Origin of the sequence: Streptomyces sp. NPDC001816 (assembly GCF_042892235.1) — a bacterium.
Taxonomy (GTDB): Bacteria; Actinomycetota; Actinomycetes; order Streptomycetales; family Streptomycetaceae; genus Streptomyces.
The window spans coordinates 55,470-111,788 of record NZ_JBIATY010000016.1; the positions used below are offsets into that span (position 1 = coordinate 55,470).

Here is a 56,319-nt window from a genome sequence, read left to right on the forward strand (position 1 = left end):
GGGCCAGCGGCTGCTCCGAGTCCGGCAGGGTGCCGGGGCGGATCACGGCCGCCGGGGTCTGGAAGGGCGCGGAGACCAGGTCGGCGTCGACGCGCAGGATGCCGCCGGGCATGAAGCGGGGGCCGGTCGCGGTGACCAGCACCAGGCGGCCCTTGCCCGCGGCCGCCGGGACGGGTGCCGGGTCGCCGGCCCGCCGTACGTCGATGACCTGGTACTTGGCCTTGCCCTGGCCGGTGGTCACGGTGAAGGTGCTGCCCGCGGTGAGGTCGGCCAGGTGCCCGAACGGGGCGCCGTACGCGGCCGCCCGGCCCATCAGCACGCTGGTCCCGGCCTGTCCCGGCATCGGGGTGTCCCGGCGGTGACCGGGTCCGTCGGTCATGACGGCGGCGTCGGTGCCCTCGAACACGACCTGGTTCAGGCCGAGTTGCGGTACGTCGATGAGCGCGACCGGGGTGCCCGGCGCGAGCAGCTTGCCCTGCTGGTCGGTCTGGGACACGGGGGCCGTGCCCAGGGCGAGCTGCTCGCGCAGCTCGTCGAACGCGGCGTGCTGCGCGCTGTGCTGCTGGATGCCGCTGACGAGCAGCAGCTGAGCGGTGATGCCGAGCAGCAGGGCGGCGAGGCTGAGCAGGCCGCCGCGGGCCAGGTGGCGGACGGCGGTGACACCGCGGACGCGGGTGCGCGGCGCGGCCGGTGCGAGCGTGGTCGGTACGGCGACGGTCACGTCGGCCCGCCTCCTTCGCTGGGGGTGGGGGCTGCCGGGGAGACGGTGCTGGTCTCCCCGGCAGCCGGGTGGGTCAGGTGGACTTGATGGTGAAGTCGGCGCCGGTCTTGGCGTTCACCGTCGAGGAGCCGGCGTAGTACGCGTGCAGGGTGTGCGAACCGCGGCTCAGCAGGGGCAGAGTGATGGTCACCTGGCCACCGCTCAGCGTGCCGCTGGCGCGCAGGGTGGTGCCCTCGTAGATGCGCACGGTGCCGGTCGGCGTCGTGCCGGTCGCGGAGACCTTCACGGTGACCTTGGCGTGGCTGGTGTGGCTGACCGAGGCGGGCGCGGTGGTCGTCACCGTCGGGGCGGCCTTGGTGATCTTCAGGGAGGCTGTCGTCGAGGAGCCGAGGAGCTTGCCGTTGCCGCCGTAGGAGACCGTCAGGCTGTGCGTGGCCACCTTGAGGTGGTTCGACAGGCTGATGGTGACCTTGCCGGTGGTGCCCAGAGTGCCCGTGCCGAGGACGGTGGTGCCCTCCTTCACCGTGACGGTGCCGGTCGGGACGACGCCGTGCGTGTCGGTGACGGTGACGGCGACCTTCGGCGTCTTGCCGTAGGCCGTGGTGGCCGTGGTCGCCGTGGTGGCGCTGGCGTACTTGACGGTGCCGGTCCAGGTGGCGGCGGCGCCGGTGCCGTTGAGGTTGGCGCCGGCGACCGTGGCGGTGTAGCTGCCGAGGGCCAGGTGGCTGAAGGTGTACGACGTGGTGGTGGCCGGGACGTCCTTGACGGCCACGACGGCGCCGTCCGGACCGGTCAGCGTGATCCGGTAGTCGGTGAGCGGCAGGCCGGTGGCCGCCGGGGCGGTCCAGCTGAGCTTGACGCTCGCGTCGCCTCGGGTGCCCTTCACCCCGGTCGGCGCGGAGGGCGTCTGGGTGTCGATGCCAGACTCCTCCAGGCCGCCCAGCTTGGCGTGCTTGGCCACGCTGACCGAGCCGTTGTACGACTCGTTCACGAAGCCGAAGGCGGAGATGACGCCCTCGGCGGAGTCCGAGGCCATCGCGGCCTCGTGGCTGCCCGCCGTCACGAAGACGTCGTAGAGGTCCTTGTCGAAGAAGATGCTGGTCGGGTCGATCGCCCGGGACGGCACGACGTTGTAGACGTCGCGGCCGAAGGTGGAGTTCTCGTAGTAGGCGTTGACCGGGGCGAGCTTGCCGTTGACCGTCGTCACCGGGCTGGTGGCACCGGTGTCGCCCGGCAGCTGTACCGCGGCGAGGTGACCGCCCGCGGCCGCCGAGGTCTTGGTGAAGTCGGGGGAGACGCCGTTGTTCTGGGCGATCCAGGAACCGACCGAGAAGGGCACCAGCGCGCCGTCCTCGGTGAGGGCCGCGTTGCCCTGGTTCTCCTGGACGGTCGGGATGTTCGGCGCGATCGTCGCGTCGGTGAGGCCGATCGCGGAGAGGAAGAACGCGCGGGTGCCGGAGCCGCTCTGCGGGATCTTCGGGTGCACGGTCTGGCCGTTCACCGTGGTGAGCGAGCCCGCGTAGATGTCGTGCAACTGGTCCACCGTGAGGGTGTCCAGCGCGGAGCCCCTGACCGCGACGCCGACCGCGTCACGGGCCATCGGGATGTAGGTCAGCGCGGTGCCGGAGACCTTCGGGCCGCTGGAGGAGCGGCCGAAGTCGACCTGGCCCTTGATGGCGACGCCGGAGGAGTCCGGGTACTTGTCACCGGTCAGCGACTCGCTCAGGGCCAGGCGGCCCTTGCCGGAGCCGTTGGGGCGCAGGAAGGACGGGCCGCCCGAGCGGGTGGTGATGTCCGAGGTGGTGGAGCCGGTGCCGGGCTCGATCGCGTCGTAGGAGGCGATGCCCGCGCCGCCTGCCGACTTCACGGCCGTGTCGGCGTAGGTCTTGCCGTTGACGGTGTCGCCGGCCAGGGCGTTGAGCACGTCCTGAGTGGTGTCGGAGCCCACGCCGACCAGCTTGCGGAAGGTACCGGCGGGGGTGGGGTCGGCGTACGCGGGGCTGGTCAGAGCCAGGCCGCCGGCCACCACGGCGGCGGCGACGAGCGCCGCCGTAGAGCGCGTTCTGCGCATCGAGAGTCTCCTGACGATAGTGCGTCGGTGCGGGAGAGGGGGATCTGGCAGGGTGGTACGGGCCGTCCGCCCCGACTGCCTTTCGGGGCGGACGGCCGTCTGTGGGGGCGCCCGGTGCGGGCGCCCCGGTCTCAGGGCCTCAGGGCAGCCGCCTGCGCAGCCGCTCGGGCAGGGAGAAGGCCGGTACGACGGTCACCGTGCGGCCGCCGGGCAGCGGCACCCGCAGGGGCAGCCGCAGCCGGCTGCCGCCCGCGAAGGGCGCGCCGAGTCCGGCGAAGGCGCCGAGCGCGGCACCGACCGGTACGGCATAGCGGAGCGGATTCGCCGGGTCGGCCGGGGTGTTGCCGGCGGCCGTGGTCTCCACGGCCTTTCCGCCGTCGTACGAGGCCTGGGCGCTGGGCGTGGCGCTCGCGCCGCCGTCCGCTCCCGTACCGCCGCCGGCACCGGAGGCACCGCCGGAGGTGGCGCCGCCCGACCCGTCGCCGGTGCCGCCGGAGGCCTGGCCGCCGCTGGTGCCGCCCGAGCCCGAGTCACCGCCGGTGGAGGGCGACCCCTTGTAGCGCAGGAGCGCGTCGGCCGCCTTCAGCGCGCGGTCGCGCAGGGCGCGGGAGAGCGGGGCGTACCCCTCGGGCAGCCGGCCCGGGTCGGCGCCGGGGACCTGACCGGCGCCCGCGGCGTAGCGCAGCAGCGCCGCGTAGTCGGCGCGGGCGTCCGCCTTCAGCCAGCCCGGCCGTGCGGCCGCGTAGACCAGCTGGGCCAGCGGGTAGGCGTCCTTCGCCTTGGCGTTCGCCGGGGTGATCTCGGCGACGTCCTTGCCGGAGGCGCTCTTGGCGGCCTCGGTCAGGGCCGTGGCGGTGGGGGCGACGAACTTGCCCGCCGTGTTGCGCAGCTTGGCCGTCTGCAGGCCGTACCGGTCTGCGGAGGCCGCGTCGGTGACCGTGATGACGAACCGCGAGCCGACCGTCTGCGGGCCGGGGCTGCGGTACGCGGGCGGGTTGGACAGCGGGTCCCAGGTCGACTTCCACAGGGTGTCGGCGCGCCGGGTGTGCAGGGCGCCGGCGTGCATGTCGTCGACGTACGGGTGGAAGTCGGTCATGCACTGCCGGGCGTCCTTGGGAGCGTCGGTGCCGGGCGGCACCGTGCACCAGGGGTCGCTCTTCGGGTACTCGTCGACGTGCTCGGGGGCGAAGGCGAGACCGGAGGGGTTCAGGTCCGCGTTGGTGCTGTAGTACGGGTTGACCCGCATGCCCCAGTCGTCGGAGACGCCGGAGAGGAACTGCCGGGCCTCCTTGTCCGAGAGGATCCACTGCCACACCGCGCGGGCGCTGTCGCTGTGGCCGAGCGAGGTGAGCAGGTCGGTGTCGGTGGCCGGGGTCTCGGCGACCGAGAGGTACGCGAACTCGGGGTTGAGGGCGATGAACTCGGGGTCGCTCGCCAGGCCCGCCGGGTTGTTCTTCGCCCAGCCGTACCCGTGGGCCGCCTTGTCGCCGAGCACCGAACCCCAGGTGGAGTTGCGGTACGACTCGGTGAGCAGCTTGGCGACCAGCCGGGGTGTCAGTCTGATCGACTCGACCCTGGTGCCCGCCTGTCTCCTGATGTTCTCGGGCGCTCCGGCCTTGGGTCTGCGTTCGATCGTGAACCCGATGACCGCTCCGGACAGTGCCACGGGCGCGTACGTCGTCGTACCGCCCGGTGCCGACGTGCCGTCGTCGGCGCCCAGGGCCCGGGTGGTGAAGCCGAGGCCGAACGTCTTGTCGGTGCCCAGCCGGGAGCGGGCATCGGGCTCGCCGAGTTCCGTGTAGCCGTACACCTTGCCGGACGGGCACAGGGCCGCCTGCCAGCTGGTCACGGCGTCGGCGACCAGCTCGCTGCCGGTGGTGGGGCGCTCGTCGCTGCCCAGCGGGCAGTTGCTGCCCACCTGGTTGAAGTGCAGCGGGATCGCGATGCGGTTCTGCCAGTTGGTCGAGGAGACCGGGGAGCCCGCGTTGACCTGACTGTGGTCCGCGTACGGCTTTCCGTCGAGGTCGAGGTGGCCCTGCGGGACGATCACCAGCCAGCAGGAGCGCGGCTTGGTGACGCCGTTCTGGGTGACCGGGGAGCCGCAGCCCAGGTGCGGGGCCTCGTTGGCGGTCTGCACCTCGAAGTACTCCGTGCCGGTACCGGCGGCGCCGGTGCGGGCGAAGTCGATCTCGTTGGTGGTGTTGTGGTTGAAGAACCGGTTGTTCTGGGTGTTGGTGAGGATCGTCTCGCCGGTGACCGCCTTGAACGGCACCTCGCCCGGGACGCCGGGCGGCTGGGCGGCGCCGTAGCGGTTGTCCTGGCCGTAGTTGGTGGGGTCGGCGCTGTAGAAGATCTGGCGGGTGTCGTCCAGCTGGTTGCCGGGCCAGTTGCCGCGGTCGGTGGTCGGGGAGGCGCCGTACTGGCACTGGGTGCGGGGCGGTCCGGGGTTGCCCGGGACGCTGCCGTCGTCGTCGCCCCAGCACTGCATGATCTGCACGAAGTCGGTGTCGAACCAGGTGCCCGCGAAGGTGGTCGGGGTGCCGCCGCTCCAGGAGACCTTGATCGCCTGGCTGGTGAGGTGGCTCGTCTGGTCGACGGTGAACTTCATGTCCTTGAACTCGCCCCGCCCGGAGACGGTGACCGCCGAGCCGGCGGGGGCGGCGGTCGCTGAGGGGGCCGCCTGGGCGACCGCGAGGCCCGCGAGGGCGCCCACGGTGGCACCGGCGAGGAGGCGGATCAGGGCGCCGCGGACGCGGCCGGGCCGTCTGCGGATCATCGCCGGTCACCGTCCTTGCCGTTGTCCTGCGACCGGGCGCCGACCAGACGGGAGACGGCCGAGGGCAGCAGGATCAGGCCGAGCACCAGGAACGCGGCCAGCAGCATCAGCGTCTGGGTGGCGGTCCAGCCGTGGCCTGCGGCGACGGCGACCGGCTGGGCGAGGGCGACGGTGTTGTCGGCGCCCGTACCGGTGCCGCCCGAGCCGCCGCCCGCGCTCGCGCCCGGCGCGAGGGTCTGCCCGGTGTCCGGGTCGACGGACGGGCCGCCGCTGCCGCCGGTGCCTGCCGTACCGTTTCCGCCGGTGGCGGAGGACCCGCCGTTCGCCGTACCGCCCGCAGCGGATCCGCCGCCCGAACCGCCGTTGCCGTCACCGGACTTGGCGCCGCCGCTGCCCGAGGTGCAGGGCGGGGCGCCCTTCTTGTCGCAGGGCTTCGGGTAGGGCGCGGTGTCGGCGAGCCGGTTGTGGCCGTCCGGCGTGAACGTCGGGTTGTTGCAGCGCTTGATGTCGATGTTCCGCGCCTGCACGCCCGGGATCCGGCGGATCTGGTCGAAGCCGGCCTTGACCAGGTTGATCGGCAGCGGCGAGTAGCCGAGCTTGGGCGCCTGCTGCTGGCCCTGGCACATGAAGTAGTACGAGAACGCGCCCAGCGTCCGGCCCTTGACCGTGCTGAAGGTGCCCCGCACCTTGAGCGGCAGGATCATGTACGAGTAGCTGGACAGCGGGTAGTTGCGCTTGTCGGAGTCGTTGTAGACGCCGTCGAGCTGCTGGGTGAGGTAGTCCGGGGAGTTCTTGTTCGTGTTGATCCGGGCCTTGAGCAGCGAGACCGCGACGTTCTGCGGGGTCGGCTCGGTGTAGTAGCCCGAGTGGTTCAGGACCTTGGCGACCGGGTAGTGCGCGTTGAGCGCGTAGGAGTAGTTGACGTACCCGATCGCGCCCTCGCCGTAGTTCTGGGCGACGTAGCCGGCCACGCCGAGGTCGCCGGACTGGGCGATCATTCCGGGGCTGGGCGGGTAGTTCGAGGTCTGCCCGCAGGAGCCGGAGCGGCCCACCTTGCGGCAGTAGGCCTGCCACAGCGCCTTGTGCTGGTTGCTCATCCACAGCGTGAACTGGGCGGTGGAGCCCGAGCCGTCGGAGCGGACGACCGGGACGATCGCACGGTGGGGCAGTTGCAGGCCGGGGTTGTCGGCCCGGATCACCGGGTCGTCCCAGGTCTTGACGACCCCGGTGAAGATCTTCGTGACGACGTCCCCGGACAGGCGCAGGTTGGTGACCCGCTTGCCGTTGACGGTCAGGTGGTACATGAAGACGGTGCCGCCGGCGACGATGGGCATGTAGGCGTACGAGCCCGCCGCCGGGCGTTCGGCCGCGGAGCCGTCCGTCGGGTGGGTCTGGAACGGGATGTCGGAGACCGCGAAGTCGACGGTGCCGCTGAGGAACTGGCGGCGGCCGTCGGAGGAGCCGGTGCCGGCGTAGCTGATGCGCATGCCGTACTGGTTCACCGCGCGGCGCCACTCGTCCACGGCGTTCTCCGCCCAGGTGGAGCCTGCGCCGGAGATGGGGGTGTAGGTGTCGGCCGACGCGGGGGTGGCTGTTGCGAGGATGCCCATCAGCGCGGCCAGGATGCCCAGCCGTCGTAGGGCGGTGGTGAGTTGGCTGAGCATCAGTGGCTGCCTTCGTTGTCGGGTGCGGGTTCGTTGTGGCTGGTCGCGCAGTTCCCCGCGCCCCTGGGTTGGCTGGGCTCGTCGGTGTTGTCAGGCGAGGCGGTCTCGAACAACCGCAGTCCCGGTGAGTGCAGTTCGGTGAATCTCTCCACATCGCGCCGCGAGGCTCGTGCCGCTCGGCGGGCCTGGCGTTTGCTCTGGTGGCCGGGGCCGCGGCCGCCGATGACGCGGGCGATCGCGAACAGCACCAGGACCAGGGCCATCAGCACCGCCGCCGCGCCGAAACCGCGGGCGATCATCGTCGGCTGGGGCGACTTGACGAAGTTGAAGACGGCGAGGGGCAGGGAGACCATCGGGCCGTCCGTCGGGTCGGCGTTCAGCGCCGCCGTGAACCCGGCGGTGAGCAGCACCGGCGAGGTCTCGCCGATGCCGCGCGCGGTGCCGAGGATGACGGCCGTGGCGAGACCCGAGCGGGCGGTGGGCAGGACCACGTGCCACACCGTGCGCCAGCGCGGCGCACCCAGGGCCTCCGCCGCCTCCGTCAGGGTGCCCGGCACCAGCCGCAGCACCACGTCCGCCGCCCGGATCACGATCGGCAGCATCATCACGCTGATCGCGAAGCCCGCCGCGAGTCCCGACTTCTGCATGCCGAGCCCGAGGATCCAGGTGGCGTACACCATCAGGCCGGCCACGATCGAGGGCAGCGCGGTCATCGCCTCGACGATGGTGCGGACGAAGCGGGAGAAGCGTCCGGGGATCTGGTTCAGGTACACGGCGCAGGCCAGGCCCAGCGGGACCGTGATCGCCAGGGCGATGGTGATCATGGTGAGGGTGCCGAGCATGGCGTGCGCGATGCCGCCGTTGGTGAGCGGGTCGAGCGGGCCCGCGGCCTGCATGTCCTGGGTGAAGAAGTTGGCGTGCGGCAGTGCCTCGCGGCCGCGCCAGGCGGTGAAGCCGACGACCAGGGCGAGCGCGACGAACAGCAGGGTGGCCGCGCTCCACAGCACCACGGTCATCACCCGGTCCCGTACCGCCTGCCCGTTCTCCTCCAGGCCGGTGAGCACGGCGTAGATGAGGAGGAAGGCGAGGTAGGCCGTGACGGTGAAGCCCAACGCGCCGGAGAAGGGGGCGAGTTGACCGAACAGCAGCAGGGCCGTGCAGAGTCCGGAGGCGGCGGCGCCGGTCAGGGACAGCACCCCCGAGCGGGTGGGTCCGCCGATCCGGCGGGGGACGTCCGGGAGTTCGTCGGCCGGCTGCGCGGCGGCCGCGGTCTCCCCGACGCCGTGGTCGCGTACGGCGTTCTCTTCCACGACTGTCATGTCAGGCCTCGCTCTGTGCGCCGGACCGGGAGCGGGCCACGACCGTCGACGCGGTGAAGTTGACCGCCAGGGTGAGCAGGAACAGCGCCAGGCCCGCGGCCATCAGTGCCGACATGCCGAAGGTGGAGGCGTCGCCGTAGTGCAGGGCGATCAGGGAGGAGACGGAGTTCGAGCCGGTCTGCAGGATGTGCGGCTGGATGGTGAAGACGGGTGAGATGATCAGGTAGACGGCGATGGTCTCGCCGAGCGCCCGGCCGAGCCCCAGCATGGTGCCGCCGATGATCCCGCCCTTGCCGTACGGCAGTACGACGGAGCGGATCATCCCCCAGCGGGTCGCGCCGAGGGCGTAGGCACCCTCCCGCTCCCCGGCCGGGGCCTGGGCGAACACCTCGCGCATCACCGAGCACTGGATCGGCGCCACCATCAGGGCCACGACGAGCCCCGCGATGAAGGTCGAGGCGGTGTAGACGCTCTCGGTGGCCAGCGGCTCGCCCGGCTGGGTGCCGTCCACCTTGAAGAGCGGGAACCACCCGAACCAGTCGGACAGCCAGCGCGACAGCCCGATCACATGCCCCTGGAGGAAGAACAGCCCCCACAGCCCGTACACCACCGACGGTACGGCCGCCATCAGGTCGACCATGGTCACGAGCGTGCGCCGCAGCGGGCGCGGTGCCACGTCGGAGATGAACAGCGCGGTGCCCACGGCCAGCGGAACGGAGATGGCGACGGCGACGAGGGCGATGAGCAGCGTCCCGGTGAGGACCGCGGCGATGCCGAACCTGTGGACGTCCGGCTCCCACTCGGCGGTGGTGAGGAAGGCGAACCCCCTGACCTTCAGCGCCTGTCCGGCCCTCAGCAGCAGAAACAGGCCAACGCCTGCCATGACGGCCAGGACGGCGACGCCGGTGGCGGTCAACTGGTACCGGAAGATCCGGTCCCCGAGGCTCCGCGCGGCGAACGCCCTTCGGGGCAACGGCCGTTCAGGTTTTCCGGGGTCTTCGGATCTGTTGGGCCCGAATCTGCCGGGCCCCTCTACGGCGGACACCACGTGTGGCCCCCCATGTGACATGAAGCGACATGTACGGGAACGGCGTCCCCGCGCGGGGAGAGTCAATGGCTGGATGCTGTCGCTTCCGGGCGCCGTAGACGACCCAAAGATGAATGGTTCATGTCATCTCGGTGGGGGAGTTGTGCGTGTAGTGGCCATGCGTCGGCCGGTTCAGTCCGGCTGTGCGGGCGCGGTGCGGCGGGCGTAGGCGCGGGCCGCGCGGGCGCGGTCGCCGCAGCGGGTGGAGCACCAGTGGCGGCGGCCGTGCCGCAGGAGGTAGCGGTTGCACGGGCTGGAGCCGCAGGCGGTGAGGCGGCCGGCGTCGGCGCCGGTGAGCAGTTCGGCGGCGTCGGAGGCGAGGGCCGCCAGGGCGTGCTCGACGATCTGGGTCGTGGGGTGGGAGGCCGCCCGGTACAGGCCGCGCTCGGGGTGCCAGTGCAGCAGGGCGGCCGCGGGGGCGCGGGTGAGCGCGTCGTTGAGCGCGTTCAGGGCGCCGGCGGGGGCGGCGTGCCCGTCGACCCGGGAGGCGAGCAGGGAGCGGATCTGTTCGCGCAGGGAGCGCAGTTGGGCCGCGCAGGTCTCCTGGAGTTCCGCGCCGGCCGGGGCCAGGCCGTGCTCCACGAGCCAGCGCTCGGCCGCCGCGGGCGTCCCGAGCAGGTCGATGAACTGGCCGCCGGGCAGCGCGACGGCGCTGTTGGCGAGGTCGAGTGCGGCGTACTGCTCCGCGCCCGGCGCGGGGAGCACGGTCGGCTCGTCGGTCACGGTCCCCTTCATGAGTCTCATGGTACGGCTTGCGTCCATCCGTGAGGGGCGGCTAGCGTTCATCACGGATAGAAATTCTCTATCCGTGAGACACGTGTGAGACGCGTGTTCCTGAGACGACCCTCCGCGAGGTGCCCCCATGGCTGCAGCCGGCCCGAACCCCGACCCCACGAGCGAGCAGGTGCCCGTCCGCGTCCTCGGCGGCCCGACCGTCCTCATCGAGTACGGCGGCCTCCGCCTCCTCACCGACCCCACCTTCGACGCCCCCGGCGACTACCCCGCGCCCAGCGGCCGGGTCCTGACCAAGACCGCGCCGCCCCGCCTCACCCCGGCCGAACTCGGCCCCGTGGACGTCGTCCTGCTCTCCCACGACCAGCACGCCGACAACCTCGACCACTCCGGCCGCGCCCTGCTGGCCGAGGTGCCCCGCACCCTCACCACGCCGAGCGCCGCCGACCGCCTCGGCGGCACCGCCAGCGCCCTCGCCCCCTGGGAGTCCGTCGAACTGCCCCGCCCCGACGGCGGCACCGTCACCGTCACCGCAGCGCCCGGCCTGCACGGCCCCAAGGGCTCCGAGCCGATCGTGGGCGAGGTCACCGGATTCGTCCTGACCTCCGCCGACCTGCCCACCGTCTACGTCAGCGGCGACAACGCCTCGCTCGAACTGGTCCAGGAGATCGCCGACCGGTACGCCCCCGTCGACACCGCCGTCCTCTTCGCCGGCGCGCCCCGCCTGCCCGTCCTCGACGACGCCCTCCTCGTCCTCGACGGCGCCGGAACCGCGAGTGCCGCCCGCCTCCTCGACGCCCGCCGCGTGGTCCCGGCCCACTGCGACAGCTGGGCCCACTTCACCGAGACCAGGGACGACGTGGCGGCCGCGTTCGTCGAGGCGGGGCTGGTGGACCGGCTGCAGCTGGACTGAGCGGGCGGCGGCGCCGTGGTACCGCCGAACTGTCCGGGTACCACCCGCCCCGACCCGTTCGGCCCCCGGTACACGGAATCGGGGCGATTCGGACCCTAGCGTTGCGGATGAGGCGTCAGAAGCGACGGACGCCCGAGTCCGAGAGAAGGCAGCGCGCATGATCGACGCACGGCAGCTGACCAAGAGGTACGGGGAGAAGACGGCCGTCGACGGGCTGGACTTCGTCGTGAAGCCGGGCACCGTGACCGGCTTCCTGGGGCCCAACGGCGCGGGGAAGTCCACCACCATGCGGCTGATCGTCGGGCTCGACGCCCCGACGAGCGGCACCGTCACCGTGAACGGCCACCACTACGCCCGCCACCAGGCACCGCTCCAGGAAGTCGGGGTGCTTCTGGAGGCCAAGTCCGTCCACCCGGGCCGCTCGGCCCACAACCACCTCAGGGCGCTCGCGCTGACCCACGGCATTCCGCGCCGCCGGGTCGACGAGGTCGTCGAGCTGGCCGGTCTCGGCGGCGTGGCCCGGAAGCGGGCCGGTGCCTTCTCTCTCGGCATGGGCCAGCGGCTCGGCATCGCGGCAGCGCTGCTCGGCGATCCACAGACGGTGATGCTGGACGAGCCGGTCAACGGTCTTGACCCGGAGGGCGTGCTCTGGATCCGCACCCTGCTCACCTCGCTCGCGGCGGAGGGCCGGACGGTGTTCGTCTCCTCCCACCTGATGAGCGAGGTGGCGCTGGTGGCGGACCACCTGATCGTCGTGGGCCGGGGGCGACTGCTGGCCGACACCACCGTGCGCGACCTGGTCCGCGAGGCGGGCGGCGACACGGTGAAGGTCGCCACCCAGGACCCGGCCCGGCTGCGGGACGTGCTGGCCGGCCCGGGCGTCGACATCACCGGCCGCGTCGGCTCGGAGGAGTTGCAGGTCACCGGCCTGACCGCCCGTGAAATCGGGCTGAAGGCCGCCGAGCACGGGATCCCGCTGTTCGAGCTGACCGCGCGGACCGTCTCCCTGGAGGAGGCGTTCATGGACCTCACCCGGGACGCCGTGGAGTACCACGGCTCCACCACCGGCATCGAGAACCCCGAGACTGCCGGGAGGACCGCATGAGCACCCTCACCGCCACCGCCGAAGCACCCCGGACCACACCACCCGCCCGGCCCGCCTACCGCGTGACCGGACGGCGCGTGCTGTCCTCCGAGTGGGTCAAACTCTGGTCGCTGCGCTCGACCTGGATCACCCTCGGCCTCGGCCTGCTCTTCCTCGTCGTCTTCGGACTGATCGCCGCGAGCCGCTACAAGTCCCTGAACGGCTCCCCCCGCATGACCCCGGAATTCGGCCGGGCGACGGCCGTGAGCCTGTCCCTCTTCGGCACCAACTTCGCCCAGTTGGCCCTGGGCGTCCTCGGCGTACTGGTCACGGCGGGGGAGTACGCCACCGGCACGATCCGCTCGACCCTGGCGGCCGTACCGCGCCGGCTGCCCGTCCTGTGGTCCAAGGCGGCCGTGTTCGGGCTGGTCGCGCTGGTCGTCGGCACCCTCGGCGCGTTCGTCGCCTTCCTGCTCGGCAGCGGCATCGTCTCCGGCACACCCGCCGCGATGGACCTGACCCACGCGGGGGTCGTACGCAGCCTGCTGGGCGCCGGGCTCTACCTCGGCCTGGTCGGTGTCATCGGCATCGCCCTCGGCGCCCTGCTGCGGTCGGTGGCCGGCGGCATCTCGGTGCTGGTCGCCGGCCTCATGCTCCTCCCCGGACTGACCTCGCTCCTGCCCAGCTCCTGGCAGGACGACATCAGCCCCTACTTGCCGAGCAGCGCGGGCAGGGCGATGTTCGCCCTGACCCACGACTCCACCACCCTCCCGCCCCTCGCAGGACTGATGGTCTTCCTCGGCTGGACGGCACTGGCGCTGGCGGGGGCGGCGTACCGGCTGGTGCGCAGCGACGCCTGACCGTGTGCAGCGTGGGCGCGGGCCATGACATGTGCCATGGCCCGCGGGTGGCATCCGGCAGGGACATCCATGACACATGGCACTGTCAGTGCAGGTCACAAGGGCGAAGAGTACGGCTCGGCGACGGTGCCCGAGGAGCTGGGATGGCTGCTGGGTTACTCCCCTACCACCACGTCACCGAGGCGGGGGACTACCCGGCGGGTCCTCCTGACGGTGTCCGAAGGGGACGCCGTGGTTTCGTGGCCTCGCAGTCGGGGCTCTTCGGGCAGGGCCACCCCTACGGTCAGTAGCGCAGCGCCGAGCCGACCACCGCGTGGACCTCGCCGGTCAGGTTGCGGTTACTGGTGGCCGTGGCCTCGCCGGAGGCGCCCGCGCCCACGTCCTTGAGCGTCACCACGGTCACGTCCAGCAGATTGCCGCTCTTGTCCGTGAAGTTGACCTGGACGGCGAAGGACTTGGCGGAGTCGGCGGTGTTCTTGGCGGTCACCTTGACCGTGGCCTTGCCCGAACTGTCGGGGGTGGGGGCGCCGAGCGTCACATCGTCCTTGGCATTCACCCCGTTCTTCACCGAGTCGAGCTTGTTCCTGGCCTCCGCCGAGGCGGAGGCCAGCGACTCGCCCGCCTTGGAGGCGAGGGAGGCGGCGGCGGAGGAGGCCGCCGATGCCGCCTTGCTGGCGACGCCCGACGTGTTGCCGGAGTTGTTGTCGGAACATCCGGCCGCCGCGCCGGCGACGACCAGGGCCAGCACCGCGCCCGCCGTGCCCCTCGTCCATGTCTTTCGCACTGCCATGCCGCGCCTCCACTGACTCCCGAAAGCTGTCTGCTGTCTGTTCCTCTCACCTCAGTGAAGGGGCCGCCGCCGGGCCCTGCACGCCAGGTGAGGTGTCCGGGTGCCGTCCGTCGGGCCGACGTTTCCGTCGCCTCCGTCGCTCACTTCCTTCGCTTCCGTCGCGAAATTCACCCGAATGCAGCAGTGGCCGTACGCGCCGGGGGCGCCGATCGGAGTACGGCCGGATAGTGGTGCCCGGGGAACGACGTCCTGACGGCTCCCCGGTACAGGAGGCTCCATGCGTGCTTCACGGTCGCTGGCCGCACTCATCGGTGTCGCGTCGCTCGGCATCGCGCTGACCGCCTGCCAGGATCAGGCGTCCGGCATGGTCGTGGCACACACCGGTGCCCGATATGTGGAGACCTTCACGAACCCGTCGATCCGCGGGTGCCACGCTTTCCGTGAGGGTGTGACCCATATCAAGAACTACACGCTGAGCAGCATGCTCCTGTACACGACACCCGACTGCACCGTGCCGCCGGGCGGGTCGAGCATCTATGTGGACATGCAGTCGTCGGACCAGGTGGTCCCGTCCTACGGCCGGTGGCGCAGCTTCTCCTTCGCTCCCGAGTGACGCGCGGGTGGTGCGTGAGTGGTGCGTGAGTGGTGCGCGTGCGGCGCACCCCGTCCCTCTATGACGACCGTCACCACCGTGTCCCCCGGCGACCTGGTGGTCGTCCCCTGGTCCATCAACTGCGGCACGTGCGACAACTGCCGCGCCGGGCTGACCGCGCACTGCACGTCCGTACCCCACATGGCGATGTACGGCGCCCCGATCGGCGGCAGCTGGGGCGGCCTCTTCTCCGACCTGGTCCGCGTGCCGTGGGCGGACGCGATGCTCGTCCCCCTGCCCGCCGGCCTCGACCCGGTCGCCATGGCCTCGGCCGGCGACAACTGGTCCCTGTCCTGGCGCCTGGTCGCCCCCCACCTGAGGAACAGGCCCGGGGCCCGCGTCCTGGTCGTCGCCCGCGGCAGCATCGGCCTCTACGTCTGCGACATCGCCCGCGCCCTCGGCGCCTCGGACATCCTGTACGTCGATCCCGACCCGGAGCACCGCAAGCTGGCCGAGGGCTACGGCGCCCGCACCGCCGAGACACTCGAAGCCGTCCGGCACGGATTCGACCTGGCGGTGGAAGCCACGGGCCGCGTCGACCAGCTCGCCCTGGCGGTCGGGTCCCTCGCCCCCGAGGGCATGTGCGAGTCGGTGGGCAACCACTTCCGCCCCGGCGAGCTGCCCCTGCTCGACATGTACCTCACCGGCGTCACCCTGCGCATCGCCCGCGACAACGTCCGCGCCCACATCCCGGACACCCTCGACCTGGCCCGCTCCGGCCAGGTGGACCCGGCACGCGTCGTCTCGCACGTCCTCGACTGGGAGCACCTCCCCGACGCACTCCCCGAGAAGCACCTCAAGCCGGTCTTCGTCCGCGGCGACGCGTGAGAGTGGAGCACGGGGTGTCTCAGCCGACCTTGATGTGCTGGTCCATTCCCATCTGCTTGTGACTGTCGACCGGGCAGTACACGTCGTACGTGCCCTTCTTGAGCGTCACCGTCACGGTCCCGTCGTGGCCCGGCGGGATGTCCTTGGTCCGGGCGTCCTCCACGCCGGGGCCGTCGATGGACAGGGCGTGAGTGATCTTGCCGGCGTTGTCGGAGACGAAGGTGTAGGTGCCTGGTGTGAACGACGTCCGGGACAGCTTCAGCGCGTACTCGGTCTCGGTGACCGTCACCTTGGCCCCCGAGCCGGCCTGGGGCGTGCCGGAACCGGCCGAGCCGCCCGCCTGACCGCCGCCTCCGCTCGAACAGGCGGCCAGGAGGAGAGCGGCGCAGAAGGCCCCCGCTGTCGTACGGAGCGCCGTACGGGTCGTATGTTCCGAGATTGCCGGGATCGCCATATGGCTCATCCCCTTCGATGTCAGGGAAAGGCCCCTATGACGGATACGTTCGAGCGGGCCGGATGGTTCATGCCGACGGCGACTGCTCACATCCGTCTCCCAGGCCCTGTGCGGTGCGCTTAACTCCTTGTGATCCGGCGCAGAGACACCCACGTAATGAGCGGTTCGTACCGTCACCAGGGGTGAGATCGGACCGAGCACAGCAAGGGAGGCGCCCGTGGCCGCGCCGGGCTCGTGGAGTGAGGGCACGACGACGGTGCGGACGGTCTGCTCCTACTGCGGAGTGGGCTGCGGCATGGTCCTCGACATCGGCAGGGGACCGGACGGGCGGCGTACGGTCCTGAAGGCGGCCGGGGACAAGGAGCACCCGGCGAACTTCGGCCGGCTGTGCACCAAGGGCGCGACCACCGCGGACATGCTCGCCGCACCGGGCCGGCTGACCACCGCCCTCGTCCGGGCGGACCGCGGCGAGGAGCCGCAGCCCACGACCGTGGCGGCCGCCGTCGTCGAGACCGGCCGCCGGCTGCGCGCGATCGTCGACGAGCACGGCCCCGACGCGGTCGCCCTCTACGTCTCCGGGCAGCTGAGCCTGGAGGCGCAGTACCTGGCGAACAAGCTGGCCAAGGGCTTCGTCCGGACCAACCAGATCGAGTCGAACTCCCGGCTGTGCATGGCCAGCGCCGGCACCGGTTACAAGCTGTCGCTGGGGGCGGACGGGCCGCCCGGCTCGTACCAGGACCTCGACCGGGCCGACGTCTTCTTCGTCATCGGCTCCAACATGGCCGACTGCCATCCGATCCTCTTCCTGCGGATGATGGACCGGGTGAAGTCGGCGGGCGCCAAGCTGATCGTCGTCGACCCGCGGCGCACCGCCACCGCCGACAAGGCCGACCTGTTCCTCCAGATCAAGCCCGGCACGGACCTGGCGCTGCTCAACGGTCTGCTGCACCTCCTGCACGCGAACGGCCACACCGACCCCGCCTTCATCGCCGCGCACACCGAGGGCTGGGAGGAGATGCCCGCCTTCCTCGCCGACTACCCGCCCGCCGCCGTCGCGGAGATCACCGGCATCCCGGAGGACGACATCCGCGAGGCCGCCCGGCTGATCGGTGCGGCGGGGGAGTGGACGAGCTGCTGGACGATGGGCCTGAACCAGTCCACGCACGGCACCTGGAACACCAACGCCCTGGTCAACCTGCACCTCGCCACCGGCGCGATCTGCCGCCCGGGCTCCGGCCCCTTCTCCCTCACCGGCCAGCCCAACGCCATGGGCGGCCGGGAGATGGGCTACATGGGGCCGGGGCTGCCCGGGCAGCGTTCCGTGCTCGCCGACGCCGACCGGGCCTTCGTCGAGGAGCTGTGGGAGCTGGAGCCGGGCGCCCTGCGCGCCGACGGCGTCGGCCGGGGCACGGTCGAGATGTTCCGGAAGCTGGCCGACGGGGACATCAAGGCCTGCTGGATCATCTGCACCAACCCGGTCGCCTCCGTCGCGAACCGCAAGACGGTCATCGAGGGCCTGGAGGCCGCCGAGTTCGTCGTCGCGCAGGACGTGTTCGCCGAGACGGAGACGAACGCGTACGCCGACATCGTCCTGCCCGGCGCGCTGTGGACCGAGACCGAGGGCGTCCTGATCAACAGCGAGCGCAACCTGACCCTCGCCCGGCCGGCCGCCGATCCGCCCGGCGAGGCGATGGCGGACTGGCGGATCATCGCCGCCGTGGCCCGCGCGATGGGCTACGAGAAGGGCTTCGGGTACGACAGCGCGGAGGAGATCTTCGAGGAGATCAAGCGCGCCTGGAACCCGGCGACCGGCTGGGACCTGCGCGGTGTGAGCTACGAGCGGCTGCGCGAGACGCCCGTGCAGTGGCCGGCGCCGAGCGCCGACGGTCCCGACCGCAACCCGATCCGGTACCTCGGTGACGACGGCTCACCGACCTTCCCGACCGCGAGCGGCCGAGCGGTTTTCTACGCCCGCCCGCACATCCCGGCGGCGGAGATGCCCGACGACGACTACCCGTACGTGCTCAACACCGGGCGCCTCCAGCACCAGTGGCACACGCTGACGAAGACGGCCAAGGTCACCAAGCTGAACAAGCTCAACCCCGGACCCTTCGTGGAGGTGCACCCGCAGGACGCGGCCGAACTGGGCCTCGTCGAGGGGGATTCGGTGGAGGTCGCCTCGCGGCGCGGGCGGGCCGTGCTGCCCGCGGTCGTCACCGACCGGGTGCGACCGGGCTGCTGTTTCGCGCCGTTCCACTGGAACGACCTGTTCGGCGAGTACCTGAGCGTCAACGCGGTCACCAGCGACGCCGTCGACCCGCTGTCGTTCCAGCCCGGGTTCAAGGTCTGCGCGGTGTCGCTGACGAAGGTGGCCACCCCGGTGACGGTGCGGACCCGGGCCCAGGCGTCCACAGAGGTCTCGGTCGAGGTCTCGGTCCCACCGCTCGCGGCTCTTCCCCCGGCGTCCCTCCCCTCCCCCTTCGGGCTGGAGCCCGCGCCGCCGCCGGTCCTGGCCGAACACGAACGCCGGTATCTGACCGGCTTCCTGGCCGGCATCCCGTCCGGCGCCCCCGGCGTGCCGGTGCTGCCGCCGGACGCCCCGTTCAGCCCGGAGCACGCCCTGTGGGTGAACGGCGTACTGGCCGGGATGTACTCCAGGACCTCCGCCGTGGAAGGCTCCCCGGGCTCGTCCGCCCCGCCCGCCCCGTCCGCTCTGTCCGTGGGCGCTTCGCGCCGCCAGGTCGTGATCCTCTGGGCGTCGCAGACCGGGAACGCCGAGGAGTTCGCGACCGCCGCGGCCGAGCGGCTCACCGTGGACGGCCACCCCGCCTCCCTCCTGCCCATGGAGGAGGCGGACCCCGCCGCGCTGCCGTCCGACGCCGACCTGCTGCTGATCACGAGCACCTTCGGCGACGGCGACGCCCCGGACAACGGCGCCGGCTTCTGGGACGCCCTCGCCGCACCCGAGGCCCCGCGCCTGAAGGGCCGGCGCTACGCCGTCCTGGCCTTCGGCGACTCCTCGTACGACGACTTCTGCGGCCACGGCCGGCGCCTCGACCGGCGCATGGCGGAACTGGACGCGGTACGGCTGGCCCCGCGCACCGACTGCGAACCGGACTACGAGACCGAGGCCGAGGCCTGGCTCGACCAGGTACGCAGGGCGCTGAAGGGCTCCGAGAGCCCGAAACCGGCCCTGATCCCCGCGTCGCCAGCGTCGCCCGCATCGCCGGCGGCCCCCCGGCCGAGCCGTACCGCCCCCGCCCCCGCCACCGCCCGCCTCACCGGCAACCGCCTGCTGAGCCTGCCCGGCGCGGGCAAGGAGGTCCGGCGCTTCACCTTCGACACCAGTGACAGCGACACCCCGCTGGTCTACGAGGCCGGTGACGCCCTCGCGGTGCACCCGGTCAACCAGCCGGACCTCGTGACGGAGTGGCTTGCCGTCACCGGCCTGGACGCGGACGCGGCCGTGCAGGTCAAGAGCGTCGGAGAGGTGCCCTTCGCCGAGGCCCTGCGGCGCCACCTGGACATCAGCCGCGTCACCGGCGACCTGTTGCGCTTCGCCGCCGACCGGACCCGCGACCCCCGCGAGCTGCGCAAGCTGCTGCGCCCGGACAACAAGGGCGAGTTGGCGCGCTGGTCCTGGGGCCGCCAGGCCGTCGACGTGGTCGCCGAGTTCGGGGTCCGGGCCGGGGCGCAGGAGTGGGCCGACGTGCTGGGCCGCCTGCAGCCCCGCCTGTACTCCATATCGTCCAGCCCGCTGACCGACCCGCACCTGGTGTCCCTGACGGTTTCCGTCGTCCGCTACGAGAACCTGCACGGCCGCCCCCGCCAGGGCGTCTGCTCCCCCTTCCTCGCCGACGCCGAGCCCGGCACCCCGGTGCCGGTCCGCGTCCAGCGGGCACCGCACTTCCGCCCGCCCGCCGACCCCGCCACACCGGCGGTGATGATCGGCCCCGGCACGGGCATCGCACCCTTCATCGGCTTCCTGGAGGAACGCCGGGCCCGCGCCCACCGCGCCCCGAACTGGCTCTTCTTCGGCGAACAGCACCGGGCGACCGACTTCTACTACGAGGAGGAACTGGCCGCCCACCTCGCCGAGGGCACACTCACCCGCCTGGACACCGCCTTCTCCCGCGACCAGCGCGCCAAGGTCTACGTCCAGGACCGGATGCGCGAACACGGCCCGCTGCTGTGGTCCTGGCTGCGCGACGGCGCCCACTTCTACGTCTGCGGCGACGCCTCCCGCATGGCCAAGGACGTCGACCAGGCCCTACGCGAGATCGCCACCGTCCACGGCGGCCTGGACGAGACGGAGGCGACGGCGTACGTCAAGCAACTCACCACCGAGAAGCGCTACGTGCGCGACGTGTACTGACCGCGACGTGTATTGACGCGGCGGGGCGGCGCGACCGGCGGATGCGGGAGCAACCCCGGGTCAGGGCGGCCAGAACTCGGGGCTGCTGCGGGGCGACATGCCGGCCACCTGGCTGGCCTCGACGTTCTGCGGCCTGGCCGAGACCGCATGGGAGCCGACCCTCGAAGGCCACGTGGGCGCACGTCAGGGCCCAGACTTCATCCACGCGATCCTGCTGCACGGCGCGACCAGTGCGCCCGTTGGCGCCTGCCCCGCGACCCGCCGGGCTGCAGCAGTGACGATCGGTCCGTCGAGGTCGAGCCGTAAGCTGCGCCGAGTTTCTGATTCACAGGAGGCGTGAGTGGGGCGGGACATGGTCCTCAGCGGCCGATACGAGCTGGTCGAGAAGCTCGGGCAGGGCGGCATGGGAACGGTCCATCGGGGGGTGGACCGGCAACTGCGCCGCACCGTCGCAGTCAAGCTGCTCTCCTCGGAGTTGGCCCACGATCCGCAGTCGCGAGCCCGCTTCCGGCGCGAGGCGCACGCGGCCGCCGCGCTGAACCATCCAGCGGTGGCCACCATCCACGACGTCGGCGAGGAGCCGCATCCGGACGGCCCACGGCCCTATTTGGTCATGGAGTACGTGCAAGGCGCCACCCTCGCCGAGGTCCTGGACGGCGGCCCACTCCCCGTCGCCGAGGCGATCAACACGGCCTGCGCGATACTGGACGCGCTGCGGCACAGCCACGAACGCGGCATCGTGCACAGGGACATCAAGCCCTCGAACATCATGCTCACCGGAGCCGACACCGTGAAGGTCCTCGACTTCGGCATCGCCAAGGCGTTCACCGAGGCCGCCACCCGTATCACCGGCAGCGGCGCGGCCATAGGCACCCCCGCCTACCTCTCGCCGGAGCAGATCGGCGGCGCCGAGATCGACCACCGGGCCGATCTGTACGCGATGGGCTGCCTGCTGCACGAACTGCTGACCGGGCAGACCCCGTTCCGCGGCGAATCGCCGTTCGCCGTCATGCATCAGCACCTGTACGCCGAACCCGAGCCGGTCTCCCGGTTCCGACCGCAGATACCGCCGGCGGTGGAGGCAGTGATCCTGCGCGCACTGCGCAAGGACCCGGCGGAACGGTTCGCCGATGCGGGACAGATGCGCGCAGCCCTTGCCGACGCCCTGACACAGGCCTTCATGCCGACGGTCCAATCCACCACGCCCGCGCCCCCGGCGCCCCGGTCCGGCGCCCGAACCGCTCTCCGGGCCAAGTTCCGCATCTCACTACGCCCTTACGCCGACAGCGCTCTGGCTCTGCTCGGATGCCTGCTGTCGCTGCTGTGCGCACGCGGCCAACTGGTGGACACCGCTCACTTCGGCCGCGTCGCCATCGCGGCCGGCGTGGTGGGCCTGGTGACGCTGCCGTGGTCCACACGCCTGTCGTGCGCCGTCGGCTGGGGGCCGGTGGCGGAGGCCATGGCGATCAACTCCGAACTGCGGCGCGCCTACCTCGGGTGGGGCCACTCGTACGTCGCCATCGCCGCCCTGCTGGCGCTGGCCGCCGCCTGCTGCCTCGTCAGCGCGGCACGCAGCAAGGAGCGCGGCGCCGGCTCGCTGGTCGCCTTCTGGTTCACTGGCACCGCATCGATCTGGTACTTCCTCGACGACCTGCACAAGCTCTTCGTCTTCTACCTGCTGCTGTCATTGGTGGCCATGGCCACCGCGACGTGGGAGACCGTGGCACTCGTGCGGCGCCGGGCCCGGGGCAGGCGGACAGCGCCGGAAGGGCCGTCCGCTGGAGTGACGCCCCCTGGCCGCCGGCTCACGGGCACGTTGACCCGAGACCTCAGGGCATGACGAGGTCGACGGAGGGCACTGACACCTCACCGGCGGCGCGGAACACAGGTGCTCACTTCCAGCCGCTCAGCGACACCTGAGGACCATCGGCGAGATACCGGTGCAGTGCGCTTGCGGTGGTGTCCACGAACTCCTGCGGGATGGCGCCGACATCAACCCAGCAGACATGGGCGTGCTTCCACGGTTCGCGGTTTTCCGGTTCGCCGGTCCATTCGTGGGCAGCGAAGACAACGGTGAGGTAGCCGTTGGGGGCTTCTACGCCCCAAGCACCGTGGATGATGTGGGCGACCTTCAGGGAGTCAGGCTTCACGGTCAGCCCGGTCTCCTCGTGCAGCTCGCGCACGGCGGTCTCGGTGATCGGCTCGCCGGGCTCGCTTTTGCCGACGGGCAGGTCCCACATGCCCTGGGCGAACTTGGCGTTCTGGCTGCGCTGGAGGAGTACGACGCGGTTGGTGGCCTTGTCGTGGACGATGACGGCGGCGACCAGCAGGGTCATGGATTCGAGGGCGGGCGGGAGGGCCTTGGGCTGGTCGTCAGGACGTACCGGGGGATGTGTATGACGCTTACGAGCGCCTCCTGGGCGCCGGCTTCGACAGCCGTCTCATCAGCACCTGAGCCACCTCGCGTCAGCCCGCAAGGCGCGGTGTGCGCGATCCATCAGCCGAACCTGTTCCCACGGCTGTCCACGTTGGCGAAACTCTTCGCCGCCGACCGGTGGATCGTCCTTGACGATGTGCAGTTCGCTCGGCGCGACTACCAGCACCGAGTCCGCCTCGCCGCGCTGGACGATCCTCGTCGTTCCCGCAGGACCGTCGAGCTGCTCGTGCGCCAGTACTACGGCCGCAGCCGACACTGGGCTGCCGTGCCTGAGGTCCTGGAAGCGGTCTTGAACACGCTCGATACCTCGGACTGCGTAGCCGACGTAGCGAAAACTTCGACGATCGCCCTGCTCACCGCTCTCGGCTGGTCAGGGAAGGTGCTGGACAGTAGCGAGATCCCGACCCGCCAAGGCCGGTCCGAGCGCCTTGCCGACCTGGCGGCGGCCACGGGCGGCACCCACTATTTATGCGGTACCGGCGGTAAGAGTTACCTCGACAGTGGTGCCTTCGACCTTGGAGTCCGAACGTGACCGAGCTGACCGTCGGCAAGCTGATCACGGCTGCCCAGGAGGCGAACTGGGACGTCGGTGGCATCGCCACTCCGCAGGGCATGGGCTTCCTCGGCACAGAGGCAGTCGAGGCCCGGACCAGCTACCCCACGTACACGCATGTGCTGCCGTCCAGCGAGACGTACACGCATGTGCTGCCGTCCAGCGAGACGCGCACCCGCAAGGCGATCGACGACGCGCTGGCCGCCTGACGGCCCTCCTCAGGCACTGGCCAGGACGGGACCCGAAAGCCCCCGCCCAAACCCCACGAAACCCCAGCTCAGGGCCAAACCAAGCAATACGGCTGATGCCCCGCCTCATGCAACCGATGCGAAAAGTCCTGCCACTCGTGCAGCAACTGGTACACATTGAACGCGTCCCGAGGCCCACCCCGGTCAGGCACCGTGGACCAGATGAACGCCGCCGCGCCCACCGCTTCCTCGCCGATGCCGCGCAGGGGGTCGACGACCGTCATGGGGAGCTTGACGACCGCGTAGTCGGGGTGCAGGACGACCAGCTCCAGGGGCGGCACCTTGTGCAGGGGCACGCCCTCGATGCCGGTCAGCACCATCGCGGCCATCGTCTCCGGCTTGATCTTGGTGAACATGCCGTTCATGCCCAGCTCGTCGCCGCCGAGTTCCTCGGGGCGCATCGAGATGGGGACGCGGGCCGCGGTCGCGCCGTCCGGCGCGCCGAAGTATTTGTACGTCACCCCCACCCGACCACCATTCCTGCTCCCCGCCCGGAGGCGGTCTACCCGGTGCTCGAGCCGGCTGTCGAACTGCCGGTCGTGCCGCTCGGGCTCACTCGGTACACCCTGTGCCTGACGTGCGTCAGTCTGTCGTGCTTCGGTAGTTTCCTCCGCGTCGCGCCGGTGCCTTCCCCGCCGGGCACGTCGAGGACCGAGGTCGTCAGTCCCCTCGCCCAGTCCGCCACCGCGATGCATATCTCCACCCGACTGCTTTTCTAGGACGCGTGGCCCCCGCCGCGCAACCCGATCATCGTGTCAGTGACCTCCCCCACGGCCGCTCGCCGAAACGTGCGGTGAAACACCAGTCCGCGGGATCTTCAACAGCCCCTTACTACTACGTGCCGTATGAGCTGTGTGTATCAGGTCTCAGTCTCGCAGATGGCGCAACCGCCATCACGGTTCCGATCTTGAGGTCGGCCGCTTCCGGGGCGAGCCGCGGCCTACCCTGAGGAGGTCACCACGCAACCGGAGTCCGAGAAGTCGGAGAATTCGCACGTCATGAGCGCCATGAGCGAACTGCCCTATCCCTATGAAGCGCCCGTCTCGCAGGCGCTCTTCGACCGTGCGTCCGTCGTCACACCGGGTGGTGTGAACTCGCCGGTGCGCGCCTTTCGTGCCGTGGGCGGCACGCCCCGGTTCATGGTTTCCGGCACGGGACCGTACCTGACCGACGCCGACGGGCGGGAGTACGTCGACCTGGTGTGCTCCTGGGGACCGATGATTCTGGGGCACTCCCACCCCGAGGTCATCGGCGCCGTCCAGGAGGCGGTCGCGCGCGGTACGTCCTTCGGTACGCCCGGTGAGGGCGAGGTCGCGCTCGCCGAGGAGATCGTCGCCCGGGTGGAGCCCGTCGAGCAGGTGCGGCTCGTCAGCAGCGGCACCGAGGCGACCATGTCGGCGATCCGGCTCGCCCGCGGGTTCACCCGGCGCTCCAAGGTGATCAAGTTCGCCGGGTGCTACCACGGGCATGTGGACTCCCTGCTCGCCGCGGCGGGGAGCGGCGTCGCGACGTTCGCGCTGCCCGACACGCCCGGTGTCACCGGCGCCCAGGCCGGCGACACGATCGTGCTGCCGTACAACGACCTCGAAGCCGTGCACGAGGCCTTCCACCGGCACCCGGGCGAGATCGCCTGTGTCATCACCGAGGCCTCGCCCGGCAACATGGGCGTCGTCCCGCCGGACCCCGGGTTCAACCAGGGGCTCAAGGACGCCTGCCAGAAGAACGGCGCCCTCTTCATCTCCGACGAGGTCATGACCGGGTTCCGGACGAGCAGGAGCGGCTGGTACGGGATCGACGGGGTCAAGCCCGATCTCATGACCTTCGGGAAGGTCATGGGCGGCGGGTTCCCGGCCGCGGCCTTCGGCGGTCGCGCCGACGTCATGGCCCACCTCGCTCCCGCCGGGCCCGTCTACCAGGCCGGCACCCTCTCCGGGAACCCCGTCGCCACCGCCGCCGGCCTCGCCCAGCTGCGGCTGCTCGACGACGCCGCGTACGACAAGGTCGACGCCGTCTCCGAGCAGATCCGGACCCTCGTGACCGAGGCGCTCAGCAAGGAGGGCGTGGCGCACCGGCTGCAGACCGCCTCCAACATGTTCTCCGTGTTCTTCACCGACCGGCGGGTGCGGAACTACGAGGACGCCAAGCGGCAGGAGTCGTACCGCTTCACCGCCTTCTTCCACTCGCTGCTGTCGAACGGCGTCTACCTGCCGCCGTCGTCCTTCGAGTCCTGGTTCGTGTCCACGGCCCACGACGAGCGGGCCATCCAGAAGATCGCCGACGCCCTTCCGGCGGCGGCCCGAGCGGCCGCGGAGGCCACCGCGTGAGCAACAGCATCACCAGCAGCGACAAGGACGTCACCGTCGTCCATCTCGTGCGCCACGGAGAGGTCGAGAACCCGACCGGGATCCTCTACGGGCGGCTGCCCGGCTACCACCTGTCCGAGCTGGGCCGTCAGATGGCCGACCGCGTCGCCGAGCACCTCTCCTCGCGCGACGTCACCCACGTGGTCGCCTCGCCGCTGGAGCGCGCGCAGGAGACCGCCACCCCGATCGCGAAGGCGCACGGGCTCGACCTCGCCACCGACGAGCGGCTGATCGAGGCCGACAACGTCTTCCAGGGCAAGACCTTCGGGGTCGGGGACGGCGCGCTGCGCAAGCCCGACAACTGGAAGCACCTCGTCAACCCGTTCAAGCCGTCCTGGGGCGAGCCGTACATCGACCAGGTCGTCCGGATGATGGGCGCGCTGAACGCGGCCAAGGACCAGGCCCGCGGGCACGAGGCGGTGCTGGTCAGCCACCAGCTGCCGATCTGGATCGTGCGGTCGTACGTCGAGAAGCGGCGGCTGTGGCACGACCCGCGCAAGCGGCAGTGCACGCTCGCCTCCCTGACGACCTTCACATATCTGGGCGACAGGATCGTCTCCGTCGGCTACGCCGAGCCCGCCATCGACCTCGTGCCGGCTCATCTCCGCGCCGGTGCCAAGCCGGTGAAGGGGAAGAGCAAGGCCTTCGGGGCGTGACGCGCCGGCTGCGGCCGTCAGCCGAAGTCCTCAGCCGGCGGCCGCTTCTGACGGTCCGTTTGGAATGGCTTAGGGTCCCTTTGCCGTATCCGTTGCGAAAAACATAAATATCAGCGGAACCTCCCCGATCGTCGTGCCCTCTGAGTGGGTAACCACCAGCAGGCGCGATGAATCGGGGATTTCCATGCGCACCAACTCCCGGACCCTTTCCCGGAGGGGAATACTCGGCCTCGGCGCGGGCGCGGCGGCTGCCGCCACACTCGCCGGCTGCGGGTCTCTCAAGTCCTCGGACGGCGGCGGGCACGGATCCGGTTCCGGGAACTCGGCCGGGGGCGGCGATGGCAAGAACGGCGGGACCAAGGCGCGGCCCATCGGCGACGGCTCCACCTCCTTCACCGGCAAGCAGCCGCACCAGCCGGCCAGGCCCGAGCCGCTGGAGCCGGGGCAGACCCCGCCGCAGTTCGTGATCTTCTCCTGGGACGGCGCCGGCGAGGTCGGCAACGGGCTGTTCCCGCGCTTCCTTGACCTGGCCAAGGAGCACGGCGCGAGCATGACCTTCTTCCTCTCGGGGCTGTACCTGCTGCCCGAGGGCAAGAAGCGGCTGTACGAGCCGCCGAACAACCCGCGCGGCGCCTCCGACATCGGCTACCTCAGCGACCCGCACATCAAGGCCACGCTGACCAATGTGCGTCGGGCCTGGATGGAGGGCCACGAGATCGGCACCCACTTCAACGGGCACTTCTGTGCCGGCAGCGGCACGGTCGGCAACTGGACCGGGGCGCAGTGGGAGAGCGAGATACGCCAGGCCAAGGCGTTCGTGAAGGAGTGGCGGACCAACACCGGCTGGAGCGACCTGCCCTCCCTGCCGTTCGACTACGACAAGGAGCTGGTCGGCGGCCGTACGCCCTGTCTGCTCGGCCAGAACAACCTGCTGCCCACCGCCAAGAAGCTGGGCTGGCGCTACGACGCCTCCTCGCCGGGCGGCCGCCAGGTGTGGCCGGAGAAGAAGCTGGGGATCTGGGACCTGCCGTTGCAGCAGATACCTTTCCCGGGGCGTTCCTTCGAGGTCCTGTCCATGGACTACAACATGCTCGCCAACCAGTCGGTCAACACGACCAAGGCGCCCGCCTACAACTACCCGACCTGGCGCAAGCAGTCCGCCGGGGCGTACATCGCGGGATTCGAGCGGGCATACAAGACAAACCGGGCACCGCTCTTCATCGGCAACCACTTCGAGCAGTGGAACGGCGGCATCTACATGGACTCCGTCGAGGAGGCCTTCAAGCACATCGCGCGCGAGAAGGAGAAGGGTGCGGACGTGCGCCTGGTCTCCTTCCGGCAGTTCGTGGACTGGATGGACGTCCAGAAGCCCGAGGTGCTCGCCAAGCTGCGCACGCTGGAGGTCGGGCAGCAGCCGTCCGGGGGCTGGAAGGGCTTCCTGCGGGACGCCGGGGGTGCCAAGTCGGCCTCCTCGGACGCCACCTGAGAGGCCGCCCGGCATTGCGCCTGAAATGTCCGGAGTAAATACCTCCTGGAATGGGGTTTTCCGCCCGCCAGGGGGGTGCGCGAAATCCCCGGAACAGGCATGCGAAACTTTTCACATGAGTACCCGTAGCCGCGCCGCCCTCCTTGGCGCCATGGCCGCCGCGGCGGCCCTGACCCTGTCCGCGTGCGGCAACGGCGGCACCTCAGGCGGAGGCGGCAACACCGGCTTCGTCACCGGCAACAACGGCATCAGCACCGTGCCGCAGGGCAAGCGGGCCACCGCGCCCGACCTGTCCGGCAAGACCATCGACGGCAAGACCCTGGACGTCGCCGACTACCAGGGCAAGGTCGTCGTGATCAACGTCTGGGGCTCCTGGTGCGGACCGTGCCGGGAGGAGGCCAAGTACTTCTCCAAGGTCTCCCAGGCGTACGAGGGCAAGGGCCTCCAGTTCGTCGGCATCAACACCCGGGACACCAGCACCACCCCCGCGGTCGCCTTCGAGAAGGAGCACGGGATCAGCTACCCGAGCCTGTACGACCCCACGGGCAAGCTGATGCTCCGCTTCAAGAAGGGCACGCTCAACCCGCAGCTGATCCCGTCCACGCTCGTCATCGACAAGGACGGGAAGGTCGCCGCGCGGGCGCTGGAGGCGCTCGACGAGACCACCCTGCTGAAGATGGTCAAGCCGGTCCTCGCGGAGAAGTGACGTGAGCGCACTCGTCACGCTGGCCGCGCAGAACCAGACCGTCCTCCACGGGGCCCTGCTGGTCGCCCTGCCGATCGCCCTGCTCGGCGGCCTCGTCTCCTTCTTCTCGCCCTGCGTGCTCCCGCTCGTCCCCGGTTACCTCTCCTACGTCACCGGGGTCGCCGGCACCGACCTTGCCGAGGCCAGACGCGGGCGCATGGTCGCCGGAGCCTCCCTGTTCGTCCTCGGGTTCAGCGCCGTGTTCATCTCCGGCGGGGCGCTGTTCGGCTCCTTCGGCTGGACCCTCCAGGAGCACAAGGCCGTTCTGGCCAAGGTGCTCGGCGTGCTCATGATCCTCATGGGCGTGTTCTTCATGGGGCTGATGCCCTGGTTCACCCAGCGCGAGTTCCGCTTCCACCGCCGGCCCACGACCGGCCTGGTGGGCGCACCGCTGCTCGGCGCACTGTTCGGCATCGGCTGGACCCCCTGTCTGGGGCCGACCCTGTCGTCCGTGAACCTCCTCGCCATGGAACAGTCGAGCGCCGGGCGCGGAGCACTGCTGATGGTCGCCTACTGCCTGGGCCTCGGCGTGCCCTTCGTGCTCGCCGCGGTCGGCTTCCGCAAGGCGCTCGGTGCCTTCGGCTGGGTCAAGCGCCACTATGTCTGGGTGATGCGCATCGGCGGCACGATGATGATCGTGACCGGTGTGCTGCTGCTGACCGGGGCCTGGGACCGCCTGGTGCAGGAGATGCAGACCTGGTCCGACGGCTTCACTGTGGGGATCTGATCGATGAGCAAGACCGAAACCGACAAGGGCCAGGAGCAGGAGGACCTGGGGGCGGCCGGCTCCCAGCTGTCCACCGCCCCGCAGGAGGAGATCGCCTCCGTGCCCGGCCTCGGCGTCGTCGGCTGGGCGCGCTGGTTCTGGCGGCAGCTGACCTCCATGCGGGTCGCGCTGCTGCTGCTCCTGCTGCTGTCGCTCGGCGCGATCCCCGGCTCGCTGATCCCGCAGACCGGCGCCGACGCCACCAAGGTCGACGACTTCCGCAGGACCCACACGACGCTCGCGCCGATCTACGACAAGCTCGGCCTCTTCCACGTCTACAGCTCGGTGTGGTTCTCCGCGATCTACATCCTGCTGTTCGTCTCCCTCATCGGCTGCATCGTCCCGCGCACCTGGCAGTTCGTCGGCCAGCTGCGCGGCCGCCCGCCGGGCGCCCCCAAGCGGCTGGACCGGCTGCCCGCCTACACCACCTGGCGCACCACCGCCGAGCCGGAGCAGGTCCGCGAGGCCGCGCTCGCGCTGCTGAAGAAGCGCCGCTTCCGCGCCCACCTCGCCGGTGACGCCGTCGCCGCCGAGAAGGGGTACGTCCGGGAGCTGGGCAACCTGGTCTTCCACGTCGCGCTGATCGTGCTGCTGACCGCCTTCGCCTCGGGCCAGATGTTCAAGTCGGACGGCACCAAGCTGATGGTGGAGGGCGGCGGCTTCTCCAACGCGCTGCCGATGTACGACGACTTCAGGTCCGGCAGCCTGTTCAGCACCGACGAACTGGTGCCGTTCAGCTTCGACCTGAAGGACTTCGAGGGCACCTACGAGCTGACCGGCCCCAACCGCGGCACCCCGCGCACCTTCCAGGCGAAGATCGCCTACCGCGAGGGCGCGTACGGCAAGGAGAAGCCGGCCACCATCAAGGTCAACCAGCCGCTGGAGATCGGCGACTCCAAGGTCTACCTGGTCAGCCACGGCTACGCGCCCGTGATCACCGTCCGCGACGGCAAGGGCAAGGTCGTCTACCAGGACGCCGTACCGCTGCTGCCGCTCGACGGGAACGTCACCTCGCAGGGCGTCATCAAGGTCATGGACGGCTACCGCAACGCCAAGGGGCAGAAGGAGCAGCTCGGCGTCCGGGCCTTCTTCCTGCCGACCTACGGCGGCGGCGCCTCGGTGCTCTCGCAGTTCCCGGCGCTGCTGAACCCGGTGCTGAACCTGGAGCCGTACCACGGCGACCTCGGCGTCGACGCGGGCCTTCCGCAGAGCGTGTACCAGCTCGACAAGAGCCACATGAAGGCGTTCAAGGACGCCAAGGGCCTGCAGCTGCGCGGGAACCTCAAGCCCGGGCAGACCCTGAAGCTGCCGAACGGCGCCGGCTCGATCACCCTCGAGAAGGACATCAAGGAGTGGGCCGGCTTCGAGATCGTCCAGGAGCCGGGCAGCGGCTGGGCGCTCGGCGGTGCCCTCGCCGCGATCTTCGGTCTGGCTGCGTCCCTGTTCATCCAGCGCCGCCGCGTGTGGGTGCGGGCGGTGCGCGGCGCCGACGGCGTGACGGTTGTCGAGATGGCCGGGCTCGGCCGCAGCGAGTCGGCCAAGGTGCCCGAGGAGCTGGGCGACCTCGCCGGAACCCTCTACGACCAGGCGCCGGGGGCACCCGACCGCGACTCCAACGAATCCGACGTCGTACCTGCCGAAGGGGCTGAGCAGTGACTCTCGCCGCCGCCACCAACGAACACCTGGCCAGCATCAGCAACACGCTGATCTACTCGTCCATGGCCGTCTACACCCTGGCCTTCTTCGCGCACATCGCCGAGTGGCTCTTCGGCAGCCGCAGCAAGGTGGCCCGTACGGCCGCGGCGCTGACCGCCGCCGGCGAGCAGAAGGCGAGCGGGCCCGCCGTCACCGTCAAGCAGGCCGGGGGCACCGCCGTACTGGAGCGGCCCAAGGTCGTCGTGCGCTCCGCGTCCGGCGCGAGGGACGTGCCGGACGGGCCCGGTGCGCACGGCGGGGACGAGCAGGGCGACCTCTACGGGCGGATCGCCATCTCCCTCACCGTGCTCGCGTTCCTGGTGGAGCTGGGCGGGGTCGTCGCCCGCGCGGCCTCCGTGGAGCGGGCGCCGTGGGGCAACATGTACGAGTTCAACATCACCTTCTCCACGGTCGCGGTCGGGGTGTACCTCGGGCTGCTGGCGCTGAAGAAGAACGTGCGCTGGCTCGGCCTGTTCCTGGTCACCACGGTCCTGCTCGACCTCGGTCTGGCCGTCACGGTCCTGTACACCGCGAGCGACCAGCTCGTCCCGGCCCTGCACTCGTACTGGCTGTACATCCACGTCTCCACCGCGATCTTCTGCGGCGCGGTGTTCTACGTCGGCGCGGTCGCCACGATCCTGTACCTGTTCAAGGACTCGTACGAGAACAAGCTGCAGACCGGCGGCAAGCCCGGCACCTTCGCGACCTCGGTGCTGGAGCGCCTGCCCGCCTCCGCCTCCCTCGACAAGTTCGCCTACCGGGTCAACGCGGCGGTCTTCCCCCTGTGGACCTTCACGATCATCGCGGGCGCGATCTGGGCGGGCGACGCCTGGGGCCGCTACTGGAACTGGGACCCCAAGGAGACCTGGTCCTTCATCACCTGGATCGCCTACGCCTGCTACCTGCACGCCCGGGCCACGGCCGGCTGGAAGGGCCGCAAGGCCGCCTACCTGGCGATGATCGCCTTCGGTTGCTGGCTGTTCAACTACTACGGCGTCAACATCTTCGTGAGCGGCAAGCACTCCTACGCGGGCGTCTGAGCCACCGGTCGCCCACACTGGTGTCATGAGCGGTTCCATCACACAGGGCACCAGTCAGACCCACGGGAACACGCACATCCTGCACCTCGTGGTGCGTCTGCCCCGGCCCATGGAAGCGGTCTGGCCGGCGCTGTCCACGCGGGAGGGACTCGCCGCGTGGTTCACCGCCGCCGACGTCCTGCAACCCAGGCTCGGCGGCGCGGTCACCCTGCGTGACCTGGGCAGCGGCCGGATCACCGCCTGGGACGTGGACCGTGTTGCCGAGTACACGGTCGAGCCCGGCGGCCGCATTCGCTTCCACCTGGAACGCGCCGGCGACGACGCGAGCGTGCTCCGCTTCAGCCACGAGTCCCAGGGCGATGACAAGTCGGAACCACGCTGGAGGGCCCGCTTCGAGCGACTGATCGAGGTGCTGGGGAGCGACTCCTCAGGAGCCGCTCCCGGGCTCACGTGGGGCGCCGGCTGAGATACGCCTCGAAGTAGTACTCGGCCTCGGACACGACGACGAGGCAGTCCAGCGTCTCCGACAGGAACATCCACGGCTGCTCGATCGCGCATCGCAGCCGCGCCGTGCAGCCGCGCTCCGGGACCCGGCACTCCAGCCAGGGAAGGATCCCGAGGTGGGTCGCCGCGTAGCACGGCTGGTGATGCCGTTCCCGGCGAGCAGTGCCTCGATCCACGCGTCGAGCTCCTCCGGCGACGTGTCCTCGGGGACCGACTCGGCCGGGTCCGTGTGGATGTCCCAGATTCGCCCGAGCGCCTCCCCGACCCACTCTGGCACGGCGCCGGGCTCCAGGGCCCCTCCGGTCAGCAGATCGCCGAGCGTGGCCTCGATGCCTTCCAGGGCGGCCTTCTCCCGGCGCTCCCGGAGCTTTTGCTGCAACCTACTTTCCAAGGCAACGTTCCTGTGCGTAGTAGATGTGGTGCTTCGGCATGATCTGCTTGTAGGTCTTGCCCTGCATGTTGACGTCCGACGGAAGGCCCTCCTGCGGCTTCCCCGCGTGGAAGTGCGGGTGCGGCGCGTTGGGGTCGGCGGTGTGCTCGGCGATGACCCTGCTGCCGTTCGGGGTGTCGTACTGGTAGTAGCGGCCCCAACCGGGACGGGGGTCCTTCTCCGGGCTGGCGTTCGGGTCGCGTACGCCACCGGGTTCGGGGCGGAGCCGAGACCGAGGGGGTCGGGGGTGACGTAGTGGGCTGCGGAGGGATGTGTCCGAGCGTGACACCCACGCCTAGGACGGCGGCAGGCACTCCTTCGTCGGTGGTCTGCCCTCCGGCCAGGCGATCCTGACGAAGCGGGAGTCGCCCTCGGGGGTCAGTTCCACGATCGGGACGGCCTTGTCGTACGGGTTGCCGCGCACGTCCAGGCAGATCCAGCCGCTCGCACCGCTCACCCGGAGCGATCCCTTGACCTGCGGCCACTGGAGGCCGACGTCCGCGAGGGCCGGGACCTTCCTGCCGTCCGGTACCGCCTCGCGGATGCCGTGGACCGCCAGCTGCAGGGCGTCGTAGCCGATGATCAGCTGGCCGTCGTCCAGGGCGACCGAACCGATCGGCCCGGACGGCCCCCGTTCGGCGGCGGCCAGCAGCCGCTGCAGCACCCCGAAGTCCGCCGCCGAGCCGCCGGTCTTCGTCGGGTCCCTGGGCCAGGCGTCCGGGTGGGCCAGGGAGGTGTAGCGGACGGAGAGGTGGTGGCGCAGGGCGTCGCGGTCCAGGTCGCTCTCGTGGGTCAGGTACGACGCCTCGTCGCCGGTCAGGACGGTGAACTTCCGGTCCTGGCAGCCGCGGCCGCCGAGCGCGTTGATGAACTGCCGCAGCTGGGTGTGGCGTCCCGCGAACAGGATCGTGTCGGTCTCCCGGGAGGTGTCGCACACCAGATGCGTGATCTGCCGGAAGGTGTTCGCCGTCGTCCCCTCCTTGCTGCGGTCGGCCGGCGGCGTGAACGGCTGCGGCTCGTACGGCGAGCCCTTGATCAGCGCCGCGAACGACTCCTGCAGCGTCCGGGTGTACGGGTCGCCCGGCTTGTCGTACACCAGCAGCGCCTTGCCCGCGCTCACCTTGGCGAAGGACGCGAGCGCGCGGGCCTCGTCGGTGTTGGTCGGCGACACCCGGGCAAGGCCGGGGTAGGGGTCCGTGCCGCCCTGCCCGTTGGCCAGGTCGTCGGCGGTGATCGAGGAGCCGACCACCGGGATCCCGAGCCGGGTCAGCGCCTGGACGGCCTTCTTGTTGTTGTCGGTGCTCTGCCCGATCCCCACCACGGCCCGCAGCCGGTCCGCGCCGGTCGTCATCCGCATCAGCTGGTCCACCGTCTGCTGCCAGTGGTCCCCGGTCGCACCCGGGTTGGCCAGCACCAGCCGGATCGCGGGCGCCTGCCCATTGGACTCGTGGTTGGCCTGGTACTGCGCCAGATAGGCGCCCTGCAGCTGGTGCTGGATGTCGTTCAGGTTGGTCGCGGAGGCGGAGCTGTACGGGAGCATCAGCGCCACCGTCACGTAACTGTCGGGCTTGAGGCGGTCGTTCTCCCGCGCGACCGCCCGTACGACGTCCTTCAGCCGCGCGTGCCCGAAGTCGTACGAGCCCGTCGCCACGCCCACGCATTCGTCGCTGTCCTGCGGCCGGGACACCCCGGGCGCACAGGACCGGTCCTCGTGCAGGAGCGCCCGGCCCGCGAACACCAGCCCCGTCACCAGCGCCGCCGTCACCAGCAGCGCCAGATAGCGGCGCAGCGGGATCTCCCACACGCTCTCGCGCACCCACGTGCCCACGCCTCTGCGCGCCATCACGCCTCCCCGCTGCGGTCGTCCGGGCCGTCGTCCGTGTCGTCGGGGTCGGCCATCGGGCGCCCGGCGAGCGCCGCCGCCGGCCAGTCCCGGGATGCCCGCCACAGCAGCGCGTTGGCCGCCGGCCGCAGGTTGGACAGCTGCTCCAGCTCGAAGCGCAGCCGGTCGCACACCTTCGGATCGGGCAGCACCAGCGGATCGCCCAGCTGCCACACCGCGTGCAGCAACCGCCGTATCCGCAGGTGCAGTACGGCGTCCGCGCCCTCGGGCGGCTCCTGCCCGGCGTCGGTGCGGCCGAGCGCGATCGCGGCGCGCCGGTCGCCGTGGCCCGTGAAGTCGCGGCCGTCAGCGTCGTGCGCGTGGAAGTAGGGCGCCGAGGCCACGAAGCGCAGGGTGCGCAGCCAGCTCCGGATGTCCGCGGTGTGGAAGGTGTCGCGCAGCTGGGCGACCGCCGACTCCGAGCTGCCCAGGGCCAGTTCGTGATGGAGCCGGTAGCGGGCCTGCTCGGGGTCCGGGTAGTGCGCGATCAGCGTCTCGTGCGCCGTACGCCACGACGCGTGGTCGGCGTCCCTCAGATGCAGCCTCAGCAGCAGCAGGGTGCGCACGAAGGGATCGCCGACGAACCGGCCCGGCTCGGCCGGCAGCCCCTCCTCGGCCAGCCGGGTCCGCAGCGCCCGTACGTCCGCCGGGCCGAAGGTGTCCGGCAACAGGGCCGCGGCCAGCACGCAGGCCGAGTCGTGGTCGTGGGCGGCGGCCAGCACGGTCAGCTCGTCCAGGTACTCGGCGGGCACCAGCCGGTCCAGCAGCGCCTGGTAGGCGGGGGCAGCCTCCTGGTCCTCGTCCAGCCGTACGCCGGCTGTGAGCAACTCGCCCAGCGAGACAGCCTGGTTCTGCGCGGCGGACTCGGCGAGCAGGACGATGCCCAGCGGATTGCCGCCGGTCAACCGGTGGGTGGCGTACGGGAGTTGGGGCGAGACCGGGATGTCGTCGCAGACGGCGCCCACGATGTGCAGGGTGTCGTCCGGGCTCAGCGGGGGAAGCGCGACGAGCAGCGCCCGCGAGGAGGGGGCCGCGTCCGGGGTCCAGCCGCTGCGCCGGGCCACCTCGGGCAGCTCCCGCCGGACCGCGCTGCGCAACTCCTCGCGACCCTCGCCGCGCCGGGCCGCGACGAACGCCACCTGGTCCGCGATGCCCTCGGCGCGGTCGCGCAGCACGGCCTCCACGAGCCCGGGCCCCGGCGCGGTCTGCGCGTCGTCGATCAGCACCAGCGGCCGCCCGAGCCGCTGCATGCGCGGCAGCACCCCCGCGTACGCCTCCGTCAGGTCGGCCAGCAGCGCCCGCACCAGATACCGCTCGGCGTGCTCCCGGGAGGTGCCGCCCGCCCGGAAGTGCCCGGAGAGCAGGATCAGCCCGCGCTGGGCGTGCCGGCCCGCGTTCGGATACGTCCGGTACCAGACCGACGCCTTCTGGTGCCGGCGGCTGGCGAAGCCCTCCGCGACGGACTCCAGGGTGGCCTCGATCGCCCCGGACAGGAACGGCCCGCTGCCGGTCGCCGCGGCGACCACCTTGGCCGCCACCCTCCCGGCCCAGCGCCCGGCGAAGCCGCTGATCCACGACCCGCTCTCGTTCAGCAGCAGGATCCGCTCGACCTCGCGCCGGATGCGCTCCGAGTCGGCGTCGCTCCAGCCGCCGGCCGCCACCGCCACCAGGCCCGACATCAGCCGGGGAAAGGTGATCCGGCCGGCTCCGGTCACCGGTTCCGCGAGTTGCTCGGCGATGACCAGCAGCGCCTGCGCCACCGGCGACCACGACTCGGCGGGCCGCTCCGCGGGCGGCCCCGCGAACTGCGCGTCCGCACAGTCGACCAACGCGACCGGCGTGTGGCCCTTGTAGGCGTCCCGTAACTCGGCCAGCACCGCGCTCTTGCCCAGCCCGCGGGCGCCCGTGAGCACCACGAAGGGCAGCTCGCCCGGGTGCTCGAACGGATGACCACGGTGCTGGTGGGGGCGCAGGCCCACGAGTCGGGGCGCGAGACCGGCCGGATCGACGTCGAACAGCGCTCCGCGCCCGTGCAACCGTCTGTGCACCGCATTCCCCCCTCAACAGCAGTGTAGAAAGGGGAAGTTGTCACTGACCAGGGTCAGTGATGTCCGTTGGGTTACGAAAATCGACCGGGTCGCGACGCCGCCGCCGTGACCAGATCCCGCAGCCGCTCGACGTACAGCCGCATGTTCTTGGCCGCCACGTCGGTGTCCGGGTAGCGGCTCGCCACCCACAGACCGTCGTGCAGTCGGGTGACCCACACGCACACCTGGTCGCCGTACGACACCCGCAGCAGCCCGTACGCCTTCTGCTCGGCCCACCGCGCGGCGCCCGGGATGCCGCGGGCGTCCAGGAACGAGACGATCGAGTACAGGTCGGGGGAGGCCGGCCGGAAGTCCGTGCCGAGCAGCTTCAGCACCCGGGCGAGCGGCATGCGCGCGAGCGAACGGTTGGCCTGCAGCTCGGCCCGCACGGCTTGCAGCGTGCTGGGCAGATCGGGAGTGCCGGCCACCGGCACCTCGATCGGGGCGCCGCCCACGAACCAGCCCACCGAGTCGCTCCAGCGGGACTTCACCCGGGTGTGGAACGGCACCACCGTCCGGTACACGGACTGCCCGCCGAGTTCGTGCACGATCAGACCGGTGGCCGCCAGCAGACCGACCAGGCTGCCGCCGTGGGGCCGGCAGTACGCCTCGAACGCGGCGGCCGAGTCCGCGTCCGCGAGCGGCTCGCAGATCATTTTCTGCGGCGGCAGCGGACCGCCGGGTTCCAGGCCGAGGTCGACGGGGAAACTCGGCAGCGCTCCGTCGCACCGCCGGACGAACTCCCGCCAGCGCGTGACGATCTCGTGGCCGCCGTCGACGCGGTCGGCGTCCGCCCGCTCCAGCTCGCAGAAGTCGACGTAACTCGCGGCCGGGGTGCGCATCACGGGTCCGCGCCCCCGCAGGCCCGCCGCGTACAGCTCGTGGATCTCGGCGGGGATGCCGTGCAGGGAGTAGGCGTCCACGTTGCTGTGGTCGAAGGCCATGTACACGCTGGTCGAGTCGTCCCGGACCACCGCCGTGTAGATGAGGTTCGGCCAGCGCAAGGCGTCCGCGACGGCGTCGAAGCGGCCTTGGAGATGCCGGGCCAGGGCGCCCGCGTCACCGAAGTCGCCGACCGTCTCGCGCCGCAGGGACACGTCACCGGCGTCGAGCGTGAACCGGCGCAGCCGGTCGTCCGCCCAGCGAAAGCCGCTGCGCAGCGTCTCGTGCCGCAGCGTCCAGGCCCGCAGGGACTCCTGCAGCACGTCGAGGTCGACCCGGCCCGGCAGGTCGAAGGCCGTACCGAGCCAGGTCGGCACGAACAGCCCGCCGTCCCGCACGGACCTGGCGGTTCTGATGTGCGACTCCTGGATGTAGGCCGGCGGCCGGGAGTCCTCCGGCAGCCCCTTCGCCGTGGCGACGGTGTCCGGACTCAGCGTCCACTCGACGAGCCGTCCCGGCCGGACCTCGCAGCGCTGGATGTCAGTGATTCGCACGCGTCTCCGATCGCAGAAGGGGGCCCTGTGATGTGGGCCCCCTTCAAGGGAATGCCGTCGGACGCGGCCGGGACATGCCGGACCGGGGCATTTCAGTGGAACGGATGGCGAGCCGAACGCGGAAGTGATTAACCCACAGTGATCGGAGGGGGATTCACCCGACGGTGATCGAGTTCAGCTTCTCCCGCAGGTACACGTGCGAGTCGACGGGCGGGTACGCCACCCGGCCCACCGGCGCCGGCACGGACTCCACCAGCGTGCCCGGGGTGCACTCGCCGAAGTACACCAGCGACATCAGCTCCTCGCCGGGCGCGTCGGCGGGCGGCGGCAGCACCCGATGCCGCCCCGACCGCCATCGGTCACCGGTCCAACGGGCCAGCAGGTCCCCGATGTTGATGGTGAAGGCCGCCGGATCGTAGGGCGCGTCCTCCCAGCCACCCTCGTCCGTGTAGACCTGCAGACCGCCCTTCCCCGCCTGCCGGTCCAGGATGGTGACGGTCCCGAAGTCGGTGTGCGGCCCGATCCGGAACTGCCCGGGCTCGGGCTCGCCGACGACCTCGGTGCCCGGGTACCAGTTGATGTTAAAGCCGTACGTCGGATGGTCCATGTGCCGGGAGAAGAAGTCGGGTTCGAGCCCGAGGGCGTACCCCAGCAGCGACAGCAGCTCCTTCTCCAGTCCGGCCATCCTGGCGAGGTACTCCTCGCACAGCGGACGAAGCCCGGGGATCTCCGTCGGCCACACGTTCGGCGCGTACCACTCGGCGTTGACGACCGGGTCCTCGAACGGCTCGTGCGTGGCGAAGGTCAGCGACTCCTTCAGGTCGGGCGGGGTCTCGGTGCCCTCCGCGTACGCGTTGGCCTCGGCACCCGGACCCAGCCAGCCGCGCCCGCCGACCTTGGCCTCGTACCGCCGCTTGGCCTCTTCCGGCAGCAGGAAGAAGTCCCGGGCGGCCGCACGGATCCGCGCGCGCAGCTCCGGCTCCACGCCGTGCCCGCGGACCAGCAGGAACCCGGCGGTCCGGAGGGCCCGGTCGACGGTACGGGCGAGGGCGGCACGGGCCTCGGGGCCGCCGTCCGTCCAGGGGCGGAGATCGATGGTAGGAATCCGCGGTTCACTCACCAATATCCTCGTTCCACAGAGCCGGGTTGTCCTTGACGAAGGCGCGCATCAGATCGACGCACTCGGGGTCGTCCAGCAGCACGATCTCCACGCCGTGCTCGGCGAGCCAGTCGTGCCCGCCGCGGAACGTGGTCGCCTCGCCGATCACCACCCGCGAGATCCCGAACTGCCGGACCAGGCCGCTGCAGTACCAGCAGGGGGAGAGAGTGGTCACCATGGTCGTGCCGCGGTACGTGCGCTGCCGTCCCGCCGCCCGGAACGCCGCCGTCTCCGCATGCATGGAGGGATCGTCGTCCTGGACGCGACGATTGTGGCCGCGACCCAGCAGCGTGCCGTCGGGGCCGTAAAGGGCGGCGCCGATCGGGATACCGCCCTCGGCGAGTCCGACGCGGGCCTCGGCGACGGCGGTGGCGAGCCAGGCGCGGGCCTGTTGCTGATCCATGCCCTCACTGTTCCCCGCCGAGGGCACCCGGACAACGCGCGGCGCCCGCGTTCGGGTGGTGCGAACCGGCTCTGTACCCTGGCCCGATCACATCGCGCGGGAGGAAACGCCCATGGTCGCTGCCCCGGTTCTGGAGGAGCTGCGGGAGGTCTGCCAGCCGTACGCCAAGCTGGCCAGCCGCAACGGGGAGCACTGGGCGGGACGGCTGTACATGCGCAGGGTTTCGCTGCGGTTCACTCGGCAGCTGGTGCGTACCCCGGTCACCCCGGACCAGCTGACCTGGACCATGGTGGTCTGCGGCATCGCCTCCGGCGCGGCCCTCCTGATCCCGGGCCTGACCGGTGCGGTTCTGGCCGTCGTCCTCATGCAGTTGTTCCTCCTCTTCGACTGCGTGGACGGCGAGGTCGCTCGCTGGAAGGGGCAGAACAGCGCGACCGGCATCTACGTGGACCGGCTCGGGGCGTACCTCGCGGATGCGGCGCTGATGGTGGGGATCGGGTTCCGGGCGGCGGAGGACGGCCTCGGCGGCTGGCTCTCGCTCGGCATCGCCACCGCGCTCGGGGTGGTGCTGCTGAAGGCCTCGACCGACCTGGTGGACGTGGCTCGGGCCCGGCGCGGGCTCGGGGTGGCCGACGACGAGTCGACCCGGCCGCGGTCGCAGGGCGTGGCCACGGTGCGGCGGCTGGCGGCCGCCTTCAAGATCCACCGGGTGACCAACGGCATCGAGGCGTCCCTGGTCCTGCTGGCGGCGGCACTCGGGGACCTGGCCACGGGCGGTGTCGAGGTGACGCGCTGGGCGCTGATCGCGCTGGCCGCGATCACCTGGCTGATGGTCCCGGCCCACCTGCTGTCGATCCTGGCGTCGTCGCGGCTGCGCTGACGCGTTGCCCGGGATGATCGCGTCGGAGTAGCGTGACACCGACCGCAATGATCGATTCGGCACGCCGACCGCCGTCGCCCTCGGGCGGACGCAGCGCACTCGTCGCTCAATGATCGTATGCCCGCAGGCACGGCGAGTACCTGGCCTACTTCAACGGCAGGGTGCGTACGACCTCTGCCACCGGGGCGAGCATGAAGTGGGACGAGAACAAGCAGTCCGACGGCTCCTACTCCATGAAGCACCACCTCACCGGGAAGTGCCTCGACAGCAACCGCAACGGCGCCGTCTACGTGGGTGCGTGCAACGGCGGCAACTACCAGAGGTGGTACGAGAGCAAGGACTCCTCGGGCTGGCGGCTGAAGAACAAGGCCACCGGGCGCACCCTCGGGCTGTCGTCCAGGGGGGCCGTCGTCACCTCTTCCGACACGGGTTCCTCGCGCCAGCGCTGGAGCTGATCCGAGGGTAGTTCGGTCGAGCAGGCCGGGCCGGTTCCAGGAGTCGTCGGCGTGGTCGCTGAAGTAGGTTGCTGAAAGCCAAGTGACCTACAAGGGGAGCGACTTGAACGGGGAACAGAACGGGGTCGAGCCGCTGGAGGACGACGATCCTCGGCGCATCGGACCGATCCCGCTGCTCGGCCGGCTCGGGGCCGGCGGCATGGGGCGGGTCTACCTGGGCGTGCACGAGGGCCGGTACGCGGCCGTCAAACAGGTGCTGCCCTCGGTGGTGGGCGAGGACCAGGACTTCGTACGGCGCTTCGGGCACGAGCTGGACAACCTCTCCCGGCTGCCCGCCGGGGCCACCGCGCCGCTGCTCGCGGGTGACCGAGCCGCCCGGCCGCCGTGGTTCGCCACCGCGTACGTGCCGGGGCTGACCCTGCGCGAGGCCGTGGAGGTGCACGGCGGGCCGCTGCCGCCCGGGGCGCTGTGGCTGCTGCTGCGGGAGGCCGCGGCGGGGCTGGCGGCGGTGCACGAGCTGGACATGGTGCACCGGGACGTCAAGCCGTCGAACGTCATGCTCACCCTGGAGGGTGTCACCCTCATCGACTTCGGTGTGGCCCGGGCCGCCGACCAGAGCCAGCTGACCCGGACCGGCATGGTGGTGGGCACTCCCGCCTACATGTCTCCCGAACAGGCTTCGGGGGCACGGCGGTTGACCGGCGCGGTGGACATCTTCGCGCTGGGTTCGGTGATCGCGTTCGCGGGCAGCGGCCGACCGCCCTTCGGCGACGAGTCCGGGCACGGCGTGCTGTACCGGATCGTGCACGAGCAGCCCGACCTGGAGGAACTGCGCGAGACGGACGCGGAGTTGGCGGCCGTCGTCGCGTCCTGCCTGGACAAGGATCCCGAGGGCCGGCCCACCGCCGCCGAACTCGTCGAACTGGCCGCCGGGCGGGGCCCGTCCGAGCCCCCGCTGTGGCCCGGGTCCATCACCGAACGGCTGACCGTCCGGACGGCGTTCGCGGCACAGGTGCCGGAGGTGGCGGAAGTTCCGGAGGCGGAACCGGCATCCGCGCCGGAGCCCGAAGTGGTCCTACGGCCCGCCGAGAAGCAGCGGCCGGCCGAGCAGCCCCGCGAACGGCGCCGCACACGCCTCCTGTTGGCCGTCCTGCCGGTTGTGGTCGTCGTCGGTACAGGGACGCTGGCCTTACAACTCCTGCCATACGGCGCCGACTCCGGGCGGAAGGGCACTGCGGGCACCCCCGAGGCTTCCGTCTCCGCGTCGGCCGATCCGGCGCCCGGCCAGTCCTCCGCGAGCCCGTCGGGCAGCGGGAAGCCGGGCGGGAAGGGGTCGGCTTCGCCCGCGGGCAAGGAGAAGCCGGGCAAGGGAGATTCGGGCGGCGGCACGGAGGGCTCGGGTGCCTCGGGCGACTCCGGTGGCTCGGGTTCGGCGGGCGGTGCAGGCGGCGCCACCGGAGGTACCTCGGGATCCGGCTCGGGCGGCTCCTCGTCCGGCGGTTCCAGCAGCTCCGGCGGTTCTTCGGGCGGTTCCTCGTCCGGCGGCTCCTCCTCCGGAGGGACCTCCACGACCAGTCCCGGCACGGGCTCCTTCCGGCTCAAGAACGGCGAGAACGGCAAGTGCCTGATCCAGGTCTACGGCTCCACGGGCCTCGGTGACTGCTCGGACTCGTCCGCCAAGTGGACCTTCCGCAGTGCCTCGGGCGGCAGCGTCAAGGTCATCAACGTGTCGAGCGGCGCGTGCCTGAGCGCGAACGGCAACGGCCAGGCCGTCTTCGTCGGCGACTGCTCCCAGAGCAGCAACGCCCGCCTGTGGAAGACGGGCTCCGGCAACTCCCTGCGCACGGTCTACGACGGCGGCTGCCTCGACCTCGCCTTCGGCGGCGGGGTGGCCGAGGCGACCTGCCAGTCGGGGGCCGCCTCCCAGAGCTGGGCGCGGACGTGAGGCGGGGCGGCTATGCGTTCACGCGGAGCAGCAGCTTCCCCGTGCTCGTCCGGCTGCCCATCAACCGGTGCGCCTCCGCCGCCTCCTCCAGCGCGAACTCGGCCGTGACCGGCAGGGACACCGTGCCGTCGACCGCCTTGGCGAAGGCCTGTTCGGACAGGCGGCGCAGCTCGGCCGGGGCGGTCCTCGCGAGGGTCAGGATGGAGAAGCCGGCCACCGAGATGCCGAGCGGGTACAGCTCGGGCTGGCCCACGGTCCACGGCTCGGCGGAACCGGCGTTGCCGAAGGAGACCAGGCGGCCGAAGGGGGCGAGGGAGGCGAGGCCCGCGCGCAGGGTGTCGCCGCCGACGGGGTCCAGGACCAGGTCGACGCCCCGGCCGCCGGTGGCCTGCCGCACCGGGTCCTGGAAGGCGCCGACGAACACCTCGTCGTAGCCGTGCTCCTTGGCGTAGGCCGCCTTCGCCGCCGAGGACACCACGCCGTATACCGCCCCCGCGCCCGCCGCCCGGGCCAGCTGACCGGCCACCGTGCCGACTCCGCCGGCCGCGCCCTGGATGAGGACGCTCTCGCCGGGCTGGAGCCGGCCGACCGTGTGGATCAGGGCGTAGGCCGTCGGCAGGACCGTCGGGAGGGTGGCCGCCGTGCGCAGGTCCACGCCCGCGGGGAGCGGGAAGACGGTGGTCGTGTCGGCCACGGCCACCTCGGCGTACGCCCCGCCCTCGGTCAGCGCCGCCACCTCCTGGCCGACGGCCAGGCCGGTGACGCCCGCGCCGAGCGCGCGGATCCGGCCGGAGACCTCCAGGCCTGGGACGTACGGCAGCCGCGGCACCCGGTAGCCCTCCGCGCGGGCCTTCAGGTCGGCGAAGTTCACGCCCGTGTAGGCCACGTCGATGCTCACCTGGCCGGGGCCGGGCTCGGGCGCCTTGGCCGTCACCGCCTTCAGGACCTCGGGACCGCCGTACTCCTGCAACTCGACCGCGCGCATGGCGTACCTACCTCCGGCTCGGGAGAGTGTTCAATGAAAAGCGAACACTCGCGAGTGTATGGTTTTCATCGAACACTCGGCAAGTGCGCGAGCGGGACACCGCAGCAGGGAGGACGGCATGGCCGCGAGCAGTCACCGGGCCGCCCCGGAGCACACCCACCCGGACGAGGTGCCCGTCCTCACCGCGCTCGCCGCCCTCGCCGATCCCGTACGCCTCACCCTGGTCAGGGAGCTGGCCGGGTCCGCCGAGTGGTCCCGCAGCTGTGGCAGCTTCGACGTGCCGGTCGGCAAGGCGGCCCTCAGCCACCACTTCGCGGTGCTGCGCGGCGCGGGTCTCGTCGAGCAGCGGGACGAGGGGCCCAAGCGGGTCAACCGGCTGCGCCGGGCGGAGTTCGACGCGCGCTTCCCGGGGCTGCTCGACCTCGTTCTGCAGACCCCCTGACCCGAGTTCCCGACAGGGCTGACCCCAGATCCTGACGGACCTTCACATTCCTTTTGGCGCCCGTTCGTTGAGTGTTCGGGCCGGAGTCTTGCCGGCTGCGGACGATCCTGCCCCCGCTCACTCAGGAGTACCGGGTGGCCACTCAGAGAACAGAGACCGACAGACCTCGTCAGACCGGTGAGCCCCGCCTGAAGGTTGGCGCTCCGACGGTCTTACCCAGCCGGCGCTCCCGGGTGCGCCGGCTGGCCCCGCGCGCCGTCGCGGCCGCCACCGCGCTCTGCGCGCTCGTGGTGTTCGTCCAGGGGCATGTCGCCCTGCCGTTCACGCGCATCGTCACGATCGAGGCCAAGATGGCCTCGAAATCGGACTACTTCGAGGACCCCGAGGTCCAGCGGCTGCTCATCCGGCACGGCTTCCGGGTGCACGTCACCCGCATGGGCTCACGCGGCATCGCAGCACAGAACTACGACGACTACGACGTCGTCTTCCCCTCGGGGCAGCCCGCCGCAGACCTGATCACCAGGAAACGCGCCTCCGAGGGCCGCCCGGCGACGACGTACCGGCCGTTCGTCAGCCCGATCGTGCTCGGCACGTACCGCGAGTACGCCGAGACGCTCCAGGAGGCCCGGATCGCCGAGCCCCTCCCGGGCACTCCCTCCGGGGCCGAGCCGCTCTACTACTCGCTCGACATGAAGAAGTTCCTCGACGCGACCGCTCACAACGAGCGCTGGGAAAGCCTGGGCATCTCGCGGCACGGCATACACAACGGAAACAAGGTGCTCGCCCAGTCCTCGGACATCTGCGAGTCCAACTCCGGGGGTACCTACCTGGGGCTGGTCTCCTACGTGTGGAACCACGACGACATCCCGCAGGACACACAGGAGGCGAAGAGCTTCGCAGAGAGGATCAAGCACCTCCTCAACGACCAGGGCATGCCCTCCGGCGAGAAGAACGAGACCTACGTGTCCGCCGAGGGCAAGAGCATCTCCCCGATCGCGGTCATCTACGAGCACCAGTTCCTGGCTCATCAGATAGCCACCCAGGCCGGCACCGGGCACGTGGACGGCGAGCGCGTTCTGCTGTATCCGTCGACACGGTTCGTCACCGAGCCCCAGTTCATCGCGCTGACCTCGCAGGGGGACCGGCTCGGCCGGCTGGTATCCACCGACCCGGCCCTGCAGAGGCGCGCGATGGAGCTGGGTTTCCGGGTCCGGGCCGCCGACAGCGAGTCCACCAGCGACGCGCTGACCGGATTCCTGCACGAACACCACATCCAGGCACCCGTCCTGTCGGCCGACGACACCAAGGCGGTGCTGCCCCGGCTGGACCTGCTGGAGCAGATGATCGAGGTGGTGGGGGACTGCGATCCCGTCGCGCGGTCGGCTGCGGGCGGGGAGGCGCCGTGAGGGTCCATGCTCTCCCCTTCGCCCTCTGCCTGATCCTCCTCACCGCCCTGGTCTCCTGCTCCGGCGGCGGCAGCGGCCCCGACACCACCCTGAAGGTGCTGGCCAGCGACGAACTCGCCGACATGAAACCCCTGTTGGATCAGATGAGAGAGGACACCGGGGTTCGCCTGGACATCGACTACAAGCCGACCAACGACGCCGGCGACACCCTGCTGACCGGCCGCCACTCCTACGATCTGGCCTGGCTCTCCTCCGACCGCTACCTCCGGCTCCGGGCGAAGCAGGCCCCCGCCGGGGCCACCCCGGCCACCGGCGTGCAGCGCACCTCGATCATGCGCTCGCCGGTCGTGGTCGGCCTCACCCAGGACGTGGCACGGCGACTGCGCCCCAAGGCGCCCGGCGGACGCCTGTCCTGGGCGGACATCGCCGACGCCGCCGCCACCGGCACCGTCCGCTTCGGCATGGCCGACCCCCGGCACAGCAACAGCGGCCTCGCCGCCCTCGTCGGCGTCGCCACCGCCGCGGCCGGCACCGGCGGCGCGCTGCGCCCCGAGGACGTCAGCTGCGACCGGCTGCGCGGCTTCCGCTCCGGCCAGACCCTCACCGCCGAGACCTCCCACGACCTGCTCGACGCCTTCGCCGGCCACCCCGGCCGCACCAACGCCCTGATCACCTACGAGTCCGAGCTGCTGACCCTGAACGCCTCCGGGCGGCTGGGGCAGCCGCTCGACATCGTGCACCCCGCCGACGGCATGGTCCTGTCCGACTACCCGCTGCTCCTGCTCGACCCCGCCCACCGGGACGCCTACGACCGGGTGGTGGAGTGGCTGACGGACACCGGCCACCAGCGGGACATCATGCGGCGCACCCTGCGCCGCCCGGTCAACACCGCGGTCCAGCGCGACGAACGGCTCCGGGCGCCCCTGGACAACGCGCTGTACTTCCCCGACGACCCGGCCGTCCTCGACCGGCTCCTGGACGACTACGGCGACCCCCGGCGCCGCGTCGCCGACCAGGTGATCTTCCTGCTCGACTTCTCCGACTCCATGCGCGGCGCGCGTACGACCGCGCTGCGCACCGCGTTCGCGGGCCTGAGCGGGGCGGACGCCTCGGCCGTGGCCAAGTTCGTCCGCTTCTACCAGGGCGAGCGGCTGACCGCGGTCCGCTTCGGCGGCCGGCCCCTGGACGAGCGCACGGTCACCGTCCACGGCGCGGCCGACCTCACCCGGCTGGAGGACTTCGTCGCCGGCGGCGGCTACGACGGCTCGACGGCGATCTGGTCCGCCCTGGACCACGGCTACGCCACCGCCGAACGAGCCGTGCGCGAGGACCCCGGGCGGGCGGTGTCCATCGTGCTGATGACCGACGGCGAGAACAACGCGGGCATCGACCGCGCCGCGTTCGTCAGCCGCTACCGGGCCCGCCCCGCCGACGCCCGCGCCGTGCACACCTATCCCGTCCACTTCGGGGACGCCGACGCGGCGGAACTGCGGCAGGTCGCCTCGGTGACCGGCGGCCGCATGGTCGACGCCGACGGCTCGTCCCTGTCCACCGCGTTCAAGGAGATCCGTGGCTGTTCTTGACGGCACCTGGTGGAGCGCCTGGTGGGGCGCGATGACATGGTGGCTGGCGGCCTTCGCCGGCCTGCTCGTGCTGGCCGTGCTTGTCGTACGGCAGTCCCTTCGGCGGGTCAGGAAGGCGCCCGAGGACCCCAACTACCTTCCGCTGTACCTGGACAACGACGCCGTCATGGGCCTGTTCAAGATGGGCAACTACCGGTCGGCGCTGCGCCGGGAGGTCGAGGTGCGGCGCGTCCACAACACCGGCTGTCTGGCGGTGATCCCGCTGGTGTCCCTGCTGTTCCAGCTGACCGGGGGCCGAACCACCGAGGTCGTCGCCAAGTACGTCGAGAACAGCGAGCCGATCTCGGTCATCGGCCTGTTGCTGTCCGTGCTGCAGCGGGGGGACGCGCTCGTCCGGGTGCGGCTGCGGCGGGACTCCGGAACGGTCACGCCGAACCGCGCCCTGCTCGCGGACGCGGCCGCCGACGAGGTCGTGCTCAGCGAGATCGGCGAGTTCGTCATGATCACCGGCCGGTTCGAGGCCCAGGGAACCCAGGGAGAGACGCTGGTCATGCGGGCCCCCTACGGAGACGGCGAGCAGGCCGCACACCTGCGGGTCGTCCTGCGCGTCGAGGGGCTGCGCACACCGGACCGGCAGCTGCCCGAGGGCGAGTTCCAGGCCCACTGCCTGGGCAAGGTGACGAGCTGGCGCTCCGGCACCCGCGAGGTCGTGCTCCAGTACCCGGTGGCCGTCTTCCAGTGAGGGCGTGCGACCTGCGCCCATCGGCACGCCCGATGCCCCCATCGGCAGGACGCCCCACCAGCGCGTGGACCGGCACCGGCGGCCGCTCGTAGCTTCGACGGCATGACCTCAGAGCACAAGGGCACGGCCCAGCTGACCACCGCGATGATGCTGTCCGGCACCCTCGGCGTCTTCGTCGTCGAATCGGGCGCCTCGCCCTTCAATGTCGTCTTCTTCCGCGTCCTGTTCGGCGCCCTCGCCCTCGGCGGCTACGTCGTCGCACGCGGCTGGCTGCGCGACCACGGCTTCACCCCGCGCACCCTCGGACTCGCCGTCCTGGGCGGGGTGTTCATCGTCTTCAACTGGGTGCTGCTGTTCCAGTCGTACGAGAACACGTCCATCTCCGTGGCCACCGTGGTCTACCACACACAGCCCTTCTACGTGGTCCTCCTCGGCGCCCTCCTCTTCCGGGAACGGCTCACCGCCGCCCGCGTCGGCTGGATCGCCGTCGCCTTCGCGGGCCTGATCCTGGTCGCCGGCGTGACCCCCGCCGACTTCACCGGCGGTGGCGCCTACCTCACCGGCATTGGCCAGGCGCTGCTCGCCGCCCTCCTCTACGGCCTGTCCACCCTGGTCACCAAGCGGATCACCGGCGTGCGCCCGCATCTGATCGCCCTCGTCCAGGTCCTGGTCGGCATCCCGCTGCTGCTCCCGTTCGCCGACTTCGGCGCGATGGACGGAACCGGCTGGGACTGGGGCTGGCTGCTCGGGCTCGGCTTCATCCACACCGGCGTGATGTACGTCCTCATGTACGCCGCCTACGCCGAGCTGCCCACCGCGAAGATCGCCGTACTCGCCTTCGTCTACCCGGCCGTGGCGATGGTGATGGACTGGGCGGTGTACGGCCACCACATCGGCCTCGTCCAGGCGCTGGGCGTCCCGCTGATCGTGACGGCGAGCCTGAAGGTCACCCTTGCTCGGCCACGAGCCGCCGCGCCTGCTCCACGAACAGCCGCGCATGAGCCGGAAGCCGCTTCCCGGACCGCCACGCCAGCTGCGTGCGAAGCGTGAACGGAGGCTCCCAGCCGAGCCGTACCAGCGAGCCCTCCGCGAGTTCGGCGGCGACCGTCACCTCGGGCAGCAGCGCCGTCCCGAGGCCGGCCGCCGCCGCGCGTTTGGTGGCCTCGATCGTGCCGAACTCCATGAACTCCACCGGCTTCAGCGCTGTCAGCTCCCGCTCGAACAGGTCCCGGTAGGCGCAGCCGGGCTCGGTGGCCAGCAGGGCCTGCCCGGTCAGGTCGGCCGTCGTGACCGGCCGTCCGGCCAGCGGGTGTCCGGGCGCCGCGACCAGCGCCAGCGGTTCCACCGCCAGCACCGCGCTTTCCAGACCCGGGTGCTCGGTCCCCTCCTCCATCAGGAAACCGACGTCGTACGTCCCCTGCCGCAGCGCCTGCCGGGTCTCGTCGCCGATGGTGGTGCGCAGGGCGAGCCGCACCTTCGGGTGGCGGTGGTGGAAGTACTCCAGCAGCGGGGGCAGCCGGTAGGAGGTCAGGGACTCCATGGTGCCGACGGTGAGGGTGCCGGACGGCTCCTCGGCTCCGGTGACGGCCGCCCGGGCCTCCTCGGAAAGCTCGATGATCTGCCGGGCGTAGGGCAGCAGCCGCTCGCCCGCCTCGGTGAGCCGGATGCGGCTGCCGAGCCGGTCGAACAACTCCACGCCCAGGTCGGACTCCAGGGCGCGGATCTGGCTCGTCACGCTGGACTGCGCGTACGACAGTTCGGCCGCCGCACGGGTGAAGCTCAGGACCGTGGCGACCTTCTCGAAGGTGACGAGCAGTCGGAGTTCCATGCGTCAGTCGCTCTTCGGGTCGTCCTTGTCGAGGGACTTGAGGAACTCGGGGTTGTCGTCGGGGGCGACCCAGGAGGAGGCGGCGTTGCGGTGCCACTCGCTCGGAGTGGAGCCCGTCTCGGGGGCGCGCCGCACCTTGCCCGTGACCAGCCAGGCGACCGGGCCCACCAGGACCTCGCCGAAGAGCAGGACGATGATCACCCACACCACCTTCGGCAGGTGGCGCACCTCCTCCTCGGGGGTGTTCAGGCAGTCCACGAAGGCGTAGATCCACAACGCCAGGACCAGCAGGTACGGCAGATACCTGAGCATCGGTGTGCGCTCTTTCCGAGATATGAGTGGGCCCCGGTGACGGGCCCAGGTTAGCCGGTGACAGATACTGGGGCACATGGCTTACGACGATCTTCGCTCCCTGCTCAGGGCGCTGGAGCGCGAGGGAGACCTCAAGCGCATCAAGGCCGAGGTCGACCCGTATCTGGAGGTCGGGGAGATCGTCGACCGGGTGCAGAAGTCCGGGGGACCGGCGCTGCTCTTCGAGAACGTGAAGGGCTCGGCGATGCCCCTCGCGATGAACGTCTTCGGGACCGACCGGCGGCTGCTGAAGGCGCTGGGCCTGAAGTCGTACGGCGAGATCTCCGAGAAGATCGGCGGGCTGCTGCGGCCCGAGCTGCCGCACGGGTTCGTGGGCGTGCGCGAGGCGTTCGGGAAGCTGGGCGCGATGGCGCACGTGCCGCCGAAGAAGGTGAAGGAAGCGCCCGCGCAGGAAGTCGTCCTCACCGGCGACGACGTGGACCTCGACCGGCTCCCGGCCCTGTTCACCTGGCCGAAGGACGGCGGCTCCTTCTTCAACCTGGGGCTCACCCACACCAAGGACCCGGAGACCGGGATCCGCAACCTCGGGCTCTACCGCCTCCAGCGGCACGACAAGCGCACCATCGGCATGCACTGGCAGATCCACAAGGACAGCCGGAACCACTACCAGGTGGCGGCCCGGCGCGGTGAACGCCTCCCGGTGGCGATCGCCTTCGGCTGCCCCCCGGCCGTCACCTACGCCTCCACCGCGCCCCTTCCCGGCGACATCGACGAGTACCTCTTCGCGGGGTTCATCGCCGGCAAGCGCATCGAGATGGTCGACTGCAAGACGGTCCCGCTCCAGGTCCCCGCGAACGCCGAGGTCGTCCTGGAGGGCTGGCTGGAGCCCGGCGAGATGCTCCCGGAGGGCCCCTTCGGCGACCACACCGGCTTCTACACGCCGCAGGAGCCGTTCCCGGCGCTGAAGATCGACTGCGTGACGATGCGGAAGCGCCCGCTGCTCCAGTCCATCGTGGTGGGCCGGCCCCCCACGGAGGACGGCCCGCTCGGCCGCGCCACGGAACGCTTCTTCCTGCCCCTGCTGAAGATCATCGTCCCGGACATCGTGGACTACCACCTGCCCGAGGCCGGCGGCTTCCACAACTGCGCGATCGTCTCGATCGACAAGAAGTACCCGAAGCACGCGCAGAAGGTCATGCATGCGATCTGGGGGGCCCACATGATGTCCCTCACCAAGCTGATCGTGGTCGTCGACTCCGACTGCGACGTGCACGACCTGCATGAGGTTGCCTGGCGGGCCCTCGGCAACACGGACTACGCCCGCGACCTGACCGTCGCGGAAGGCCCCGTCGACCACCTCGACCACGCCTCCTACCAGCAGTTCTGGGGCGGCAAGGCGGGCATCGACGCGACGAAGAAGTGGCCCGAGGAGGGCTACACGCGCGACGGCGGATGGCCGGACATGGTGGAGTCCGACCCGGATACGGCGGCCCTGGTGGACCGCCGCTGGAAGGAGTACGGCCTGTGAGCAGCGCCTCCGCGGCACTCCCGCAGCCGGGACGCACCAAGGCGTTCCTGCGCCTGGTGATGATCGAGCACTCGGTCTTCGCGCTCCCCTTCGCCTACATCGCCGCCCTGACCGCGATGTACCAGTGGGACGAGAACATCCACTGGGGACGGCTCCTCCTCGTCACCGTCTGCATGGTCGGCCTGCGCACCTTCGCCATGGCGGTCAACCGGATCATCGACCGCGAGATCGACGCCCGGAACCCCCGGACGGCCCACCGCGAACTCGTGACCGGCGCGATGTCGGTGAAGCACGCCTGGACCGGCGCCCTGATCGCCCTGGTGGTCTTCCTGGGCGCGGCGGCCCTGCTGAACCCGCTCTGCCTGGCCCTGGCCCCCATCGCGGTGATCCCGATGGTGGTCTACCCGTACGGGAAACGCTTCACGAACTTCCCGCAGGCCATCCTCGGCCTCGCCCAGGCGATGGGCCCGGTCGGCGGCTGGCTCGCGATCACCGGCGAGTGGTCCTGGGACGCGGTGATCCTGGGCCTCGCCGTCGGCATCTGGATCGGCGGCTTCGACCTGATCTACGCCTGCCAGGACGTCGAGACCGACCGCGAGATCGGCGTCATGTCGGTCCCGGCCCGCTTCGGCATCCCGGCGGCGGTCTGGGGCGCACGGGTCTGTCACGCCGTGACGACGGGGTTGTTCGTCTGGTACGCCCTGACGACGCACGCGGGCGCCTTCTTCTGGCTGGGCCTGGTGATCGTCGCGGGCGCGTTCGTGTACGAGCACCGGATTGTCCGACCGCATGACCTTTCCCGCCTGAACAGGGCGTTCTTCAGCGTCAACGGGTTCATCGGGATTGCCCTGTTCGTGTGTGCCCTGCTGGATCTCCTGGTTCGGGGTCTGACCGTCTGAGTACGGTGGGGCCGTGGATCGCCTGCACGCACAGCTTGCCCGGAGGCCGAGGCGACCAAGAACGCGGTCGCGTACTCGCCGGACCTGATCAAGCTGGTCCTCGAGGTGGTCTCCCCGGAAAGCATCCGACGGGACTACGAGGTGAAACCCCGCTGGTACGCCTCCCGGGGAATTGCCAACTACCTCGTCCTCGACCCGCTCAGGGGCCACGTCGTGACCATGTGGAACCCCGCTCCCGACGACTATCTGGGTCGCGACACCATCTCCTACGGCCCCGAACTGACCGTCGTCTCACCCCTCGGCAAGCTCACCGTGCCCACCTCCCGTCTCCCCGTCGACCCCAAGGCGCCCCACCCGGCCTGAGCGCGCCCCGACCCGCCGGTACGCTCAAGGTGTGAACGCAGGAGAAACGCAGCGCGCGCCTTGGATCGTGGGGGTGTCCGGAGCTTCCGGGACGCCGTATGCGGCTGCCGTGCTGCGGGCTCTGCTGGACGCCGGGGAGGCCGTCGACCTGGTGGTCAGCCGGGCCTCGCGGCTGACGCTGCTGGACGAGACGGGTATCTCGTTCCGGGACGCGCACTGGCAGGAGGACCTGCGGGAATGGCTGGCCCGGGGCGCCGACGGCAAGCCCGGGACCTTCGACGTGGACGTCAGCGCGGTGCGGTACTGGAGCGCGGGGGATCTCGCGGCCGGGCCGTCCTCGGGGTCGTACCCGGCGAAGGGGATGCTCATCGTGCCCGCCTCGACCGCCTGTGTCGCCGGTGTCGCCCTCGGGCTGTCCAAGGATCTGCTGCAGCGCACGGCCAGCGTCACACTGAAGGAGCGCCGGCCGCTGGTGGTGGCCGTACGGGAGACCCCCTTGAACGGTCAGACCCTGCGGCACCTGGTCGCACTCGACGACGCGGGGGCGAGCGTGGTGCCGGCCTCGCCCGCCTTCTACGCGGGCGCGACCCACATCCAGGATCTGGTGGACTTCGTCGCCGGGCGGGTGCTGGACTCCGCGGGCGTCGAGCACGGTCTGTACCGGCGCTGGAAGGGCGAACTGGGCGGCGGCTCAGCGGTCCGGTAGTCGAGCAAGTCGCAGTACCTCTCATCACTTCAGAACGTTCAGAACATTTCCAGGGGAAGGCTTCGATCGCATGGACGCGGTGGACAGGCAGCTCATCCAGGCCCTGAGGGAGAACGGCCGGGCCTCCTACGCGGAGCTGGGACGCCTCGTCGGCCTGTCGGGACCCAGCGTCACCGACCGCATCAACCGGCTGGAGGCGGCCGGTGTCATCACCGGTTACCGCGCCACCGTGAACGCGGCCTCCCTCGGCCTCGGCGTGACCGCCCTGATCGGCATCTCGCTGTCCGACGCCGCCGACCACGAGGACGTGGCCCAGCGGCTGAAGGAACTCCCCGAGATCGAGGACTGCTGGTTCATCGCCGGCGACGACTCCTACATGCTCAAGGTGCGGGCGGCCGACGTGGACGGGCTGGAGAGGATCATCCGGCGGCTCAGCGGGACCAAGGGCGTCTCCCGCACCCGTACCACGATCGTGCTGTCCACGAAGTGGGAGAACCGGGTCGGGGAACTTCCCGAAGAGGTGTAGGGATACCGTTGGTCGGGCTGTCGTAGAAAGGGCGTGTTGGCATGGACGTCGGGCTCAAGCGCGAGCTGGAGGAGAAGGTCCGCTCCGGTGAGCGGCTGACTCGCGAGGACGGCATCGCGCTGTACGAGTCGGACGACCTGGCCTGGCTCGGCGGCCTGGCCCACGAGGTGCGGACGCGCAAGAACGGCGACGTCGTGCACTTCAACGTCAACCGGCACCTCAACATGACCAACGTGTGCACGGCCTCCTGCGCCTACTGCTCGTTCCAGCGCAAGCCGGGCGAGAAGGACGCGTACACGATGCGCATCGAGGAGGCCGTCAAGCTCGCCAAGGCGATGGAGTCGGAGAACCTCACCGAGCTGCACATCGTCAACGGCCTGCACCCGAACCTGCCGTGGCGCTACTACCCGCGCTCGCTGCGGGAGCTGAAGGCCGCCCTGCCGAACGTCTCGCTGAAGGCGTTCACGGCGACCGAGATTCACCACTTCGAGACCATCTCCGGGCTGTCCGCCTCCGAGATCCTCGACGAGCTGATCGACGCCGGTCTGGAGTCCCTCACCGGCGGCGGCGCGGAGATCTTCGACTGGGAGGTCCGCCGGCACATCGTGGACCACAGGACCCACTGGGAGGACTGGTCCCGCATCCACCGCCTGGCGCACGAGAAGGGTCTGAAGACCCCGTGCACCATGCTGTACGGGCACATCGAGGAGCCCCGCCACCGGGTCGACCACGTCCTGCGCCTGCGTGAGCTGCAGGACGAGACGAACGGCTTCCAGGTCTTCATCCCGCTGCGCTACCAGCACGACTTCGTGGACATGAAGGACGGCAAGGTACGCAACCGGCTGCAGGCGCGCACCCAGATGGCGACCGGCGCCGAGGCCCTGAAGACCTTCGCCGTCTCCCGTCTCCTCTTCGACAACGTGCCGCACGTCAAGGTGTTCTGGGTCATGCACGGCGTCCAGACCGCCCAGCTCGCCCTCCAGCACGGCGCCGACGACATGGACGGCTCGGTGGTCGAGTACAAGATCACGCACGACGCGGACAACTACGGCACCCCGAACAAGCTGACCCGCGAGGACCTGCTGGACCTGATCCGCGACGCCGGTTTCCGTCCGGTGGAGCGCAACACGCGGTACGAGATCATCCGCGAGTACGACGGCCCGGACCCGCTGCGCCGCGAGTCGCCGCAGCCCATGCGGGTGTGAGCCGGTGACGCTGTCGTTCGAGCTGGACCCGCCGGTCTCGCGCGCCCTCAGGGACGAGGTGCTCACGCTGTGGGCGGACGTGTCGAACGCGGGCGGCTCGGTCGGCTTCGTGCCGCCGGTGACCGTGGACGAGATACGCCCCGAGCTGGTCAGGCACCTCGTCGCGATGGCCGAGGGCCGCACCCGGCTGCTGGTGGGCCGGGACGGGACGGGCGCGGTCGTGGCGACCGCGTTCCTCACGTACAACACGCACCGGCTGATGCGGCACTGGGTGTGGCTGTACACGGTGATGGTCCAC

Annotated in this window: 51 protein-coding genes and 3 pseudogenes (2 of these 54 running past the window's edge); 33 read left to right on the forward strand and 21 right to left on the reverse strand. The window is 71.0% G+C overall.

Translation table 11 applies throughout. The annotated features are described in order from the left end of the window. From ACFYZZ_RS39630 to ACFYZZ_RS39660, 7 genes are all read right to left on the reverse strand, one after another. Positions 1–721, reverse strand: the 5' portion of a protein-coding gene (locus ACFYZZ_RS39630; protein ID WP_389187195.1) for a sortase. 188 nt of this gene lie to the left of the window's left edge; only the first 721 of its 909 coding nucleotides appear in the window; the start codon lies at positions 719–721; the stop codon falls past the left edge of the window. Positions 722–794: 73 nt separating this feature from the next. After that, positions 795–2,792 carry an Ig-like domain repeat protein gene (locus tag ACFYZZ_RS39635; RefSeq protein WP_389187198.1) on the reverse strand — a complete coding sequence of 666 codons (1,998 nt, stop codon included), beginning with the start codon at positions 2,790–2,792 and terminating at the stop codon, positions 795–797. A gap of 139 nt (positions 2,793–2,931) precedes the next feature. Further along, positions 2,932–5,568 carry a hypothetical protein gene (locus tag ACFYZZ_RS39640; protein ID WP_389187201.1) on the reverse strand — a complete coding sequence of 879 codons (2,637 nt, stop codon included), beginning with the start codon at positions 5,566–5,568 and terminating at the stop codon, positions 2,932–2,934. Beyond that, entirely contained in the window at positions 5,565–7,232 is a 1,668-nt protein-coding gene (locus ACFYZZ_RS39645; protein WP_389187203.1) for a phosphate ABC transporter substrate-binding protein PstS, read from the reverse strand. The genes ACFYZZ_RS39640 and ACFYZZ_RS39645 overlap by 4 nt, the downstream gene beginning before the upstream one ends. Next, entirely contained in the window at positions 7,232–8,551 is a 1,320-nt protein-coding gene (pstA, locus tag ACFYZZ_RS39650) for a phosphate ABC transporter permease PstA (RefSeq protein WP_389187206.1), read from the reverse strand. Before pstA ends, ACFYZZ_RS39645 begins: the two co-directional genes overlap by 1 nt. 1 nt (position 8,552) lies before the next feature. After that, complete coding sequence (gene pstC, locus ACFYZZ_RS39655) at positions 8,553–9,620, reverse strand: phosphate ABC transporter permease subunit PstC (RefSeq protein WP_389187209.1); 1,068 nt, start codon at positions 9,618–9,620, stop codon at positions 8,553–8,555. 150 nt (positions 9,621–9,770) lie between these two features. Further along, entirely contained in the window at positions 9,771–10,382 is a 612-nt protein-coding gene (locus ACFYZZ_RS39660; RefSeq protein ID WP_389187212.1) for a CGNR zinc finger domain-containing protein, read from the reverse strand. Positions 10,383–10,500: 118 nt separating this feature from the next. Between ACFYZZ_RS39660 and ACFYZZ_RS39665 the strand changes: the two genes are divergently transcribed. The 3 genes from ACFYZZ_RS39665 (at position 10,501) to ACFYZZ_RS39675 (ending at position 13,227) form a co-directional block, all read left to right on the forward strand. Next, positions 10,501–11,283 carry an MBL fold metallo-hydrolase gene (locus ACFYZZ_RS39665; RefSeq protein ID WP_389187215.1) on the forward strand — a complete coding sequence of 261 codons (783 nt, stop codon included), beginning with the start codon at positions 10,501–10,503 and terminating at the stop codon, positions 11,281–11,283. A 157-nt stretch (positions 11,284–11,440) separates the two neighbouring features. Beyond that, positions 11,441–12,388 (forward strand): ATP-binding cassette domain-containing protein, encoded by a 948-nt coding sequence (locus ACFYZZ_RS39670; protein WP_389187217.1) that lies wholly within the window; start codon positions 11,441–11,443, stop codon positions 12,386–12,388. Further along, positions 12,385–13,227 carry an ABC transporter permease gene (locus ACFYZZ_RS39675; RefSeq protein ID WP_389187220.1) on the forward strand — a complete coding sequence of 281 codons (843 nt, stop codon included), beginning with the start codon at positions 12,385–12,387 and terminating at the stop codon, positions 13,225–13,227. The genes ACFYZZ_RS39670 and ACFYZZ_RS39675 overlap by 4 nt, the downstream gene beginning before the upstream one ends. A gap of 283 nt (positions 13,228–13,510) precedes the next feature. On the opposite strand, the gene ACFYZZ_RS39680 is transcribed toward ACFYZZ_RS39675, so the two are convergent. After that, positions 13,511–14,017, reverse strand: a complete 507-nt coding sequence (locus ACFYZZ_RS39680; RefSeq protein ID WP_389187223.1) for a hypothetical protein — start codon at positions 14,015–14,017, stop codon at positions 13,511–13,513. A 277-nt stretch (positions 14,018–14,294) separates the two neighbouring features. On the opposite strand from ACFYZZ_RS39680, the gene ACFYZZ_RS39685 reads away from it, so the two are divergent. Next, entirely contained in the window at positions 14,295–14,630 is a 336-nt protein-coding gene (locus ACFYZZ_RS39685; protein ID WP_389187226.1) for a hypothetical protein, read from the forward strand. 60 nt (positions 14,631–14,690) lie between these two features. After that, positions 14,691–15,497 carry a zinc-binding dehydrogenase gene (locus tag ACFYZZ_RS39690; protein ID WP_389187229.1) on the forward strand — a complete coding sequence of 269 codons (807 nt, stop codon included), beginning with the start codon at positions 14,691–14,693 and terminating at the stop codon, positions 15,495–15,497. 19 nt (positions 15,498–15,516) lie between these two features. On the opposite strand, the gene ACFYZZ_RS39695 is transcribed toward ACFYZZ_RS39690, so the two are convergent. After that, positions 15,517–15,951, reverse strand: a complete 435-nt coding sequence (locus tag ACFYZZ_RS39695; RefSeq protein WP_389187232.1) for a copper-binding protein — start codon at positions 15,949–15,951, stop codon at positions 15,517–15,519. Between the two features lie 295 nt (positions 15,952–16,246). On the opposite strand from ACFYZZ_RS39695, the gene ACFYZZ_RS39700 reads away from it, so the two are divergent. Both ACFYZZ_RS39700 and ACFYZZ_RS39705 read left to right on the forward strand, forming a co-directional pair. After that, positions 16,247–20,326: a molybdopterin-dependent oxidoreductase gene (locus ACFYZZ_RS39700; RefSeq protein WP_389187615.1), complete on the forward strand. Its 4,080-nt coding sequence runs from the start codon at positions 16,247–16,249 to the stop codon at positions 20,324–20,326. A 340-nt stretch (positions 20,327–20,666) separates the two neighbouring features. Next, positions 20,667–22,166 (forward strand): protein kinase, encoded by a 1,500-nt coding sequence (locus ACFYZZ_RS39705; protein WP_389187235.1) that lies wholly within the window; start codon positions 20,667–20,669, stop codon positions 22,164–22,166. Positions 22,167–22,218: 52 nt separating this feature from the next. Here the strand turns inward: ACFYZZ_RS39705 and ACFYZZ_RS39710 are convergent, their stop codons facing one another. After that, positions 22,219–22,662, reverse strand: coding sequence for an NUDIX domain-containing protein (locus ACFYZZ_RS39710; protein ID WP_389187238.1), 444 nt, complete (start codon positions 22,660–22,662; stop codon positions 22,219–22,221). A gap of 26 nt (positions 22,663–22,688) precedes the next feature. On the opposite strand from ACFYZZ_RS39710, the pseudogene ACFYZZ_RS39715 reads away from it, so the two are divergent. The 3 genes and pseudogenes from ACFYZZ_RS39715 to ACFYZZ_RS39725 all read left to right on the forward strand — a co-directional run. Then, positions 22,689–22,781, forward strand: a pseudogene (locus ACFYZZ_RS39715) (YdcF family protein); the annotation flags it as partial. Positions 22,782–22,809: 28 nt separating this feature from the next. Beyond that, complete coding sequence (locus ACFYZZ_RS39720; protein WP_389187241.1) at positions 22,810–23,295, forward strand: WbqC family protein; 486 nt, start codon at positions 22,810–22,812, stop codon at positions 23,293–23,295. Between the two features lie 11 nt (positions 23,296–23,306). Further along, positions 23,307–23,423 (forward strand): annotated as a pseudogene (locus ACFYZZ_RS39725) (flavoprotein); the annotation flags it as partial. A gap of 170 nt (positions 23,424–23,593) precedes the next feature. Here the strand turns inward: ACFYZZ_RS39725 and ACFYZZ_RS39730 are convergent. Further along, complete coding sequence (locus ACFYZZ_RS39730; RefSeq protein ID WP_003974483.1) at positions 23,594–24,031, reverse strand: hypothetical protein; 438 nt, start codon at positions 24,029–24,031, stop codon at positions 23,594–23,596. A 540-nt stretch (positions 24,032–24,571) separates the two neighbouring features. On the opposite strand from ACFYZZ_RS39730, the gene hemL reads away from it, so the two are divergent. The 8 genes from hemL (at position 24,572) to ACFYZZ_RS39770 (ending at position 32,781) form a co-directional block, all read left to right on the forward strand. Beyond that, complete coding sequence (gene hemL / locus ACFYZZ_RS39735) at positions 24,572–25,888, forward strand: glutamate-1-semialdehyde 2,1-aminomutase (protein ID WP_389187618.1); 1,317 nt, start codon at positions 24,572–24,574, stop codon at positions 25,886–25,888. Further along, a complete protein-coding gene (locus ACFYZZ_RS39740) occupies positions 25,885–26,583 on the forward strand; it encodes a histidine phosphatase family protein (RefSeq protein ID WP_389187243.1) in 699 nt (232 codons plus the stop codon). Before hemL ends, ACFYZZ_RS39740 begins: the two co-directional genes overlap by 4 nt. Positions 26,584–26,767: 184 nt before the next feature. Next, the gene (locus ACFYZZ_RS39745; RefSeq protein WP_389187246.1) at positions 26,768–28,069 is read left to right on the forward strand and encodes a hypothetical protein; all 1,302 of its coding nucleotides are present in this window, start codon (positions 26,768–26,770) and stop codon (positions 28,067–28,069) included. Positions 28,070–28,184: 115 nt separating this feature from the next. Next, positions 28,185–28,775 carry a TlpA family protein disulfide reductase gene (locus tag ACFYZZ_RS39750; RefSeq protein WP_389187249.1) on the forward strand — a complete coding sequence of 197 codons (591 nt, stop codon included), beginning with the start codon at positions 28,185–28,187 and terminating at the stop codon, positions 28,773–28,775. A 1-nt stretch (position 28,776) separates the two neighbouring features. After that, positions 28,777–29,541 (forward strand): cytochrome c biogenesis CcdA family protein, encoded by a 765-nt coding sequence (locus tag ACFYZZ_RS39755; RefSeq protein WP_386577057.1) that lies wholly within the window; start codon positions 28,777–28,779, stop codon positions 29,539–29,541. Between the two features lie 3 nt (positions 29,542–29,544). Then, positions 29,545–31,236, forward strand: a complete 1,692-nt coding sequence (locus tag ACFYZZ_RS39760; protein WP_389187254.1) for a cytochrome c biogenesis protein ResB — start codon at positions 29,545–29,547, stop codon at positions 31,234–31,236. Then, positions 31,233–32,315 (forward strand): c-type cytochrome biogenesis protein CcsB, encoded by a 1,083-nt coding sequence (gene ccsB, locus ACFYZZ_RS39765; RefSeq protein ID WP_389187257.1) that lies wholly within the window; start codon positions 31,233–31,235, stop codon positions 32,313–32,315. The genes ACFYZZ_RS39760 and ccsB overlap by 4 nt, the downstream gene beginning before the upstream one ends. A gap of 25 nt (positions 32,316–32,340) precedes the next feature. After that, entirely contained in the window at positions 32,341–32,781 is a 441-nt protein-coding gene (locus ACFYZZ_RS39770) for a hypothetical protein (RefSeq protein WP_389187260.1), read from the forward strand. Here ACFYZZ_RS39770 and ACFYZZ_RS39775 read toward each other — a convergent pair. The 7 genes from ACFYZZ_RS39775 to ACFYZZ_RS39805 form a co-directional block, all read right to left on the reverse strand. Then, positions 32,762–32,995, reverse strand: a complete 234-nt coding sequence (locus tag ACFYZZ_RS39775; protein WP_389187263.1) for a hypothetical protein — start codon at positions 32,993–32,995, stop codon at positions 32,762–32,764. The genes ACFYZZ_RS39770 and ACFYZZ_RS39775 overlap by 20 nt on opposite strands. A 204-nt stretch (positions 32,996–33,199) precedes the next feature. After that, positions 33,200–33,538 carry an HNH/endonuclease VII fold putative polymorphic toxin gene (locus ACFYZZ_RS39780; RefSeq protein WP_389187265.1) on the reverse strand — a complete coding sequence of 113 codons (339 nt, stop codon included), beginning with the start codon at positions 33,536–33,538 and terminating at the stop codon, positions 33,200–33,202. 6 nt (positions 33,539–33,544) lie between these two features. After that, positions 33,545–35,092 carry a hypothetical protein gene (locus tag ACFYZZ_RS39785; RefSeq protein ID WP_389187268.1) on the reverse strand — a complete coding sequence of 516 codons (1,548 nt, stop codon included), beginning with the start codon at positions 35,090–35,092 and terminating at the stop codon, positions 33,545–33,547. Continuing rightward, positions 35,092–37,179, reverse strand: a complete 2,088-nt coding sequence (locus ACFYZZ_RS39790) for a hypothetical protein (protein WP_389187271.1) — start codon at positions 37,177–37,179, stop codon at positions 35,092–35,094. Before ACFYZZ_RS39790 ends, ACFYZZ_RS39785 begins: the two co-directional genes overlap by 1 nt. A 71-nt stretch (positions 37,180–37,250) precedes the next feature. After that, positions 37,251–38,654 (reverse strand): condensation domain-containing protein, encoded by a 1,404-nt coding sequence (locus ACFYZZ_RS39795; RefSeq protein WP_389187274.1) that lies wholly within the window; start codon positions 38,652–38,654, stop codon positions 37,251–37,253. A gap of 154 nt (positions 38,655–38,808) precedes the next feature. Continuing rightward, positions 38,809–39,774 carry an isopenicillin N synthase family dioxygenase gene (locus ACFYZZ_RS39800; protein ID WP_389187277.1) on the reverse strand — a complete coding sequence of 322 codons (966 nt, stop codon included), beginning with the start codon at positions 39,772–39,774 and terminating at the stop codon, positions 38,809–38,811. Continuing rightward, complete coding sequence (locus ACFYZZ_RS39805) at positions 39,767–40,216, reverse strand: nucleoside deaminase (protein WP_389187280.1); 450 nt, start codon at positions 40,214–40,216, stop codon at positions 39,767–39,769. Before ACFYZZ_RS39805 ends, ACFYZZ_RS39800 begins: the two co-directional genes overlap by 8 nt. Before the next feature lie 112 nt (positions 40,217–40,328). Here ACFYZZ_RS39805 and ACFYZZ_RS39810 point away from each other — a divergent pair, with 112 nt between their 5' ends. The 3 genes from ACFYZZ_RS39810 (at position 40,329) to ACFYZZ_RS39820 (ending at position 43,496) form a co-directional block, all read left to right on the forward strand. Continuing rightward, positions 40,329–41,096 carry a CDP-alcohol phosphatidyltransferase family protein gene (locus tag ACFYZZ_RS39810; protein ID WP_389187282.1) on the forward strand — a complete coding sequence of 256 codons (768 nt, stop codon included), beginning with the start codon at positions 40,329–40,331 and terminating at the stop codon, positions 41,094–41,096. A gap of 161 nt (positions 41,097–41,257) precedes the next feature. Next, positions 41,258–41,551, forward strand: a complete 294-nt coding sequence (locus ACFYZZ_RS39815; protein WP_389187285.1) for an RICIN domain-containing protein — start codon at positions 41,258–41,260, stop codon at positions 41,549–41,551. Between the two features lie 103 nt (positions 41,552–41,654). Then, positions 41,655–43,496 carry a protein kinase gene (locus tag ACFYZZ_RS39820; RefSeq protein ID WP_389187288.1) on the forward strand — a complete coding sequence of 614 codons (1,842 nt, stop codon included), beginning with the start codon at positions 41,655–41,657 and terminating at the stop codon, positions 43,494–43,496. Positions 43,497–43,506: 10 nt separating this feature from the next. Here ACFYZZ_RS39820 and ACFYZZ_RS39825 read toward each other — a convergent pair whose 3' ends face one another. Beyond that, the gene (locus tag ACFYZZ_RS39825) at positions 43,507–44,481 is read right to left on the reverse strand and encodes a zinc-binding alcohol dehydrogenase family protein (RefSeq protein ID WP_389187291.1); all 975 of its coding nucleotides are present in this window, start codon (positions 44,479–44,481) and stop codon (positions 43,507–43,509) included. Positions 44,482–44,599: 118 nt separating this feature from the next. Here ACFYZZ_RS39825 and ACFYZZ_RS39830 point away from each other — a divergent pair, with 118 nt between their 5' ends. From ACFYZZ_RS39830 to ACFYZZ_RS39850, 5 genes are all read left to right on the forward strand, one after another. Beyond that, positions 44,600–44,923 (forward strand): ArsR/SmtB family transcription factor, encoded by a 324-nt coding sequence (locus ACFYZZ_RS39830; protein ID WP_389187294.1) that lies wholly within the window; start codon positions 44,600–44,602, stop codon positions 44,921–44,923. Positions 44,924–45,156: 233 nt separating this feature from the next. Then, a complete protein-coding gene (locus tag ACFYZZ_RS39835; protein ID WP_389187297.1) occupies positions 45,157–46,329 on the forward strand; it encodes a hypothetical protein in 1,173 nt (390 codons plus the stop codon). Beyond that, positions 46,326–47,912, forward strand: coding sequence for a substrate-binding domain-containing protein (locus ACFYZZ_RS39840; RefSeq protein ID WP_389187300.1), 1,587 nt, complete (start codon positions 46,326–46,328; stop codon positions 47,910–47,912). Before ACFYZZ_RS39835 ends, ACFYZZ_RS39840 begins: the two co-directional genes overlap by 4 nt. Beyond that, positions 47,899–48,654 (forward strand): hypothetical protein, encoded by a 756-nt coding sequence (locus ACFYZZ_RS39845; RefSeq protein WP_389187303.1) that lies wholly within the window; start codon positions 47,899–47,901, stop codon positions 48,652–48,654. Before ACFYZZ_RS39840 ends, ACFYZZ_RS39845 begins: the two co-directional genes overlap by 14 nt. A gap of 102 nt (positions 48,655–48,756) precedes the next feature. Beyond that, on the forward strand, positions 48,757–49,704 hold the full coding sequence (locus ACFYZZ_RS39850) for a DMT family transporter (RefSeq protein ID WP_389187306.1): 948 nt from the start codon (positions 48,757–48,759) through the stop codon (positions 49,702–49,704). Here ACFYZZ_RS39850 and ACFYZZ_RS39855 read toward each other — a convergent pair. Together ACFYZZ_RS39855 and ACFYZZ_RS39860 are read right to left on the reverse strand one after the other, a co-directional pair. Then, positions 49,601–50,482, reverse strand: coding sequence for a LysR family transcriptional regulator (locus ACFYZZ_RS39855; RefSeq protein WP_389187309.1), 882 nt, complete (start codon positions 50,480–50,482; stop codon positions 49,601–49,603). The two genes, ACFYZZ_RS39850 and ACFYZZ_RS39855, sit on opposite strands and share 104 nt — an antisense overlap. A 6-nt stretch (positions 50,483–50,488) precedes the next feature. Beyond that, positions 50,489–50,794, reverse strand: a pseudogene (locus ACFYZZ_RS39860) (PLD nuclease N-terminal domain-containing protein); the annotation flags it as partial. A gap of 76 nt (positions 50,795–50,870) precedes the next feature. On the opposite strand from ACFYZZ_RS39860, the gene ACFYZZ_RS39865 reads away from it, so the two are divergent. The 7 genes from ACFYZZ_RS39865 to ACFYZZ_RS39895 all read left to right on the forward strand — a co-directional run. Beyond that, positions 50,871–52,322, forward strand: coding sequence for a menaquinone biosynthesis decarboxylase (locus tag ACFYZZ_RS39865; RefSeq protein WP_389187312.1), 1,452 nt, complete (start codon positions 50,871–50,873; stop codon positions 52,320–52,322). Further along, a complete protein-coding gene (gene mqnP / locus ACFYZZ_RS39870) occupies positions 52,319–53,221 on the forward strand; it encodes a menaquinone biosynthesis prenyltransferase MqnP (protein ID WP_389187315.1) in 903 nt (300 codons plus the stop codon). The genes ACFYZZ_RS39865 and mqnP overlap by 4 nt, the downstream gene beginning before the upstream one ends. Before the next feature lie 84 nt (positions 53,222–53,305). After that, the gene (locus tag ACFYZZ_RS39875; protein WP_389187621.1) at positions 53,306–53,584 is read left to right on the forward strand and encodes a Uma2 family endonuclease; all 279 of its coding nucleotides are present in this window, start codon (positions 53,306–53,308) and stop codon (positions 53,582–53,584) included. 31 nt (positions 53,585–53,615) lie between these two features. Next, entirely contained in the window at positions 53,616–54,290 is a 675-nt protein-coding gene (locus ACFYZZ_RS39880) for a UbiX family flavin prenyltransferase (RefSeq protein ID WP_389187318.1), read from the forward strand. 70 nt (positions 54,291–54,360) lie between these two features. Continuing rightward, entirely contained in the window at positions 54,361–54,816 is a 456-nt protein-coding gene (locus ACFYZZ_RS39885; RefSeq protein ID WP_066995366.1) for an Lrp/AsnC family transcriptional regulator, read from the forward strand. 41 nt (positions 54,817–54,857) lie between these two features. After that, on the forward strand, positions 54,858–56,021 hold the full coding sequence (gene mqnE, locus ACFYZZ_RS39890; RefSeq protein WP_389187322.1) for an aminofutalosine synthase MqnE: 1,164 nt from the start codon (positions 54,858–54,860) through the stop codon (positions 56,019–56,021). A 4-nt stretch (positions 56,022–56,025) separates the two neighbouring features. Further along, a protein-coding gene (locus ACFYZZ_RS39895; protein ID WP_386577082.1) for a GNAT family N-acetyltransferase crosses the window boundary here: on the forward strand, positions 56,026–56,319 show its 5' portion. It continues 231 nt past the right edge of the window; only the first 294 of its 525 coding nucleotides appear in the window; the start codon lies at positions 56,026–56,028; its stop codon lies beyond the right edge, outside the window.

What these genes read in the sequence shown, in the direction of transcription:
- ACFYZZ_RS39700 (WP_389187615.1), top strand. Translation starts at nt 16,247, where the DNA reads ATGGTCCTCGACATCGGCAGGGGACCGGACGGGCGGCGTACGGTCCTG.
- ACFYZZ_RS39865 (WP_389187312.1), top strand. Translation starts at nt 50,871, where the DNA reads ATGGCTTACGACGATCTTCGCTCCCTGCTCAGGGCGCTGGAGCGCGAG.
- pstC (WP_389187209.1), bottom strand. Translation starts at nt 9,620, where the DNA reads ATGTCACATGGGGGGCCACACGTGGTGTCCGCCGTAGAGGGGCCCGGC.
- ACFYZZ_RS39850 (WP_389187306.1), top strand. Translation starts at nt 48,757, where the DNA reads ATGACCTCAGAGCACAAGGGCACGGCCCAGCTGACCACCGCGATGATG.
- ACFYZZ_RS39805 (WP_389187280.1), bottom strand. Translation starts at nt 40,216, where the DNA reads ATGGATCAGCAACAGGCCCGCGCCTGGCTCGCCACCGCCGTCGCCGAG.
- ACFYZZ_RS39810 (WP_389187282.1), top strand. Translation starts at nt 40,329, where the DNA reads ATGGTCGCTGCCCCGGTTCTGGAGGAGCTGCGGGAGGTCTGCCAGCCG.
- ACFYZZ_RS39745 (WP_389187246.1), top strand. Translation starts at nt 26,768, where the DNA reads ATGCGCACCAACTCCCGGACCCTTTCCCGGAGGGGAATACTCGGCCTC.
- ACFYZZ_RS39660 (WP_389187212.1), bottom strand. Translation starts at nt 10,382, where the DNA reads ATGAGACTCATGAAGGGGACCGTGACCGACGAGCCGACCGTGCTCCCC.
- ACFYZZ_RS39685 (WP_389187226.1), top strand. Translation starts at nt 14,295, where the DNA reads ATGCGTGCTTCACGGTCGCTGGCCGCACTCATCGGTGTCGCGTCGCTC.
- ACFYZZ_RS39665 (WP_389187215.1), top strand. Translation starts at nt 10,501, where the DNA reads ATGGCTGCAGCCGGCCCGAACCCCGACCCCACGAGCGAGCAGGTGCCC.
- ACFYZZ_RS39695 (WP_389187232.1), bottom strand. Translation starts at nt 15,951, where the DNA reads ATGGCGATCCCGGCAATCTCGGAACATACGACCCGTACGGCGCTCCGT.
- ACFYZZ_RS39675 (WP_389187220.1), top strand. Translation starts at nt 12,385, where the DNA reads ATGAGCACCCTCACCGCCACCGCCGAAGCACCCCGGACCACACCACCC.
- ACFYZZ_RS39690 (WP_389187229.1), top strand. Translation starts at nt 14,691, where the DNA reads ATGACGACCGTCACCACCGTGTCCCCCGGCGACCTGGTGGTCGTCCCC.
- ACFYZZ_RS39830 (WP_389187294.1), top strand. Translation starts at nt 44,600, where the DNA reads ATGGCCGCGAGCAGTCACCGGGCCGCCCCGGAGCACACCCACCCGGAC.
- ACFYZZ_RS39855 (WP_389187309.1), bottom strand. Translation starts at nt 50,482, where the DNA reads ATGGAACTCCGACTGCTCGTCACCTTCGAGAAGGTCGCCACGGTCCTG.
- ACFYZZ_RS39885 (WP_066995366.1), top strand. Translation starts at nt 54,361, where the DNA reads ATGGACGCGGTGGACAGGCAGCTCATCCAGGCCCTGAGGGAGAACGGC.
- ACFYZZ_RS39680 (WP_389187223.1), bottom strand. Translation starts at nt 14,017, where the DNA reads ATGGCAGTGCGAAAGACATGGACGAGGGGCACGGCGGGCGCGGTGCTG.
- ACFYZZ_RS39645 (WP_389187203.1), bottom strand. Translation starts at nt 7,232, where the DNA reads ATGCTCAGCCAACTCACCACCGCCCTACGACGGCTGGGCATCCTGGCC.
- ACFYZZ_RS39770 (WP_389187260.1), top strand. Translation starts at nt 32,341, where the DNA reads ATGAGCGGTTCCATCACACAGGGCACCAGTCAGACCCACGGGAACACG.
- hemL (WP_389187618.1), top strand. Translation starts at nt 24,572, where the DNA reads ATGAGCGAACTGCCCTATCCCTATGAAGCGCCCGTCTCGCAGGCGCTC.
- ACFYZZ_RS39640 (WP_389187201.1), bottom strand. Translation starts at nt 5,568, where the DNA reads ATGATCCGCAGACGGCCCGGCCGCGTCCGCGGCGCCCTGATCCGCCTC.
- ACFYZZ_RS39785 (WP_389187268.1), bottom strand. Translation starts at nt 35,092, where the DNA reads ATGGCGCGCAGAGGCGTGGGCACGTGGGTGCGCGAGAGCGTGTGGGAG.
- mqnE (WP_389187322.1), top strand. Translation starts at nt 54,858, where the DNA reads ATGGACGTCGGGCTCAAGCGCGAGCTGGAGGAGAAGGTCCGCTCCGGT.
- ACFYZZ_RS39670 (WP_389187217.1), top strand. Translation starts at nt 11,441, where the DNA reads ATGATCGACGCACGGCAGCTGACCAAGAGGTACGGGGAGAAGACGGCC.
- pstA (WP_389187206.1), bottom strand. Translation starts at nt 8,551, where the DNA reads ATGACAGTCGTGGAAGAGAACGCCGTACGCGACCACGGCGTCGGGGAG.
- ACFYZZ_RS39750 (WP_389187249.1), top strand. Translation starts at nt 28,185, where the DNA reads ATGAGTACCCGTAGCCGCGCCGCCCTCCTTGGCGCCATGGCCGCCGCG.
- ACFYZZ_RS39635 (WP_389187198.1), bottom strand. Translation starts at nt 2,792, where the DNA reads ATGCGCAGAACGCGCTCTACGGCGGCGCTCGTCGCCGCCGCCGTGGTG.
- ACFYZZ_RS39825 (WP_389187291.1), bottom strand. Translation starts at nt 44,481, where the DNA reads ATGCGCGCGGTCGAGTTGCAGGAGTACGGCGGTCCCGAGGTCCTGAAG.
- ACFYZZ_RS39760 (WP_389187254.1), top strand. Translation starts at nt 29,545, where the DNA reads ATGAGCAAGACCGAAACCGACAAGGGCCAGGAGCAGGAGGACCTGGGG.
- ACFYZZ_RS39710 (WP_389187238.1), bottom strand. Translation starts at nt 22,662, where the DNA reads ATGACCCTGCTGGTCGCCGCCGTCATCGTCCACGACAAGGCCACCAAC.